The organism is Puniceibacterium antarcticum (assembly GCF_002760615.1).
In the GTDB taxonomy this organism is placed as follows: domain Bacteria; phylum Pseudomonadota; class Alphaproteobacteria; order Rhodobacterales; family Rhodobacteraceae; genus Puniceibacterium; species Puniceibacterium antarcticum.
The window spans coordinates 1-50,124 of record NZ_AWWI01000019.1 but is presented as its reverse complement, the minus strand read 5'-3'; the positions used below and the strand labels follow the sequence as shown (position 1 = coordinate 50,124).

The following is a 50,124-nucleotide window of genomic DNA, read 5'->3' as shown; positions in this document are numbered from 1 at the left end:
ATCATGCTGCTGTTGCGCGGAAAATCCACTCATCCCGGATGTTCAGTTTTCACAAACAACCTCTGTGATTCGTTTGGCGAAAAACTGTTACTCGTCCTTGCCATTCGACAAAAAAAGCGCCGCGACAATTATCATTACAGCCCCAAGCACAGCATAGATCGGCAAGATCCAGATCAGGGACAGATTACAGATGACCAGCACCCAGACGGCCACCACCAAGGAAAGCGGTATAGCAAGGATAAGCGTCGCAAGCGACTTCATCGAAGATCCTGCAAGCGGCCGTTCAGCTCTGACGCTATGCTTCTTTGTCCTTGAATAGTAGGATAGGCGGTCGATGAGTTTCTACTCCTCAAATTCTGGAACATTTGTGACTACCTAGGATCTCCTTGCAACCTATAGGGAAGCGCCAAGACAGGATACATACTTAATAAGATAGTAAAGACTACTTACCATCTTAGCGATCCTCGTTGATCGCCAAACCTGTCCGAAAATGTGTCAGCCCTGACCGGCTTTGTATCATGCCGCTTTCCCACACCGCCAAAGCAGGTCGAGGCGAAAAAATCAGCAGCTACAACTCTACACCGAAACCACTTAAAACCTGGAATGTGGCTCATTTATGACAAGCAAGAACCACCCTGTGACCACAGCTTCAGGGCTCTGCAGACAGTCAGCCTGCTTTCACAACAAACCGATTGCCCGTCATTGCGGGAAAACAGGTCAAGATATCAGGCGGCCTTCGAAGTGTGTGGTTCGGTGAGAATTGTGTAAAGAGTACTGGGATCATGGTTTGCGCGCAGCTTGGCGCAGATCGAATCCTCGCGCAGGGTGCGGGACACCAAAGCCAAAGCTTTGAGATGTTCGACGCCAGCCTCTTCGGGCGCAAATAGGGCAAAGACCACATCTACCGGCTGCCGGTCAACGGCTTCGAAATTAATCGGCTTTTCCAGCAGAATGAACACACCAACAACGTCTTCAAGGTCCGGGATCCGGGCATGGGGCAAAGCGACGCCATGCCCCACGCCGGTTGGACCAAGGCTTTCACGCTCCATCAACGCCTCAACGGCGGTCGGCGCATGTATTCCATGTGCCCACTGTGCCAAATCGGCCAGATCATGCATCAACCGCTTCTTGCTGGATGCTGCGGATATGACCTTGACGGCCGTAGGCTTGATAAGCTGCGCGAATTTCATGAGCTGCCTGTAATTGTTCCTGCTGTGCCCTACCGCGTCACACCTGGAACGGCAATGTCATGGATCAATCCACCCAATATTGCCGTCTTCCCTGCGATACACGACATTTACGCCGTTCTTCTTTTGGTTCCGGAACACCAAGACTGGTGCACCTGCCAACTCCATCTGCATCACCGCCTCACCTACCGACAGGGACGGGATCTGCGTCTGCATTTCGGCCACGATCACGGGCGCAAGCGTCTCTGGTTCCATGTCCTCGACATCGGATTCACGCGCGAGGATATACGAAGATGCGCCGAAGAGTTCAACGGGTTCCGTGCGATCCTTATAATGATCCTTCAAACGGCGCTTATAGCGGCGCAGTTGCTTGTCCAACTTCTCAGAACATGCATCGAATGCAGCGTAGATCTCGGTTGCGCGGGCCTTCGCCGTTGCGGTCAGGCCAGTGGACAAGTGCACTGTGGATTCACAGACGTATTCGTGCGCGCTTTTGGAGAAGGTGATCGTCGCCTCAGTCGGCCGACTGGCATATTTCTGTACCACCAAACCCAGTTCAGTCTGAACATGTGTCTGAAGGGCCTCTCCTACGTCGATCTGCTTTCCCGTGATCTGATAGCGCATTGTTCTTTCCTTTTCATAATCTACCCATACAACAGCGCAGGGCGAAGCCGCCCGGCATTGTGCCGCGTCTGGGGGGAAGGTAACGCCCGAAAGACCCGCCCAGCCTGACACTCCCCGAAAAGGGTGTTTTGCCAGTCAGACATGCATTCCAAGAAAGCGTCATAACTGTTATTTGAGGTGACACCCCCCCACTCTGTCAATCAAATCCCGCATAAATGTCAGCGAATTATCTTTACCAAATGTGAAGGAACTTTGCTGCGACTGGCTCAACCGATGCGGAAGTTGTCGCCCAGATAGACTCGGCGCACGTTCTCATTTCGCACAACCTCGTCCGGCGTGCCTGACATCAGCACGGCGCCGTCATGCAGGATATAGGCGCGGTCGACAATTTCGAGCGTTTCGCGCACATTGTGGTCGGTGATCAGCACGCCAATGCCTCGTTTCTTGAGATCAGAAACGAGATGCCGGATGTCCCCAACGCTGATCGGATCGACACCGGCAAATGGTTCGTCCAGCAGCAGATATTTTGGATCGGCGGCCAGACAGCGTGCAATCTCGACCCGGCGGCGTTCGCCCCCCGACAGCGCCAATGCAGGTGCGCGCCGCAAATGTTCGATGGAAAACTCGCCGAGGAGCTCTTCGAGCCGTTCGCGCCGTTTGTGCGGGTCCGGCTGGCTGATATCGAGAATCGCCCCGATATTGTCCTCGACCGACAACCCGCGAAAAATCGACATTTCTTGAGGAAGATAACCGATGCCCAACCGAGCACGGCGGTACATCGGCAGATAGGTCGCGTCCCGCCCGTCGATCATCACCTGACCGCCTTCGGGGTTCACGAGGCCCGCGATGGCATAAAAAGTCGTCGTCTTTCCCGATCCGTTAGGACCAAGCAGCGCAACCACTTCGCCCCGGCTCAGTTCCATCGAAAAGTCACGGATAACCACGCGCTTGCTGTAGCTCTTGCGCAGATGCAGGACGCGCAGACCGCTGGTGTCTTTCGCCGTGTTCGGCTCATATATGGCCATCAAGGATTGACCGAAGTCTGTGGTTGCTGCAGCACGGATTTGACCCGGCCCGACATCTGCGCCGTGCCATCGTCCAAATTGACGGTCATAAGTTCCGATGTCAGCGCATTGTCGCCTTGAGTCAGAAGCACATTTCCCGTCATAACGATGGTGCCCGCATCAATACTGTAATCGGCGCGCTCTGCCTCTGCCGCATCTGTTCCGTTGACCAGTGTCACGCCCCCCGTTGCCTCAAGCCGGTCGATGCGGCCCGCAGCCTCTGCGTAGACCACCAGAACCTGCGGCGCAGCAAGGCGCATTTCACCCTGTCCGATCACGACATTGCCAGTATAAAGCGCGGTCCCATCCGCCTGGTTCACCGACAGCTGATCGGCGGTGACCTCAACCGGTGCAGAGGTGTCCTGCTTCATGCCACCAAAGGCGACCTGCGCCCCCTGAGCCAAGACGGAAAACGGCACCATGAGCGCCAAGGCAAGGGTCAGCATTCGCAACATTTGACAGCACTCATTCTGTTTTCGGGTAATATACCAGCTTTACCCCGTCAGTGAAAAGCAATTGGACATCTTCGTCCGCAGCGCCGCCGGTGATGCGCATCCGGCCAGCGGTAATATGCCCGGCAGGGCTTTCCCCCTCGACAGGACCAAGGCTCTCTGCTTCGACCCGACTGAGCACTGCATTTAGGCTGTCTGTGGTCAGAGTGTAGCCCGTGGAACTGGACACTGTCACACCGCCGGACATCTTGGCATCGTCACGCGAGTCACTCAGGTTTGCGAGTGGCGCCTCCAGCGCGATCATGCTGCCATCTTTCATGGTAATTGTAGCGTTCAACGCGTCAGCTTCGACCTCATCGGTGTTTGGCACGGGGCGTGCCGTTCGAGCAGTCATGGTCAGTGATCCGCCCGAATTCGTCGTACCGGCAAAATTGGGATCCGTAACTTGCTCGCGCACCATCCCGTCCGGATCAGCAGTCACCGAGATCGGCAGATTGGCCGCCGGATCGGCATCGCGCGACAGCAGAAAAGTGGTGGACAAAAGCGCAAGCGCCGCCACTGGCAAGAGAATCTTGAGCCAGGCGATTATCCGCGAATATCTACTGCCCCGATGGCGCATGTTGATGCTGATCCGATCCTAACTGTGTGCGAAGATATCTGTTTCCTGCCAGCCTGCCAGATCCAACTGCGCTCGAACGGGCAGAAAGTCGAAACAAGCCTGCGCCATATCTGTCCGTCCTTCGCGGGCCAGCATCGCATCCAACACCTCGCGCAGTCGGTGCAGATAAAGGACATCCGATGCAGCATAGTCCAACTGGGCAATGGTCAGCTCCGTAGCGCCCCAATCGCTGGATTGCTGCTGTTTCGACATGTCCGTGCCCAGAAATTCCTGAACAAGATTTCTGAGCCCGTGACGGTCTGTATAGGTTCGGATCAGCTTGCTCGCAATCTTTGTGCAATAAACTGGCGCAGCCAAAGCGCCAAAGGCGTTATACATGGCCGCAATGTCGAACCGACCAAAATGGAACAGCTTGAGCACGGTGGAATCCGTCAGAAGGCGACACAGGTTCGGCGCTTCGTTCTGTCCACGCGCGATCTGCACCATATGTGCATCCCCGTTCCCCGCCGACAACTGGACCACACACAATCTGTCGCGACGAGGCTTTAGGCCCATCGTCTCGCAGTCGATAGCCACAACTTTGCCTAGATCCAGATCGTCAGGCAGATCTTCCTGGTAGAGGTGATTGGCCATAGATCCCATACTCCCGCGCGTCACTCTGACTTTGGCTGGCTCATAGCCTTCGGGCCTGTGCCTTGCAACTCTGAGCCAAGCGCTATGCTGCCACAATTACGAATACGCGAACGGCAATGCGGCAAAATAGGGACCAAAAGAGGCGTCGATGCGTCATTGATTCGGCTTCAAAACGGCACTTAGACGCCGGCAAAACATAAAATGTAACATTCCGTGATGGCATTCACTCTCCTCCGGCGTGTCAAAGGAAACACAAATTTGGATGCGCCGCGCACCAATTCCACTGTGTGTCCGCCATCGGAAACGTGTCGCAGCTGCGGATTAACATACGGCGCCTCGGAGCCAAGTTTTTTACGAATCCCGAAACGATAACTCAGGCTTGCGGGCAAATAGATCAGTCCAAGCGCGCCAAAAGCGCAAACTCGGCTCGAACGATCAACAAGTCAGCGAACTTTGTTTCGTTCCCAGCACCAAAAGAACACATGATGTGATGAAAACATCTTGTCCCAAACCATCCAACCAAACCCAAAAGGAAGATATTTATCCGCGGTTCAGCTCGCTCAGAGCAGTTCACGAAAGGGTAAGAAACTCCCCCATAAGTTGAGTTCGTTTAAGAATGTTGACTAAAATAAGGCGCAAGTCCATAACTCGCACACAGGCTGAAAAGGAACACATTTCGGTCACATTGCGAGTGAAGATACCGGTCGTAACCGGTGGACGAGTACAGGAACTGTGAAAGTTTGCTTTAGTCAGGTGACCGCCGATAATTGCGCTGAAATTCTGGATCAGAACAGACCGGACAAGCGCATTATTTAGGCAAGGCTGAACCGGAGTTGCATTCTATATAGTTCTTTTTTAACGATTTGCCTCAAGGAGGTTGCTTTGACAATTCATCTACGCAGTTCCATGCAGACTTCTAATTTTGATGATCTAATTGACGGTTCACTAAGCTCATCACAACGCAGTAACATGTACGACGACTTCTTGAAACGCGTCCTTGATGTTTCACTTGTCGTAATTGCGGCTGCACCTGTTATTCTCTTGGTGATAGTTTTGTGCGTTTTGATATCCGCCGACGGAAGATCACCGTTTTACTGGCAGCGCCGGGTCGGACGGAACGGTAAGGTTTTCAAGATGTGGAAACTGCGCAGCATGGTGCACGACGCCGATTCGCAGCTTGAGGCACACTTGGCTGCAGATCCGTTGGCACGCGCTGAATGGGATCGTTCGCAAAAGCTGCGGCATGACCCGCGGATCACAAGGATTGGTCGCCTGATCCGCAAGACATCTCTGGACGAACTTCCGCAACTCTGGAATGTCTTTTCCGGTGACATGTCCTTGGTTGGACCACGCCCGATGATGCCGGAACAGCGCAAGATGTACCCCGGTACCGCCTATTACGAACTTCGCCCTGGTATCACCGGTCTGTGGCAAGTTTCGGTGCGCAATGAATCGAGCTTTGCCGAGCGCGCAGTTTTCGACACAGACTACCTGCACCGCGTGTCGATAAAGACAGATATTCTTGTTCTGCTGCGCACAGTAAGGGTCGTTTTCCACGGCACTGGCGTCTAAACTCAGAGTCGATTTTAGATAAAATCTTTAAACACATCCTCGGCCCCGTCAATGAACGGGGCCTTGTAATTTGTGAAATATCTTTCCGCCATTTGAGTTCCACGAACCGCTTGCAGAGAGTTCCACGGCACACCCCCTTATGCCCATCCCAAGACAGACAGCTCCATGTTTTCAAACTGCTTCGACATAGACCTAAGAGAATTTAGTATCCGTCTTTGCGGTCGGCAAAAAACAACGAAATTGAGTGATCGGGTCAGGCTTTAACAAAAACGCTGTGCGAAAGGCGGCTGAGAGGTATCAGACCTGACGCATCCGCAGTGCTTCGGCGCGCAGCTTGCCCATAAGCTCTCCCAAAAGCTTGACGCCCATTTCGCTGGTAAGTCGGCCTTCCTCGTCGAATTGCTGGCCGGACTGACCCAGCATCACTTCGGGTCCCGGGATCAAAATAGGGGAAAAAGGCAACATCATCGTACGAAGCATGCTGTGCGCCCGTGCGCCGCCCTGCGCCCCGGACGAGGCAGAAACAACTGCCACAGGCTTGTCCTTCCAAGGTGCATTCTTGGTACGGCTGATCCAGTCGAGCGCATTTTTCATCGCGCCAGAAGTGCCCTTATTATACTCCGGTGTCGCAAGAATGACAGCGTCCGCACCACCAATCAGAGCCGACAGAGCCTGCACCTCGGCCGGAATTCCCGGGCCATTTTGGATGTCTTCGTTAAAGATCGGCAGGTTCAGGTCGCCCTCGGCAAACGACGCCGGGCCGAAAATGCGGGCGGCTTCGTTCATCAGCATGCGATTGGTCGAGGCTTTGCGCAGCGAACCGCACAGGCCAACGAGTTTCATATCAGACATAGGCGTCTCCTGCTTCATTTCATTGCCACAAGACTTACAACGCAACAGCGCCGCGGCAAGCCGCGGCGCTGTATTTGATTAAGTCTGGCTCTGAAGAGATGTCAGAAATCAGGCGTTCGGCAGGATCACAATCTCAACTCGGCGGTTCTGCTGACGACCTTCGGCGGTCAGGTTGCTCGCGATCGGGGCGTCCTCACCACGACCGACGCTACGGACGCGCGAGGACGACACGCCTTCGGCAATCAGGATACCGGAAACGGACTGGGCCCGACGCTGCGACAGGCTGGCGTTATAACCGGCGTCGCCGGTGTTGTCGGTGTGGCCGATGACCTGGATCGTGGTGTTCGGATAGGCGTTCAGGTTCTGCGCCACGGTGCGAAGGTCGCGCTGCAAGTCAGGACGTACGGAGGAGCTGTCGGTGGCGAACAGGATGTCCTGCGGCAGCGTCACGATCAGGCGGTCACCGGTGTTCTGGATGGTGACATTGTTGTTGCCCATCTGTGCGCGCAGGTCAGCCTCTTGCTTGTCCAGCTGGTTACCGACAATCGCACCGCCCGCCGCGCCGATAAGGGCACCTGCGATTGCATTGTTGCGGCGCTCTTTCGGGTCATTGCCCGCCATGATGCCAGCAAGTGCACCGACGCCCGCACCGATGGCGGCGCCGTTCTTAGTTTTGCTGTTAGCATCGACCCCATCGTTATAGCCACCGGTTTCGGTACACGCGGTGATTGCCAGAAGGGCGACAGTGGCGGTCAGAAAGGATGTTTTTGCTCGGATCATATTAGGCCTCTTGGTTTGCTCCCCATTGCGGAGTCGCTTTTTGTATAGCGCCAAACTGCACGGCGACCAAAGACAAGTCACGATGAATTCGGCGGCAATCCGCACATCGTGATCACATCCCGATGACGTCAGGCCTCGGCACGGGCCGCTTCCCAAGCCAGCATTGCGCGCTTGACCGGCAGGCCCCAGTGATAGCCGCCCAGCCCGCCGGATTTGCGCAAGGCCCGGTGACAGGGGATCAGAAAGCTCACCGGATTGCGCCCGACGGCTGTGCCCACCGCACGCATGGCGCGGGGGTGGCGGACGGCCTGTGCGATCTCGGAATAGGTGGTCACCTGCCCCGAGGGGATGGTCAGTAGCGCCTCCCACACCTTGATCTGGAACGGCGCGCCCATGAGGTGCAGCGCGGTATCGCCCTTCTGGGCAAAGGCAGCATCGACCCAAGGGCGGATCGTGGCGGCATCCGCGACATAATCCGCCGCAGGCCAGCGCGCCGTCAGATCCGCCATCGCAGCCTCGCGCCCGGTTTCGGACAGGAACCCCAGACCGCAGAGCCCCTTGTCCGTGCCCATGGCCAGCGCCGCGCCGAATGGCGTGTCGAACCCGCCGTAGCGGATGACCAGACCGGCGCCCTGACGGGCAAATTCGCCGGGGCTCATCGCCTCCCACCGCAAAAACAGGTCATGGAGGCGACCGGTGCCTGACAGCCCCACGGAATGCGCCGTTTCGATCATCGTGAATCGTTCGCTCAGCAGCGCCTTGGCATGGCCCAGTGTCAGGTATTGCTGGTAGCGCTTGGGTGACACCCCGGCCCAGCGGGAGAAAAGACGCTGGAAATGTGCCGGGCTCATATCCATCCGCGCCGCCATCTGCTCAAGCGTCTGGCCGGGGCCGCCCGCATCAATCGCGTCGATCGCGCGGCGCATGACGTTGAAATGATAGCCTGAGTCGGTCTCGGTTTCAGGTGGTGTCATCATTTTCTCCTGTGGCGCGCGACCCGGCGCAGTCTCTGTGCACTATACTGGCGGGGCCCCTGCATCCGCGACCCGAATATTGCGCATCCACACCGGGGCAGGCATAGAGGTGTCATGGCAAAACAGCTCGACTATCATACGATCCGCGAGATCTTTGACCGCTTTCAGGCGTCCGAACCCGAACCCAAGGGCGAGCTGCATCACGTCAATGCCTTTACGCTGGTTGTCGCGGTCGCACTGTCTGCGCAGGCGACGGATGCGGGCGTGAACAAGGCCACAGCCAAACTGTTCGAAATTGCTGATACGCCGGAAAAGATGGTTGCCCTTGGCCTTGAGGGGATCACCGAACATATCCGCACCATCGGCCTGTACCGCAACAAGGCGAAGAATGTGCTGAAACTCAGCGAGATTCTGGTCGCGAACTATGGCGGCGAGGTGCCCAACAGCCGCGCCGCGCTGCAATCCCTGCCCGGGGTCGGGCGCAAGACGGCCAATGTCGTGCTCAACATGTGGTGGCATTATCCGGCGCAGGCGGTGGACACCCACATCTTTCGTGTCGGCAACCGCACGGGTATCTGCCCGGGCAAAGATGTCGTCGCCGTGGAACGCGCTATCGAGGATAATATACCTGTTGATTACCAACATCATGCGCATCACTGGATGATTTTGCACGGGCGGTATATCTGTGTGGCGCGCAAACCGAAATGCGGGGCCTGCCATATCCGCGATCTCTGCCCCTTCGAGGAAAAGACACTATGAAAACCTATCAGATTGTCGGCATCGGCAATGCCATCGTCGACGTGCTCACCCGCGCCGATGACACCTTTCTCGAACTTATGGGCATCACCAAGGGCATCATGCAGCTGGTCGAACGCGACCGCGCCGAGGTGCTCTATGGCGCAATGGAAGGCCGCGTTCAGGCGCCGGGCGGATCGGTGGCCAACACCCTGGCCGGCCTTGGCAATCTGGGTCTGCGCACCGGCTTTATCGGGCGCGTGCATGACGACGCGCTGGGGCGGTTCTATGCCGCCGAGATGGAAAAGATCGGCACCACCTTCGCCAATCCGCCAGTTACGGGCGGTGAGCTGCCGACGTCGCGGTCGATGATCTTTGTCTCGCCTGATGGCGAACGGTCGATGAACACCTATCTCGGGATCTCTGCCGAACTCGGCCCCGAAGACGTGTCCGATGATGTCGCAGCGCAGGCAGACATCGTCTTTCTCGAAGGCTATCTGTTCGACAAGGACAAGGGCAAAGAGGCCTTTATCGCCACGGCCCGCGCCTGCCGCGCCGCCGGGGGCAAGGCCGGGATCGCGATCTCTGATCCGTTCTGCGTCGAACGCCACCGCGCCGATTTCCTGAAACTGATCGAAAACGAGCTGGATTACGTCATCGGCAACGAGGCCGAGATTCGCGCCCTGTTCCAGAACGACGATCTGGACTCCGACCTTGCCGCTGTGGCCGCGATCTGCCCGCTGGTGGTCTGCACCCGCTCTGGTGACGGGGTCAGCATCCTGCAGAACGGTGTGCGCACCGATGTCCCGGTGACCAAGGTTGTGCCGGTCGATGCCACCGGTGCCGGCGATCAGTTCGCGGCCGGCTTCCTCTACGGTCTCGCCACCGAGCAGGACATGCGCACCGCCGGGCGCATGGGATGCATCGCTGCCGCCGAGGTGATCAGCCACATGGGCCCCCGCCCCGAAACCTCGCTATCCGATCTGTTCCGCAAGGCTGGTCTGCCCGTGGCCTGACCAAGGCAGAGCGCAAAAAAACGGGGCGGCTGTCTGCGCGCCCCGCTTCTTCTCTTTCCAAATACGCAAAATGCTCCGCCGCCACCCGCGCGGCGGAGAAATCAGTGTGCCTCGGCCCAGCTGTGGCCCTGCCCCGCCTCAACGATCAGCGGCACGTCCAGATGCACCACCGGGTCGGCCGCGCCCTCCATCACCTCTTTGGCGATGGCGATCAGCGGATCGACCGAGCCTTCATCCACTTCGAACAGCAATTCGTCATGCACCTGCAGCAGCATCGTTGCGGGCAGGCCCGCGATGGCATCGGGCATCCGGACCATGGCGCGCCGGATGATGTCTGCCGCGGTGCCCTGAATCGGCGCGTTGATCGCTGCGCGTTTGGCAAAACCCGAGCGCGGCCCCTTGGCGTTGATCTCAGGCGTGTGGATCACCCGGCCAAACAAAGTCTCCACCCGGTCATGCTTCTTTGCGAATTCGACCGTGTCATCCATATAGGCCTTGATGCCCGGGAAACGTTCGAAATACCGGTCGATAAAGCCCTGCGCCTCGGCCCGGGGAATGCGCAGGTTGCGCGCCAGACCAAAGCCGCTGATCCCGTAGATCACACCAAAGTTGATCGCCTTGGCCTGCCTGCGCACATCTGATGTCATCTCTTCCATCGGGACGTTGAACATTTCCGACGCGGTCATCGCGTGAATGTCCTGCCCGTCGCGGAACGCCTGCTTCAGCGCCTCGATGTCGGCCACATGCGCGAGGATGCGCAGCTCGATCTGGGAATAGTCCAGGGACACCAGAACCTTGCCCGGCTCCGCGACAAAGGCTTCGCGAATGCGCCGCCCCTCTTCACTGCGCACAGGGATGTTCTGCAGGTTCGGATCGGTCGACGCCAGCCGCCCGGTGTTCGCCCCGGCGATGGAATACGAGGTGTGTACCCGCCCGGTGTCCTTGTTGATATGCTCCTGCAGGGCGTCGGTATAGGTCGACTTCAGCTTGCTCAGCTGGCGCCAGTCCAGCACGCGCCGGGGCAGGTCATATTCCGTCGCCAGATCCTCAAGCACATCAGCGCCAGTCGAATATTTGCCGTTCTTGCCCTTTTTGCCGCCCTCAAGCGACATCTTGTCGAACAGGATCTCGCCCAGCTGCGCCGGGCTGCCCACGTTGAACTTTTCCCCGGCCAGCTCGTGAATTTCGGCCTCCAGCCCCGCCATCTTCTGCGCGAAGGCGCTCGACATGCGGCTCAGGGTCTGACGGTCGACCTTGATCCCCGCCATCTCCATCTTTGCCAGCACAGGCACCAGCGGGCGTTCCATCGTCTCGTAGACGCGGGTGACCTTGGCGCGGTGCAGCTGCGGCTTGAACAACTGCCACAGGCGCAGGGTCACATCCGCATCCTCGGCCGCATAGGTCACAGCCGTCTCGATCGGCACGCGGTCAAAGGTAATCTGGCTCTTGCCCGACCCGATCAGCTCCTTGATCGGGATCGGCCTGTGCCCCAGATACTGCTCGGCCAGGGTGTCCATGCCATGCCCGTGCTCCCCAGCATGCATGGCGTAGGACATCAGCATCGTGTCATCGATCGGCGCAATCTCGATGCCGTAGCGGGCAAAGATCTTGGCATCATATTTCATGTTCTGCCCGATCTTGAGGATACTCGGATCCTCCAGCATCGGCTTCAGCGCCGCGAGCGCCGCATCCAGCGCGATCTGCCCTGCGGCAAGGCTATCGTCGGCCTTTTCGCTGAACAGATCTTCGGTTCCGTCCTTCTGCGCCGCCCCGCCACGATGGGTCAGCGGGATGTAACAGGCCTCGCCCGCCTCAACACACAAGGACACGCCGACCAGATCGGCGATCATCTCGTTCAGGCCGGTCGTCTCGGTATCCACTGCGACCCAGCCACGAGCATAGGCCCGCGCGATCCAGCCCTCAAGCGCGGCCATGTCGCTGACGCATTCGTATTTATCGGCGCTGATCGGCGGTGCCTCGGGCGCAGCGCCGGCCCCCGCCTGAACCTCGGGTTCGGGAATGGCGGGTGCTTCGACGTTCAGGGCGTCCGAAATCCGCTTGGTCAGACTGCGGAACTCCATCTCGGTCAGAAAGCCCAGCAGCACCTCGGGATCGGGGTCCTTCACCTCAAGATCGTCCAGACCAAAGTCCAGCTCCATCCCGCAATCCAGCTGCACCAGCTTCTTCGACATCTCGATCTGCGCACGATGTTCGACCAGAGTCTGCCGCCGCTTGGGCTGCTTGATCTCTTCAGCGCGGTCCAGCAGATCCTCAAGCGAGCCGAATTCATTGATCAGCAGCGCCGCCGTCTTGATCCCGATCCCCGGCGCGCCGGGCACGTTGTCAACCGAATCGCCGGCCAGCGCCTGCACATCCACCACACGGTCGGGAAAGACACCGAACTTTTCGAAGACACCGTCGCGGTCGATGCGCTTGTTCTTCATGGCATCGAACATCTCGACCCCGTCTCCGACCAGCTGCATCAGATCCTTGTCCGAGGAAATGATCGTCACCTGACCGCCGGCCTCACGCGCCTGACAGGACAGCGTCGCGATGATGTCATCCGCCTCAAAGCCCGCAAGCTCCTTGCAGGCGATGTTGAACGCCTCGGTCGCACGCCGGGTCAGCGGGATCTGCGGGCGCAGATCCTCGGGCATCGCCTCGCGGTTGGCCTTGTAAAGGTCATACATGTCGTTGCGGAACGTATGACTGCCCTTGTCAAAGATCACCGCCAGATGGGTGACATCGCCCCCGGCATTGCCCTCGACATAGCGCTGCAACATGTTGCAGAACCCGGACACCGCCCCGATGGGCAGCCCGTCCGATTTCCGCGTCAGCGGCGGCAGCGCGTGATAGGCGCGAAAGATAAACGCCGAGCCGTCAATCAGATGCAGATGATGGCCTTTTCCGAACGCCATGACGCGCCTCCGTTGTCAACTGAGCAACAGGATGCCATGGCCCGACTACGACCACCACCCCATCTTCTTCTCTTTCCAAATACGCAAAGTCCGACGCCGCCGCAAAGCAAGACGTCGAAAACCAGGCGCAGCAGTGCAACCGGCCTGGGCCCGCCGCTTTAGTGGGGTCTCAGACCTTGCCCTCGAAATCGCGATGCACATATTTCGCATCACAATAGCCGCATTCGACGAATCCGGTGGCTTCGGGGATCTGCAACCAGACGCGCGGATGCCCCAGCCCCCCTTCATCGCCATCACAGGCGATGCGGTATTTGTCCACGATCTTGGTTTCAGGCGCTTGCGTCGTCATCGGGCACATTCCCTTTTGGCTGCCTTTGCACTACCTGCGTTATGAGCGAATGACCGAACGGGAGCAAGACACCGCATGACCACGGACGCGATCAAGATCACAGGACTGCGCAAAACATACGGGGCGGGCGGGAAACAACCCCCCAAAGAAGCGCTGACCGGCATTGACCTGACCGTGCCCTCGGGCTCGGTATTCGGCTTGCTCGGGCCAAACGGTGCGGGCAAATCCACACTGATCAATATCCTTGCCGGTCTGGTGACCAAGACCGCCGGAAATGTCAAAATCTGGGGATTCGATCAGGATGTGAACCCGCGCCAGTCCCGCGCCGCCATAGGCGTGATGCCGCAGGAACTCAACCTCGACCCGTTCTTTACCCCGCGCGGCGCGCTGGATGTGCAGGCCGGCCTCTATGGCGTGCCGAAATCCCAGCGCCGCACCGAAGAGATCCTCGAGATGATCGGCCTTTCAGACAAGGCCGAAGCCTATGCCCGCACCCTTTCGGGCGGGATGCGGCGGCGGCTGCTGCTGGGCAAGGCGCTGGTGCATCATCCCCATATCCTCGTGCTGGACGAGCCCACAGCCGGGGTCGATATCGAGCTGCGCCGGATGCTGTGGGAAAACGTCCGTCGCTTGAACCGCGAGCGTGGCATGACAATCATCCTGACCACCCACTACCTAGAAGAGGCCGAAGAGATGTGCGATGAAATCGCCATCATCTCGCAAGGATCCCTGATCGCGCGCGACACCACCCACAATCTGCTGGGTCAGATCGACACGCGCACCATGATCATAACCCCGGAAACCAAGCCTGCGACACTGCCAACGGCGCCGGGAATCGAGGCGACAGCCCGACCCGATGGCAGCATCGCCTTCACCTATCATTCAGCCCGTACCGAGGCCGAGGAAGTGCTGCAGCTGGTCCACAATGCAGGCATCCGCATCCGCGACGTGCGCACCGAACAGGCCGATCTTGAGGAAGTCTTCCTCAATCTCACCCGGTCGAGCGCGGCCTGAGGCCTGTCGCGTCCAATTGACTTCAGCGGACAGATCGCGTGCGAAAACTGCAGCCGTCTGCCCGCTGAACGGCGCACTTCGATCAAAAGAACTGCGCCTTGGGCCGCAGAGCTCGCGCCTGCCAGCAGTTATTACGGGCCGAGCGTATATCAACAAAGGCCACGCGATCGTCCCCCAGCCGCGCCTCGACATCGGAACCAAGCGTGGCAGAGGGAACAACCGCGCCGGTGCCATAGACGATGCGCTCGTCCGCGCTGTAGCCCTTGATCAGATAGTCGGGCGAAGTGCTCAGCACCTCAGGCACGTCCCCTGCGCCGGAATAGGCCCCGCAAGGCTTTGCGCACAGGAACACCGGCCCGGTTTCGGCATAGGGTTGCAGTGCCCCGAACGGCCTATAGGCCAACACCAACATCTCCTCCCCTGCCGGAACATGCCTAAGACAATGACGACAGGGGTTCCCCGCCTCGTCGCTCAGGCGGCACTCGGGTACTTGGCCACAGGCATCCTCCCCACCGGCTTGGTAGGCGCGTGCTTCCTTGGTTGGCATCCCGGTAAATTGTATCATTTCAGACCTCCGCTGACAGCACTGCTTATGGTCTGAATTTATCGCGGCACAGGGCCACCGGGCGACCCGCTTCCTGCGCAACACACACAAAGACGCAGGCAGACGTCTTTATACCGCCGAACGAGGCGGGGGTGACATATTCAGCGCGTACAAAAGGCGCGCACCGCAGGATCAGAGCACCAGGATCAGGCCGGTTGCAGCATCCGGCCAAGCGGGCGTCCGGCCAGGATGTGTACATGCAGATGCGGCACCTCCTGTACCCCAGCCACTCCGGCGTTCGAGATCATGCGGAACCCGTCCTTGGCCACGCCCTCCATCTCGCAAACTTTGCCGATAGCGCGCGTGTAGTCGAGGATTTCTGCATCCGATGCCTCTTGGGCAAAGTGGTCGTAGCAGACATAAGCTCCCTTGGGGATCACCAGCACATGCACCGGCGCTTGCGGATAAAGATCGCGAAACGCCAGACTATGCTCGGTCTCAAGCACCGTGGTGTTGGGAATCTCGCCACGCAGGATTTTGGCAAAGATGTTCTGATCGTCGTAGACATAGCCCATGGGCGCCTCCTCGGTCTGCAAACAGGTCCTCGGGTTCAGCAGGTGAACCGCGCTCGGATTGGTCTCGCGCATCATTTCGGCGTTGTCAATTTGGCCGATCCGGTGATGGCCGGTCCCGCAGGGTCTCATCCTTGCGCGTCATGGCCGCCACAAGGCGCCGCGCAACCGGTGCCACCACCAGAACCGCTGGAAAGGCGATTCCCCAGGCCGGCAGCCAAGCCGAAATCCAGAGCCCGCAGAATCCCTCGATCAATCCCAGCGCATGCAGTGTGGCCACGCCCGACACCAGAAACGACATCATCCCCGAAAGCAGAAATCCAAAGACGACTGGGGCAAGGCGTGGTGGGATCATTGCAGGCTCCAATGCAAGGTCGCGAGCAGGTCTGGAGCAATTCTCAGGCGCCGTCCAGCAAGGTTATGTTGACCGACAATCATATCAGACGGGCAGGTCAGCCGACGGGATCATCGGATAAAACGCGCTGCTGGACCAAAGCCCGAACCACGACTGACTTTCGACCTCGTGATGTGCACCCAGATCGACCAGTCGATAAAAGCTCTTGCGATCAATCAGCGCCTCAAGCCCGGCGCGGATCATCACATAGGGCGAGGGCTCGCCGCTTGCGTCATCGCGCACCACCCGGATCGGATTGTCAGGCCCAGCCACAACTGTATCTCCGACATTTGTCTGAAAACTGAGCACTTGTTTGCGTCCGGCGCCAACCGCTTCGAAATCGACGGCAAGGAAAGGCGCGTCTTCGACGGTGATTCCGACCTTTTCGACCGGGGTCACCAGAAAATACTTGCCGTCCTCCAGCTTGAGGATCGTTGAAAACAAACGAACAAGCGCATGTCTGCCGATCGGGGTGCCCTGATAGAACCAAGTGCCGTCCCGTGCTATACGCATGTCGAGATCGCCGCAGAACGGCGGATTCCACTTGTCGACCGGTGGCAGGCCCCTTCCTTTGGCGGCTCTGAGGGACGCGGCGATGCCTTCTGCCGACGGTGTCACGGAATTTTGTGTGTTCATTGCTTTTGCCATTTCCAAGTCGCGCGATACACTCATACCAACACGTAGCATGTCAGGGAGCATTGTCATGACCAAGGCCGAAGATCTGGTCGCCGAAATCGAGGCGCTGGAAGCGAAACTGGCCGAGGCCAAGAGCGCGATCACCAAGCGTTTCATCGGGCAGGAGCGGGTTGTCGAACTGACCCTGTCGGCCATGCTATGCGGTGGTCACGCTATTCTGATCGGTCTGCCCGGTCTGGGCAAGACCCGACTGGTCGAGACTTTGAGCACGGTGATGGGCCTTAACGGCAACCGGGTGCAGTTCACGCCCGACCTCATGCCGGCCGATATTCTGGGCTCCGAAGTGCTGGAAACCGGCATGGACGGCTCGCGCGCCTTTAAGTTTATTCCCGGCCCGATCTTCTGTCAGCTGCTGATGGCGGATGAAATCAACCGCGCCAGCCCCCGCACCCAGTCTGCACTGTTGCAGGCGATGCAGGAAAAGGTCGTGACCGTGGCGGGTGAAAACCGCTCGCTTGGCGCGCCGTTCCATGTGCTGGCGACGCAAAACCCGATTGAACAGGAAGGCACCTACCCCCTGCCCGAAGCGCAGCTTGACCGTTTTCTTGTGCAGATCGACGTCGCCTATCCGGACCGCAAGACCGAGCGGGATATTCTGCTCGCGACAACCGGCATCGTCGAGGAAGAGGCGCATCAGGTGTTCGATTCCGAAACGCTGGTTGCCGCTCAGCGTCTGCTGCGCCGGATGCCGGTGGGGGAGTCGGTGGTCGAGATGATCCTGGATCTGGTACGCGCCTTCCGCCCCGCCGATCCTTCGGCAGGTGAGCGTGTGCGCGAAACCGTTGCCTGGGGTCCGGGGCCGCGCGCCGCACAGGCGCTGATGATGACTGTGCGCGCCCGCGCGCTGTTGCAGGGTCGGCTGGCCCCGTCGCCCGAGGATGTGCTGAACATGGCGCGGCCGGTGCTGACGCACCGGATGGCTCTGACCTTTTCCGCCCGTGCCCGGGGTGAAGACCTTGGCGCGCTGATCGACGACGTGGCCGCAGGCATGATGCGGTCCGAGGCGGCGGCGTGATTCCAGCCCTCGCCCTGCGCCAGAAATCCGAGGAAGAAGCCGCCCGCCTGCCCGCCCTGCTGGCGCGGGCAGAAAAACTGGCCGGCACCGTCCTTTTGGGCGAACACGGACGGCGGCGTGCGGGTCTGGGCGATGATTTCTGGCAATACCGCCCACTGCAGCAGGGTGATTCCCTGCGCAGCATCGACTGGCGTCGGTCTGCCCGCAGCGATGGGCAGTTCGTGCGCGAACACGAATGGCAGATCGCGCAGAGCGTGATCCTCTGGCTTGATCAGGGGGCGTCGATGCGCTTCAGCAGCGAAAAGGATTTGCAGACCAAGGCGGACCGCGCGCGTCTGCTGACACTGGCCGCCTCGATCCTGCTCGTGCGGGGCGGCGAACGGGTGGGCCTGACCGGCTGGACCCTGCCACCCCGGCGCGGCACCGAACAGATCCTGCGGCTGGCCGAGGCCTTTACCACCGATTCTCCAGAGGATTACGCCGCACCCGAGGCGCGCGGCATGCTGCCCCATGCCCGGGCGATGTTCGTGTCGGATTTCCTGGCAGATCTTGGCCCTGTTGAGGCCGCGTTAACCAAAGCCGCCGACCGTGGCGTGCGGGGCGTGCTGCTTCAGGTGCTTGACCCGTCCGAAGAAGCGTTTCCCTTTCAGGGCCGCACGATTTTCGAAAGTATGGGCAAATCGATGGCGCATGAAACGCTCAAGGCCGGGGATCTGCGCGCGCGCTACCTCGACCGGCTGGCGGAACGCAAAGCCAGACTCGACCACCTTTGCCGGGTCACCGGCTGGCAGTATCAATGCCATCACACCAACACATCGGCGCAATCGGCCCTGCTCTGGGTTTACCGCGCGATGGACGGAGGCCATGGATGACCCTTTTCGGCGCGCTCGGCTTTTCGGCGCCCTGGCTGTTGCTGGGGCTGCTGGGCCTGCCCATTCTGTGGCTGATCCTGCGCGCCGTGCCCCCGGCGCCGATCCGGCGGTTGTTTCCGGGGGTTGTCCTGCTGCTGGGCCTGAAGGACGAGGAACAGGTCAGCGACCGCACGCCTTGGTGGCTGCTGCTGTTGCGGATGCTGGCGGTTGCTGCGGTGATCCTTGGCCTTGCCGGCCCCGTGCTGAACCCGCAGAACGAAGAGCAGGCCGCGGGCAGCGCGCCGTTGCTCGTGCTGATGGATGCGAGCTGGGCCAGTGCCGCCGACTGGCGCGCGCGGCAAGAGGCGGTCGAGGCGCTGCTGATCCGTGCGGGCCGCGACGACCGCCCCGTCGCGCTGGTGCGCCTGAGCGACCCCGAACCGCCGCAGTTTCAGGCAGCCGATGTCCTTCGCAGCCGTCTGCCCGGCGTCCTGCCAGAGCCGTGGGAGCCGCAGGCCGAACAGATCACGCGCCTGCTGTCTGTGCTGCCCGACAGTGCATTCGACACCTATTGGCTGTCCGACGGTTTGGTGCGCAACACACGCGACGGCCTGCTGGAGACGCTGGAACAGCGCGGCCGCGTGACGGTGTTCGAAAGCCCCCGCAGCCTTTATGCCATTGAACCCGCGCAGTTCACCGACGGCAATGTCGCGCTGACCCTGCACCGTTTGCGCCCCGGTCCCGAAACCGAGATTTCCGTGGTTGCGCAGGGGCTTGATCCCGCAGGCAATCCCGCCACGCTGGCCCGCGTGCCAGTAACCTTTGACGCCGACGCCGTGACCGCTGAGGCCGAGCTTTCCCTGCCTGCCGAGTTGCGCGCCCGTGTTGACCGGTTCGAGGTCGAAGGCCAGCGCAGCGCCGGGGCGGTGACCCTGCCCGACGATTCCCTGCGCCGCCGCGAGGTCGCTCTGATCGCCGGGAACGAGAACCGCGAGGGGCTGGAGTTGCTCTCACCGCTGCACTACCTGACCCGCGCGCTGGAGCCGAACGCCGATCTGCTGGATGGTGCCCTGCTGGACATCCTGCCGGCCAATCCCGATGTGATCATCCTTGCCGATGTCGCGACCCTCAGCACAGCCGAGGAACAGGCGACGCTGGACTGGGTCGACAAAGGCGGGATGCTGCTGCGTTTTGCCGGGCCGCGCCTTGCCGCCAGTGACATCAGCCGCGATGCCGAGGACCCGCTGATGCCCGTGCGCCTGCGCGCCGGGGGCCGCACCGTCGGCGGCGCGATGAGCTGGGGCGAGCCGAAATCGCTCGCGCCCTTTGCTGCCGAAAGCCCGTTCTTCGGCCTGAACATCCCCGCTGATGTCACCGTGACCGCACAGGTCATGGCCCAGCCCGACCCGAACCTTGCCGGTCGCGTGATCGCACAGCTGGATGACGGCACGCCTCTGGTTACCCGCAAGCGGATCGGCCAAGGTCAGGTGGTTCTGTTCCACGTCACCGCCAATGCGGAATGGTCCGGCCTGCCGCTGTCTGGCCTCTTCGTGCAGATGCTGGAACGGTTGGCCGTCTCATCCACCCCCGCACAGCCAGAAGCCGCCGATCTTGAGGGCACGGTCTGGCAACCAGAGGTCGTGCTGGACGCCTTTGGCACCCCGCGCGATGCGGACAATCTTCCCGGCGTGGACGGCAGCGCGCTCGCGGGTGATCCACTGGGCCCTGATCTGCGGCCCGGTCTCTACCAAGGCACGGACCGCAGCCTTGCCCGCAATGTAATCGCGCCCGATGCAGATCTCACCGCCACCACATGGCCCGCCCGGATCGAGGTCAGGGGGCTAAGCCGCCCGCAGGAAACGCCGCTGGCCGGCTGGCTTCTGGCGCTGGCGATAGCTGCCCTGCTCGCGGATGTTGTCGCCTCGCTTGCTCTTTCGGGTCGCCTGCGCGGGGCGCGCGCGACGACGGCACTGATTGCGTTTTTCCTGTTGCCCCTGCCGCAACAGGGCCAGGCGCAAAGCGCGGGCGACGATGCCTTTGCCCTAGCCGCGACATCCGAGGTGACGCTGGCCCATGTGCTGACCGGCGACAGTCAGCTTGACGACATGGCGCAGGCCGGCCTTTCGGGCCTGTCCGAAACCCTGTTTTTCCGCACCTCGGTTGAACCGTCCGAGCCGATGGGCGTGAACCTTGAAACCGACGAGCTGGCGTTTTTCCCCCTACTCTACTGGCCGATCACTCCCAGCCAGCCCACGCCGTCGGACGAAGCTTATGCCAAGCTCAACACCTATCTGCGCTCGGGCGGGATGATCCTGTTCGACACCCGCGACGGAGATGTGGCAAGCTTTGGTGCCGCAAGCCCCAATGGCCGCAAGCTGCAGGAGCTCGCCGCCCCGCTCGATATTCCACCGCTGGAACGGGTCCCTCAGGATCATGTGCTGACCAGAACCTTCTACTTGCTGCAGGATTTCCCTGGCCGCTACGCAGCCCGAGACGTCTGGGTCGAAGCAGCACCGCCAGATGCCGAGCTGATCGAGGGCATGCCGTTTCGCAACCTAAACGACAATGTGACCCCGGTGGTGATCGGTGGCAACGACTGGGCCGCCGCCTGGGCGATGGATGACCGGGGCAATCCGCTGGTCCCTGTCGGGCGCGGCTTTACCGGCGAGCGCCAGCGCGAGATCGCCTATCGCTTCGGCGTCAATCTGGTCATGTACGTGCTGACCGGGAACTATAAATCCGATCAGGTCCACGTGCCTGCACTTCTCGACAGGCTGGGCCAATGACCGGAACAATCCTTTTTGACCCGCTTCTGCCCTGGGGTGCCATCGGTGTTCTTGGCGCGCTTGCGCTGATCGGCGTGGTGCTGGCGCTCTGGCGCGGCCTGTCGGGCTGGGCCCTGCGCGCGCTGGCGGCTGTCATCCTTGTCGGTGCCTTGACCCAGCCGTCCTATCAGGTCGAAGACCGCGCGCCCCTATCCGACATTGTCCTGATGCTGGTCGACCAAAGCGCGAGCCAGACCCTTGCCGAACGCGCGGGTGTGACCGAAGACGCCGCCACCACGCTGCAAGACCGCCTTGCCGGTCGCCCCAATACCGAGGTGCGCCGCATCAACGTGGGCGATGGCGAAGACGATGCCGGCACGCTGCTGATGTCCGCGCTGAACGCGGCACTTGCCGAAGAACCGCGCGCACGAATCGCCGGTATCCTCTTGCTGTCAGACGGACGCCTGCACGATCTGGAACGTGCGCCCAATCTGCCCGCACCGATGCACCTGCTGATGACGGGCAAGGAGACCGACTGGGACCGCCGGTTGATCGTGCGCAACGCCCCGGCCTTTGCGATCCTGGGCGAACCGGTGACCCTGACCCTGATGGTCGAGGATGATGGCGCCGCCCCCGGTGATGCCACAACGCCGCTCGAAATCTCGGTCGATGGCGGCGAGCCACAGATCTTTGACATGCCGATTGGCGAGTCGTTCGAGCTGCCCGTCACCCTGCCCCATGGCGGGCGCAACGTGATCCAGTTCACCGTGCCTGAAGCCGAGGGCGAACTGACCGACCGCAACAACACCGCGCTTGTGCAGATCAACGGCGTGCGTGACCGCCTGCGCGTGCTGCTGGTGTCGGGCGAACCCCATGCCGGTGGGCGCACCTGGCGCAACCTGCTGAAATCCGACTCTTCCGTCGATCTGGTCCACTTTACCATTCTGCGTCCCCCGGAAAAGCAGGACGGCGTACCGGTCACCGAACTGTCGCTGATCGCCTTTCCGACCCGCGAGCTGTTCCTGGAAAAAATCGAAGATTTCGATCTGATCATCTTTGACCGCTACAAGCGGCGCGGGATCCTGCCCGCCATCTACCTGGACAATGTGCGCAACTATGTCGAACAGGGCGGTGCACTGCTGATCGCCGCCGGGCCGGATTTTGCCAGCGCCGACAGCCTCTACCGCTCGCCCCTGTCCTCAATCCTGCCGGGCGAGCCCACGGCGCGCGTCCTCGACGAAGGCTACAGGCCCGCAGTCACCGATCTGGGACAGCGCCACCCAGTCACGGCAGGTCTGCAGGGGGCGGAAACCTGGGGCCGCTGGATGCGCCAGATCGAAGTGACCCCGACACCCGAGAGCGAAGTGGTGATGTCCGGCGTGGATGACCGCCCGCTGCTGATCCTCGACCGCGTGGGCGAGGGGCGCGTGGCGCTCATGGCCTCGGATCAGGCCTGGCTCTGGTCGCGCGGGTTCGAGGGCGGCGGGCCGCAGCTTGACCTGTTGCGCCGCCTCGCCCACTGGATGATGAAGGAACCCGAGCTAGAAGAAGAGGCGCTGTTCGCCGAGGCGACGGGCCAGACAATGCGCATCATCCGCCGCACCCTGTCAGAAGAAGCCGGCACTGTGACGGTAACCCGCCCTGACGGCACCACGGAAGAAGTCGAGCTGACCGAAGTCAGCCCCGGCCGGTTCGAAGCGCTGTACGAAGGTCCCGACATCGGCCTTTACCGTCTGAGCGAGGGTGACCAGACCTCGGTCATCGGCCTTGGCCCCGCCGCACCGCGCGAGTTCGAACAGACCATCGCGACGGGAGAGATCCTTGAGCCGGTCATCGATACGATGCGCGGCGGTGTGCAGCGGCTTGAGGACGGCATTCCCACGATCCGCGAGGTCAGCGCGGGCCGCCCTGCTGCGGGTCGCGGCTGGATCGGCCTGACCCCGCGCAATGCCTACGAAACGCTGGATGTGACGCAGACCCCGATGTTGCCCGCCTGGCTGGTGCTGTTGCTGGCCTCGGCCATGATCATCGGCGCCTGGCTGCGGGAAGGCAGAAACTGAGCCTGCTTGCACAAAGACAAACAGATTTTCACTGTAACCTGTTTCATCTGCCCACAAATATCCCGGGGGGTCGTCAGTGTAGCACCATTGGTCCGAGAGACGATGGCGACGGGCTGGCCTGGCTCCCAATTCTTCGCCGGGTCCGAGCCTGACAAAAGCCCCCGGTGGATCACTCCTCCGGGGGCAGGTTCTCAGAAAGCAGTATGAACTGTTGGACGCCCTCAGTTCACAGACTGCGCGTCAACCACGTCCTTGCTGATCGCACCTGCAGTGGCGATCTCGATCCGGCGAGGTTTCAGCGCCTCGGGGATCTCGCGGGACAGGTCGATGTGCAGCATGCCATCAGCATGGCTCGCGCCCATCACACGCACATGATCGGCCAGCTGGAAGCGGCGTTCAAAGGCGCGTGTTGCGATGCCACGGTGCAGGTAGGCACGGGGGCCGTCCTCATCCGCCTTGCGGGCCGAGACAACCAGCGCGTGGTCCTTTACCTCAACCGACAGATCGGCATCGGAAAAACCGGCCACAGCGATCGAGATGCGGTAAGTGTCGTCAGCGGTCTTTTCGATATTGTAGGGCGGATAAGTCGGCTGTGCGCCGTCATTGGCCAGAACCCGGTCCATCATGTCTGCGATCTGATCGAAGCCGACAGTGGCACGGTAAAGGGGTGCAAAATCAAAGTTTCTCATGGGTCATCCTCCAGTGAGCGATACCATTTTGATGTCGCGCCTTCCCACCATGGGACAGGCGCGGGTGTGTCGGGACCCGGTTTGTGGCATCCCGATGGCTTAAATATTGGCAGGCGGAGGGCCGCTTTCAAGACCTGACCAAGCAGGAAAACACCGCGCCAGACGCGCGGCAGTGCTCAGCCTTTTACGAGCAGCTTCGGCGGCTTTGGCCCGCCGGTGGCCCAGTCGAGCAGTTCGACGGTATGCACCACCGGAATGCCCGTGCCCGAACCGATCTGCATCATGCAGCCGATGTTGCCAGCCGCGATCACATCGGGCTTTTTTGCCTCAAGCGTGCGGACCTTGCGCGCCTTGAGCTGACCCGAAATCTCGGGCTGCATCAGGTTGTAGGTGCCGGCCGATCCGCAACAGAGATGCGGATCGGAGGGTTCGACAATTTTGAAACCCGCCCGCTTGAGCAGATCCTTGGGAAAGGTCTTGATCTTTTGTCCGTGCTGCAGCGAACAGGCCGCGTGATAGGCGACGGTCAGCCCCTGATCCATCCCTTCGGGTAGATCGAGATCCATGAGGACCTCGCTGATATCCTTGGCCTTTTGCGACACGCGGGCCGCGTCTGCCGCCAGCGGGTCATTGCGGAACATATGGCCGTAATCCTTGACGGTCGTGCCGCAGCCCGAGGTGTTGATCACGATGGCATCCAGCCCGTCGCCATCCATCTCGGCCACCCAGGCGCGGATATTGGCGGCGGCCGAGGCATGGCTTTCCCCGACCTTGCCCATGTGATGCGTCAGCGCGCCACAGCATCCGGCGCCCTTGGCCACAACGACCTCGCAGCCCAGACGGCGCAGCAGGCGGATGGTGGCATCGTTGATATCGGTGTTCAGCGCCTTTTGCGCGCAGCCCGTCATCAGCGCCACGCGTTTCTTTCGCGGGACTTCGGGGGCAAAGGTCTGCGGATCGTCATTGCGGCTGACCGGCGGAATCGTCTTTGGCGCCATCTCAAGCATTGCCTTCAACCGCGCATCCGGCATCAGAAAGGCAAAGGGCCGCCCGATCTTGGCGCCAAGCAGGGCAATCCGGAACCGCGTCGGATGCGGCAGGATCCGCGCCAGCACCCAGCGCAGGGCGCGGTCGGACCAGGGGCGGTCATAGTTTTCCTCGATATAGGCGCGGGCGTGGTCGACCAGATGCATGTAATGCACCCCCGACGGGCAGGTCGTCATGCAGGCGAGGCAACTCAGGCAGCGGTCTATATGCTTGACGGTCTTTTCATCAGGCTTGCGCTCGTTTTCGAGCATGTCCTTGATCAGGTAGATGCGACCCCGGGGGCTGTCGAGCTCATCCCCCAGCACCTGATAGGTCGGGCAGGTGGCGGTGCAGAAGCCGCAGTGCACGCAGGCGCGCAGGATCTCGTTCGATCGCTCGAAGTCCGGTTTTTCCAACTGCTTTGGGGTAAAGGTTGTTTGCATGGTTCACCTGAGGATCAATAAAAGCCCGACGTGCATTGTCAGGAGCACGGCTATGGACAGAATAACGGGATAGGTCGGTTTCTGCCGCCGCAACCGCCACCAGCGCCACGCCTGGATCGGCGCGCTGAACGCCACGGCGGCCAGCGTGCCGTAGAGCGGGAGCAATTCGACCCCGTGAAACCAGTCATCTGGGCCAGACGACGGGCCAAGCGGCAGAATGTAAAAGGCCGCCAGAACGCAGAGCAGCAGAATGGTGAAGGCTGTGGCAAGATAGGTCGCGCCCGGCTTGCTCAGCAGCAGGATCAGGAATGCTACAACCGGCAGGCCGAAGATAAGAACCAAAAGGCTCATCCGGCCATCAGCCCGGGGTTGAGGATCCCGCGCGGATCGAACCGCTTGCGCAATCCGTCGGTGAGCCGTGCCAAAGGCGCCGGTTCGGGTTGAAAGACGGGCAGCGCCGCGCGGCTGGCGGCAGACCCGCGCACCAGCGTTGCATGACCTTTGACCGCGCCAATGCGTGCGCGCAGGTCGGTGCCTTCTGCCACACGCGCCCAGATCAGCCCGCCCCCCCAGTCGAACAGCAGCGCCCCGGCGTCGAGCCGCGCCGCAACCTCGGGCGCATCGGAGGGTTTGACCGACACGCGCCAGACATCGCCCGCGCCGTCATGCAACGGGGCAACATCGCGTATGCCTGCCCAGATCTGCGCGACCCGCGCCGGATCGGTTTCCACCGCGATGTCATGCCCCTTGAACAGCGTTTTGAGCTGATCGGCGCGGTAGGTTACGGATTTTTCGAAGCCCTCGATCCGCAGCAGGGTCTGCCCGGCCTGCGGATCATGTGCGGCGCCAGTGATTTCGAACGGCGATCCCAGTGCGCGGCTCATCACCGTAACCGCCAGCGCCGCATCCAGCCTCTGAAACACCAGCGTTGCCGCGCTGTCCGGTTTTGGCAGCACCTTCAATGACACCTCGCTCAAAACGCCAAGAGTACCCCAGCTGCCCGACAGCAGCTTGACCAGATCATAACCGGTGACGTTTTTCATCACCCGGCCACCGTTCTTGATCACCGTGCCCTGCCCGTCCACAAACCGCACACCCAGCATGAAGTCGCGGCAGGCCCCGACCTGAACCCGTCGCGGCCCCGAAGCGTTCGAGGCGACCACACCGCCCATAGTGGGTGTACCGGTGGTGCCCAGCAAGCCGCGATGATCCATCGGCTCAAACGGAAGCCTCTGGCCTTCGGCATTCAGCGCGGCCTCGACCTCGGCCAGCGGGGTACCTGACTTTACGACGAGAGTCAGCGCGCCCGGTTCATAGAGCGAAATTCCCGACAGCCCGCCGGTTTGCAGCACATCACCTGTCACCGGGCGGCCCACAGACCGGGTGCCGCCGCCCTGCACATGCAGGGGGCCACGGGCGGCAGCAATCGTCTCGGCCAGTTCGGCCTCTGTCTCTGGTCTCATGTCTTTTACAGGTCCCGAATGCTCTGAGGGGCTGGAGGCTAACAGCCAGTTATTCTGCGGCCAGCGCGACGGTGCGGCGGCTTTCCGAGGCAGCGAGCGGAAACACCTTGGCCGGGTTCAGCAGCCACTTGGGGTCGAACACATCCTTGACCGCCATCTGCGCCTCAAGATCGTCCGGCGCGAACTGATCCACCATCAGATCGCGTTTTTCGATACCCACGCCATGTTCACCGGTCAGGCATCCCCCCACCTCGACACAGAGCCGCAGGATGTCGGCGCCCATCTGTTCGCACAGCTCAAGATCGCCCTCTTTGTTGGCATCGAACAGGATCAGCGGATGCATGTTGCCGTCACCCGCGTGAAAGACGTTTGCCACGCCCAGACCGTATTGTTTGGACAGCTCCCCGATGCGCTTCAGCACAAAGGGCAAAGAGGTCACGGGGATCGTGCCATCAAGGCACATATAGTCGTTGATCTGCCCCATGGCCCCGAAGGCGGATTTGCGGCCCAGCCAGATGCGGCCGGCCTCGTCAGCATCCTTGGCCTCGCGCAGCTCAACCGGGTTGTGGCGGCGGGCGATGGCCAGAATTACGGCAAGCTGTTCGTCGATTTCGGCAGGCGAGCCTTCAACCTCGACGATCAGCAGCGCCTCGCACATAGGGTATCCGGCATGGGCAAAGGCCTCGCAGGCCTCGATGCAGGGGCGGTCCATGAATTCGATGGCGACGGGCAGGACACCGGCCTTGATGATGTCGGACACACATTCGCCGGCGACTTCGTTGGTGTCGAACCCCATGAGCACGGGCCGCGCCCCTTCCGGTTTGCGCAGAATCCGCAAGGTGGCTTCGGTCACGACGCCAAGCTGGCCTTCGGATCCACAGATGATGCCGAGCAGGTCGAGCCCGCCACTGTCCAGATACGCCCCGCCGACCTCAATCACGGTGCCATCCATCATCACAATTGTGACGCCCAGCAGGTTGTTGGTGGTCACGCCGTATTTCAGGCAATGCGCACCGCCCGAATTCATCGCGATATTACCGGCGATGGCGCAGGCCAGCTGCGAAGATGGGTCAGGGGCGTAAAAGAAATCTTCCTGTTCGACCGCGCCGGTGACAGAGAGGTTGGTGCGCCCGGTCTGCACCCGGATGAAGCGGTTGTCGTAATCCGTTTCCAGCACCTCGTTCATCCGCGCCACGCCCAGAAGAACACAATCTGCCGTGGGCAACGCGCCGCCAGCGAGGGAGGTCCCCGATCCGCGCGGTACCACCGGCACGCCCATGTCATGGCAGATATTCAGCACGGCTGAGACTTCTTCTGTCGAGCGGGGCAGGACGACGGCCAGAGGGGCGCAGCGATAGGCTGTCAGCGCGTCGCATTCATAGGCGCGTGTTTCTGAGACCTCGGAAATCACCCCGCCTGCGGGCAGGACCCTGGCAAGGGCAGACACAATCTGCGCCTTGCGCGCGATGATGCCTGGATTCGGAACGGGCATTTCCATGGCGCTTCCTCCTGAATTGGTAATTTAATATAACCAAAATCGCGCAGGCAACAAATGAATTCTTGCCGGAAGACACGGAAGCCTTGCGAAAATGCCGGGTCTGTCGCAGGGATCGTGACATGAACTGGGTAAAAATCATACATATCCTCTGCGTGATGGGTTGGATGACGAGCATCTTTGCCGTCCCCCGCGCCCTTATCTTCTGGAAACGCGAATATGCCCGGCTGGGTGAATTCGGGCCACTGGGGGATCTGACGATCCGACTCTACCGCTTTTCCGCCGGGCTGGGTGTGATCGCGCTGTTCACCGGTCTTTGGCTTGCGTCCAGCTGGGGGTTCCCTGTCTGGGTCTGGGTCAAGCTATGCCTCGTTCTGGCGCTGGCGGCGCATTATGGCTGGACCGGACGGATGGTGCTGCGCGGGCGCCGGGGCATCTTTACCGAATCCGACCGCTTCCTGCGCATCTTCAACGAAATCAGCGTTCTGGCGGTGATCGCGATCCTTTGGGTCGTGGTCGTCAAACCGTTCTGAGGGGGGCACATGATCTGGACTGAACAGATCGGCCTTTTCACCCGGCTGGATTACGCTGCGCTGGCGCTTTTGCTGCTGGGCTGGATGGGGTGCAACTGGATCATCGACCATCCGCCAAAATGGCGGCCGTCCGTCTCCATGCTCATGGCTGACTACCGGCGCGAGTGGATGCGGCACTTCGTGACCCGGCAACCACGCATCTTTGATTCCGCGATCATCGACAACATGCGGCAGGGCACGGCTTTTTTCGCGTCGGCCAGCATGATTGCGATCGGCGGCGGTCTTGCCATGATCGGCAAGGCTGACATGCTGAGCGGCGTGGCCAAGGATCTGACGCTGGGCAGTGAAACCGCCCCCGCCATCGTCTGGGAGATCAAGCTGCTGTTGATGCTGTTCTTTGCAACCAACGGCTTTCTGAAATTCGTCTGGTCGCACAGGTTGTTTGGCTATTGTGCTGTCTTGATGGCCGCTGTGCCGAACGATGTAGACAAGCCCGTCGCCTATATTCGCGCCGCAAAATCGGGCGAGATCAACATCACCGCCGCGCGCAGCTTCAACAGTGGGCTGCGGTCCGTCTATTTCGGCATTGCGTCGGCGGCCTGGGTACTGGGCAGCTCGGCGCTGGCTGTGGCTGCGGTTTTCACCATCCTTGTGATCCTGCGGCGCGAGTTCTGGTCCGCCTCGCGCGCCGTGTTGCTGGATGGCAGTGATCGCGAGGAATACACGAAAGACACACGTGGAGTTGACGCCGCAGGCCCTGGCAAGCTGCTAGGATGACTGAATGAAAACGCTTTCGTCAATTTTTGCGGTTTATGCCCTGCTTGTTGCCCCGGCGATGGCTGATGAGCCGGAAATCGTCTCTGCGATGGCGGACAAGGTCGGTATGGGCTGGCGGATTTCTGTCACGTTGCGCCATGCCGACACCGGCTGGGACCACTATGCTGATGGCTGGCAGATCGAGGATTCGGCAGGCCATGTCATTACCAGTCGCGAACTCCTGCACCCCCACCTGCAAGAGCAGCCCTTTACCCGGTCCGTGTCCTCTGTGGTCGTGCCGGATGGCGTGAGAGAGCTGTTCGTCAGGGCACATTGTTCGGTCGATGGCTGGGGCAAGGATGTCTACCGGATTGAGCTGTCGCCGGATATGTAAACGCCGCCCCAAAGCGCAGCGGCGTATCAGGATTGAACGCGTGAGAGCAAGTCGCTTCAATCGCCCGAGATCACAAAAGCGCCGGGGGCCGCCCCGCCCTGCAGAGCGGCCCCCGGGAAAGTCAGCTTACTTGAACGACCAGAGGAAGGTTTCGCCCGAACTGTCGTCGACGCCGTCATTGTCGGTGGACACCCAGACGGTGCCATCCTCTGTCACGGCCAGACCTTCGACCTTGTCGACCACATAACCGCCCCAGGACTTGAGGTCGGGGATCAGGTCACGCACCTCTTCCTTGGTCACGACCTTGAGGTCAGACCCAAGCGCGCCCGGCACCATGTCAGAGGCGGGGATGCGGTAGATCTTTTTCGTAATGGCCGCGTCGCCGATCTGGTTGTCACGCTCGATCACATAAACCCAGTCGCCGTGGGCCACGATCTCGGACAGGCCGGTCCAGCCGGCGTCGGGAGTGGCCTTGGGGTAGAGGACAGCGCCCCATTCCTCGGACTCGACGTTATAGGCCAGCAGTTTCACGTGGTCCTTAGGGTCGTCGCCCCATTCACGCTGCACGGCCATCCAGAGCCAGTCGCCGACCTTGGTGATGCCCTCAAAGCCAAAGCGTGTCTCATGCGCCAGAAGTTCTGCAGGCAGGCCGATCTCGTCCTTGATCTCGCCCTTGGAATTTACGTGGTAGAGCGCATGGGGGATCAGACGGTCCGTGCGGCCTTCGGATGCGACCCAGAAACCACCCTCGCCATCCAATGTGATGCCTTCCATATCCAGCTTTTGCGCAGGCATTCCGGCGCGGGTCACACGCAGGGCGTTGGTGATATGTGCGGGCTTGGTCGAGGTGTCGATGGTAAAGATCGTCGGCTGATAGCCATAGAAGCTGTCGTTCACCGCATAAAGGGTCGATCCCTCACCGGCGACCATGCCAGAAATCGCGCCCCAGCCGGTCAGCTCGTCCATGCCTTCGGAGGTTAGCGTCGGATAGGCGGCTTCGCCTTCGGCGTATTCATAGATCATGACATGCGAGCGCACGCCGCCATCCTCGATCAGGTCGGATTCGTTTGCGCTGACCAGCAGGTTGCGCTGCGGGATCGCGACGACACCTTCTGGGGCGATGCCAGACGGCAGGATCTGCTTGAGCACAGGGCTCGCCGGATCGCTCATGTCATAGACCCCGATAACCGAGGCGCGCTCGGCCAGCAGGAACATGTAAGGCACGCCGTCGAATGTGGCGATTTCCATGCCCTCAGGCTCGATCCCCTTGGCGTCCGAGCGTTTGTCCGGGTAGTGGCCCAGCTGGATCACCGCCTGTTCAAAGCTGGTCCCCGACTCGTAAACCTCGGTGCCGTCCTTGTTGAACACGGTGAAACCGCGCGAGCCGCCATCCATATCGCCTTCGTTGGCGATGGCTATATGGTTGTCGTCGACCCACTGAACCGCATCGGGTTCGCGCAGGCGACCGGGCTGGGATTCGTCAAAAATCAGCGCAGCGCGCTCGTCCGTGGCGTCGATGCCTTCCAGATCCACGGAACCGGCGCTGAAATGATTCAGAACCTCGCCGTCGCGGGACAGGATGACGATGTGGTTGTTCTCTTGCAGGGTCACGGCGACCTCACCGAGCGAGTTAATATCGCTGAACTCGGGTTCGGGGTCTTCGGGCGAGATTTCTGCAAGACCGGTCACATCGGCATGGCGCAGCGTGGCGCAATCCATCGTGCCGTCACCAAGGTCGATCATCACCACATCGCCTGCAGGCATCTGACCGACGCGGCCGTCACCGGCACCTTCGTCGCGCTCGTTCTCGATCGCGACGGCGATAAAGGAGCTGTCTTTGGCAAAGGCGGTGCTGTCGGGCTGACCACCCAGATCGCACTGCGCCAACTCTTCGCCGCTTGCCAGATCAAAGGCCGACAGATGGCCCGACGGCTTGGCGTAGCTTTCTGATTTGTTTACAGCGACATAGGCGGTCTGCCCGACGATGCTGACGGCTGTCGGCTCTCCCCCCAGCTCGATATTGCCGAGCGGCTTGGGGTTGGCTGGGTCGGTGATGTCGATGCGGCCCAGAACGCCCAGCGGGCTGTCGGTATAGGCCAGCGTCATGCCATCCGCGCTGACCGAGATGATTTCGGCCGAGGACGGGCGCGACAGGTCTTCGCCATCGGCCATGTTGCGCGGCACGGCAAAGCTGGCGATGCGGTTGAAATTCATGTCGGCCATCGCCGAGCCTGCGGTCAGCGCGAGGGTGGCCGTACCCGCGCAGAGCGCGAGAGTCGAGGTTAGGCAGAGCGTACGGATTGGCATGAAGGTCCCCTGATTGTTCAGGGGGCGGTTTGAGGCATGCGGGCAACATTCGTGTGACAGGCGTGTAACATCCATGTGACACGCGACGTCAGCCACGGGCGCCCACCCGAGGCCTCCGCGCAAAGCGCGGGGGACGAGACGCAAAGAGCGCGCCCTGTGGGCGCGCTCCGCTGGATCAGTTAACCTGAGGGATCAGACCGACAGGCAGACGTATTTCATCTCAAGGTAATCCTCAATCCCGTGGTGGCTGCCTTCGCGGCCCAGACCGGATTGCTTGACGCCGCCGAAGGGTGCCAGCTCGGTCGAGATGATGCCGGTGTTCACGCCGACGATGCCGTATTCCAGCGCCTCGGCCACCTTGTAGACGCGGGCCAGATCCTTGGCATAGAAGTACGACGCGAGACCAAAGATCGTGTCATTGGCCAGAGCGATCACCTCATCCTCATCCTCGAACTTGAACAGCGGCGCGAGCGGACCAAAGGTTTCTTCGGTTGCGAACAGCATGTCCTTGGTGGCGCCGGTCACGATGGTCGGCCCAAAGAAGTTGCCCGACATCTCGTGCTCTTCCCCGCCAAGGATGACCTTGCCGCCTTTTGCCTTGGCATCGGCAATATGTTCCTGCACCTTGCCCAGCGCATCGTGGTTGATCAGCGGGCCAAGCTCTGTGCCGTCTTCAAGACCGTCGCCCACTTTCATCGCTGCGACGCGCGTCTTCAGCTTTGCGGCGAATTCGTCATACACGCCAGCCTGAACGTACAAACGATTGGCACAGACGCAGGTTTGACCATTGTTGCGGAACTTGCACATGATCGCGCCTTCGACTGCGGCATCGAGGTCAGCATCGTCAAAAACGATGAACGGAGCGTTACCACCGAGTTCCATCGAGCATTTCATCACCTGATCAGCGGCCTGTTTCAACAGGATGCGGCCCACCTCGGTCGAGCCGGTGAAGGTCAGCTTGCGCACGGCGGGATTTTCGCAGAATTCCTTGCCGATCTCGGAGGAGGACGACGACGGGACCACGTTGAACACGCCCGCCGGAATGCCAGCACGGTCGGCCAGCACACCCAGCACGATGGCGGACAGCGGTGTTTCCTTGGCCGGACGCGCGACAAAGGCACAGCCAGCAGCCAGCGCCGGGCCACATTTGCGGGTGATCATGGCATTGGGAAAGTTCCACGGCGTGATCGAGGCGGCGACGCCAATGGGCTGCTTCAGCACCATGATGCGCTTGTCGCGCTGGTGGCCGGGGATCATCTCGCCATAGATACGCTTGGCCTCTTCACCGAAAAATTCAATGAAGGACGCGCCATAGGCGATTTCGCCCTTGGCCTCGGCCAGCGGCTTGCCCTGCTCTGCGGTCAGGATCACACCCAGATCGTGCTGGTTTTCCATGATCAGATCGAACCATTTGCGCAGCACGGCGGCGCGTTCCTTGCCGGTCCATTTGGCCCAATCCTTTTGCGCGGCCTCGGCCTGCGCAATGGCGCCTGCCACCTGCGCGCGCGACAGATCAGCCACCTGAGCGACCACATCGCCGCGCGCGGGGTTGGTCACATCAAAGGTGCCTTTGTCGCCATCCACCCATTTTCCGCCGATATAAGCGCGGGTTTCCAGCAGGCTGGGATCGTTGAGAAGCGAGGCGAGATTTGTTGTCTGGTCGAGCATGTCTGTCTCCGGTTTTGATGCGGCGTCGTGGGCATCGTCTGTTATGGCTATGGTCCAGAAGCCACGATGGGGGAAGTTATGGACCTGGACGACGCGTATGACAATGTCAGCTATATTCCTGACGCGGCGGGTTACGAGCCGCGCTGGAGTGCCGCCGCAGACGCCTTTCGCAAGCGGATGGCGGTGCCGGGGCGGGCGCGGCTGGGAGTGATGTATGGGCATGGAACGCGCCAGGCTATGGATCTGTTCCTGCCGGATGCGCCCCCTGCCGGTCTGACGGTGTTCGTGCACGGCGGCTACTGGCGGCGGTTCGATCGGGCGCTGTTTTCGCATTTCGCGTCGGGCGTTCTGGCGCATGGGCAGGCGGTGATGATGCCGTCCTATGATCTGGTGCCCCGTGTGCGCATTTCCGACATTGCGCGTCAAGTGGCACAGGCGATCACCGTGGCCGCACATGAAATCCCCGGGCCGCTGCGGCTGGTCGGGCATTCTGCGGGCGGGCATCTGGTGGCGCGGATGCTGGCGCCCGGGATGCTGGAGAGGGACGTGCGCCAGCGGCTGGTGCATGTCATGCCGATCTCACCGGTGTCCGACCTGCGCCCGCTGGTCGAGACGCGGATGAACGTGGATTTTCAGCTGGATAAGGCCGAGGCGAAGGCCGAAAGCCCGATCTATCAGCCCGTGCCCGAGATGCCCGTGACCGTCTGGGTGGGGTCCGAGGAACGCCCTGCTTTCCTTGATCAGGCGCAATGGCTGGCCGAGGTCTGGGACTGTGGTCATGTGGTCGAACCGGGGCAGCACCATTTCGATGTGATCGACAGCCTGCTGGACCCCGAAAGTGTGATGGTGCGGACGCTGCTGGAATTCTAGGCGCCTGTGGCGGGCGTCGTGTTTGCGTATTTGGAAAGAGAAGAAGCACACTTGCGCGATGCGATGTTCCGGCCTAACGCTGGGCGCGAAGCGGGGCGATGGCGTCGCCACTTGGGGTGCGCCCCACGCGCTTTGTTCCAGTCCTGCACGCCGGGACCTTTCTGTGCCGTCACGCGGTGGGGTCAGGTTTCACAACACCCCCAAAGGCGGCATGCTTCTGGAGGGTCACATGACACAACGTCCTGAATTCTATCGCTTTCACAATGGTGAAAAGGTCGCTTTGCCGTTTGCGGCAGAGGAATACGAGGCGCGGCTGGCCGGGCTGCGCAGCATCATGGAGACGCTCGGCGTCACCGCCTGCGTCTTCACCTCGATGCACAACATCGCCTATTATTCGGGGTTTCTGTACTGCAGTTTCGGGCGGCCCTATGGGCTTGTCGTGACATCGACCGAATCTGTCACGATTTCGGCAGGGATCGACGCGGGGCAGCCGTGGCGGCGCTGTCAAGGCGACAACATCACCTATACCGACTGGCAGCGCGACAATTTCTGGCGGGCGATCCTGTCGGTCACCGGCACCGGCCAAGTGATTGGTTTCGAAGAGGATCATCTGACGCTGCAGGGTCTGGCCAAGCTTGACGCGTTTCTGGCGCCCTCGCGCAAGGTGGCGGTGCATGAGGCCACGATGCGCCAGCGGATGCACAAATCGCCCGCCGAAATCGCCCTGATCCGCGAGGGCGCGCGGGTCGCGGACGTGGGGGGATACGCCATAAAAGACGCGATCCGCCAAGGGGTTAGAGAGATCGACGTGGCCATGGCAGGGCGGGATGCGATGGAGGTCGAGATTGCGCGGGCGTTTCCGGGGGCCGAGTATCGCGACACCTGGGTGTGGTTTCAGTCGGGGCTGAACACCGATGGGGCTCATAATCCGGTCACCGGGCGGGTGCTGGAACGCGGCGATATTCTGTCGCTGAACACCTTCCCCATGATCTCGGGGTATTACACCGCGCTGGAGCGGACCCTGTTTGTGGGAGAGGTCGATGATGCCTCGCTCAAGGTCTGGGAGGCGAATGTGGCGACGCATGAATTTGGCATGTCGCTGCTGAAGCCCGGAGCAAGCTGTTCTGAAATCACACATAAAATCAATGACTTCCTCGCAGATCGGGACCTGTTGCAATACCGGACTTTTGGCTATGGCCATTCCTTCGGGGTGCTGTCGCATTTCTACGGCCGGGAGGCGGGGCTGGAGCTGCGCGAGGATATCGACACGGTGCTGGAGCCGGGCATGGTCATTTCGATGGAGCCGATGCTGACGATTCCGGCGGGTCAGCCGGGTGCCGGGGGCTACCGCGAACATGACATTCTGGTGGTCACAGAAGACGGGGCCGAGGACATCACACACTACCCCTATGGCCCCGGTTTCAACGTCGTCTGAGGGGACTGGAAGCCGTATGGAAAGCGTATGGTTTGCGTATGGCTGTCATCCGGCAGCTGAGACACATCAGGGCGCGCGGTTTTCGCGCGCCCTGAGCGAGAGTGGCGGATGCCGAGCACCCTGCGCGCCCCGAGGTCAGTTGGGTCGCTATGGTGGGGGTGGATTGCAATTTCCCGAGGCGCGTTTAGAATTGTTACAAACTATTCTCATGTCATGGATTTGCACGCTTGGACACTCTTATGGCCGCGGAACCCCACCCGTTCCAAGCGGATATTGACGCAATCGGACGCAGCCCCCAGGTGCCTGTCATCCTTGAAACCGTGTTGCTGGCCACCGGCATGGGCTTTGCCGCGGTGGCGCGGGTGACAGACTCGCGCTGGGTGACCTGCCGCGCGCTGGACACAATGGCGTTCGGCCTGCACCCGGGCAGTGAGCTGGAGGTGGAAAGCACGCTGTGCCATCAGGTCCGCGAATCGGAGTCGGAGATCGTCATCGACGATGCCGCCAACGATGAGGTGTATCGCGACCATCACACACCTGCGCGCTACGGGCTGCGCAGCTATATCTCGGTCCCGATCACGCGGGCGGACGGGCGGTTTTTCGGCACGCTCTGCGCGATTGATCCCGCCCCGCGCAAGCTGAGCGATCCGCGGGTGCTGTCGATGTTCCGGATGTTCGCGGCGCTGATCGGTCAGGGGCTGGATGCGGATGAACAGCTGCGCCAGTCCGAAGAGGCGGTGGAACGCGAGCGCCATCTGTCCGAGGTGCAGGAGCGGTTCATCGCGATTCTGGCCCATGATCTGCGCAACCCGGTCAGCGTTCTGAATGCCGGGTTCCGGATGCTGGACCGCACCGGGCTGAGCGAAAAGGGCCAGAACATCGCGACGCTGATGCGCGGATCGGTGCAGCGCATGTCGGATCTGATCGAGAATCTGCTGTATGCCGCGCGGTCCCGGCAGGGCGGCGGGATCGAGATCGTGCCGCAGCTGACCGGCGATCTGGCCGTGACGCTGCAGGAGATCATCGCCGAGCTGGACGCCGTATCACCCGAGGTGGAGATTCTGGCGGATATCGATCTGCCGGAGCAGGTGCGATGTGACCGCGCGCGGCTGGCACAGATGGTGTCCAACCTTCTGGGCAATGCCGTCACCCACGGCGCGCAGGGCGAGGAGATCCGCGTCACGGCGCGGGTGCGCGACGGAGCGCTGGTCATTGCGGTCGCAAACCGGGGCGAGCCGATTCCGCCAGAGATGATCGCAACGCTGTTCCAGCCGTTCGAGCAGCTGTCGGACCGCCCCCGCGGCAGAGGTCTGGGGCTGGGTCTCTATATCTCGTCCGAGATTGCGAAGGGCCATGGCGGGGTGCTGGATGTCACTGCCAGCGAAGGCTGGACGGTGTTCACCTTTAGCATGCCCGACGCAGTCTGAGGCCTATGGGCGCGCCCGGTGGGGTGCGCCGGGTCAGAGGCGGATGACGTAATCCTTTGTGGTGGTTTCCAGCACCTCCCAGGTGCCGGTGAAGCCGGGGCGCAGGATGAAGCTGTCGCCTGCGGTGTAGGTCTGGGGCGGCTGGCCGGTTTCGGTCAGGATCGAGACCCCCGAGAGGATGCGGCAGTATTCCCATTCGTCATAAGAGACGTGCCATTTGCCCGGGGTCGCCCGCCAGATGCCGCAATAAAGGCCGTCGGCCGATTCGAGGTTCCAGGTGGTGAACTGCGGATCGCCTGAAATCAGCCGGTCGGGCGCGGGGGAGTCATGTTCGGCGGGAACAGAGGGGCTGACGGGGAGGATGTGCATGGGGGCTCCGGTGCTGTGCACTGTCATCTGGCGGTGATTTCGGCCCGGGCGCAAGGGGGCTCTGCCCCCCGCCCTGCGGGCGTCCCCCGGGATATTTGGGGGGCAGATGAAGGGTTCAGCTTGTCAGAGCGGGCCGGTCTGCGCAGGGTGCGCGCAGGTTTTGAGGAGAACATCATGATCGCGATCATATTCGAAGTGATTCCGGCGGAGGGGCGCCGCGAGGAATACCTTGATATCGCTGCGGCCATGCGGCCGATGGTGGAAGAGGTCGAAGGCTTTCTGTCGGTCGAGCGGTTCCAGAGCCTGACCACCCCGGGCAAGCTGCTGTCGATCAGCTATTTCGAGGATGAGGCGGCGGTGGCGCGCTGGCGCTGCCTGCACGCCCATCGCGGGGCACAAAGCCGTGGCCGCGCCGGGGTGTTTTCCGATTACACGCTGAAGGTGTGCCACGTGATCCGAGACTACGGCATGTTTGAGCGCGCGCAGGCGCCGCAGGACAGTCTGGCCGAGCACGGCTGAGGCGCGGATTCGCCCAAGCGGCGCCGGCGGGCGCAATCGCGCGCCTGTCAGAACGTACCAAACGGGCCACACATTTCAAAAATCCGCCCTCTCTGCGCCAGGGCTGGGTCAGTACCCTATGGTCATTTCCCGCAATGATCTAAAACCTGCCGACATATGTCGTGCTGCTGCGACAGGTAAAATCATCAGAGGCCGACGTTTGGGACATCCTTTGCGGATCGGGTATCTTGTTCCGCGTTTTCCGGGACAGAGCCATATCTATTTCTGGCGCGACATTCGGGCGCTTGAGGCATTGGGGCACCATGTCGATGTGTTGTCGTCGACGCCGCCGCCCGAGCCGCTGCTGGCGGTTGGCTGGGCCGAAGAGGCGATCGCGCGCACCACCTTTCTGGGCGGGATAAATGTTCCTGCGGCTTTGGGCGGCTTCGCGCGGCTGCTGCCGCGCGGTCTGCCGCTGTGGATGGCGCAGGGCGGGTTAGGGTTTTCACGCGATGCGCTGCTGACCCTGTCGGCGGCTCAGCAGCTGCTGAGCCGCGCCCGGGCAGAGCGGCTGGAGCATATCCATGTGCAGTCCTGCGGGCGGGCGGCGGTGATCGCAGCCCTGGCGCGGCGCATGGGCGGGCCGCGGTATTCGCTGATGCTGCATGGTCCGCTGTCCGGGCAGGGTCCCGGGCAACGGTTCAAATGGCAGGGCGCTGGGTTTGGCGCAGTCCTCACGCAGCAGCTGTGGATGGAACTGCAGGCCGCTTTGGACGGCGCGCTGCCCGAACGGGTCGGCATTGCGCCAGTCGGCGTCGATATCGACGCGCTGAGCCGCACGGCGCCCTATGTGCCCCCCACCCACGGCAAGCCGGTCAAGCTGTTCAGCTGTGCCCGGCTGAGCCCCGAAAAGGGGCATCAGGATCTGTTGCATGCCATGCGCCTGCTGCTGGATCAGGGTGTGGATGTGCGTCTGGAAATCGCGGGCGAGGATGAGGACGGCGGCACGGGCTTCCGGCTAGTTCTGGAAAAGCAGCTGAAGGATCAGCACCTGCGCGATCACGTGAAACTGCTGGGGGCGATCAGCCCCGATGCGGTGCGCGAAAAGCTGATGGACAGCCAGATCTTTGCGCAGGCGAGCTGGCAGGAGCCGCTGGGCATGGCCTGCATGGAGGCGATGGCCTGTGGCGTGCCATGCATCGCGACCGAGGCCGGCGGTGTGCCAGAGCTGATCGAGGACGGCGTTTCGGGGCGGCTGGTGCCGCCGCGCAATCCGCGGATGATGGCGCAGGCGATCCGCGATCTGTCCAACGACCCAGAGGCCGCGATGCGCCTGTCGCTGGGGGGCCGTGCCCGGGTCGAGGCGCAGTTCACCCTGGCGCAGACGGCGGCGGTTCTGTCGGCGGAAATCCTGCGCCTGAGGCCTGCGACACAGGCGGTCAAGACGGAGAACATCACGGCGAAAGAGGTCTGAGGGCCTCCTAACCCGGATCTGACGTCGCAGCCTTTCTGCGGCATCCCGCAACGCCCCAGAGCGGGTGCGTTGAGATGGGTCCAGCAGGCGTCAGTGATCCGGCGTGGACCATTCCTTGGGCGGGACCTTTTGACGGCGCAGGCGCAGCGCAAGGCCGATGGCGACACCGACACCGATAGCGACGGTGAGATCGGCAAAGACCGTCAGCACCATGGTCAGAAGCAGCAGAATGCGGTCAGACATGCGTTCGCGCATGTAGCCGCGCCATTTGTGCGGCTCGCTCATGTTCCAGGCGGTCAGGATCAGCAGACCAGCCAGTGCGGGCATCGCCATGTATCCGGCCAGGGGGGCAGCCACCAGCATCACCAGCAGGATGGTCAGGGCATGCACCATGCCCGCCACGGGCGTCTTGCCACCCGCGCGCACGTTGGTTGCGGTGCGGGCGATGGCGCCGGTTGCGGGCAGCCCGCCAAACAGCGCAGAGCCGATATTGGCGCAGCCCTGAGCGAGCACTTCGGCATTCGGGCGGTAATGGCCGCCGATCATCCGGTCCGCGACGGCCGCAGACAGAAGCGATTCGACGCCGGCCAGAAAGGCGATGACAAAGGCCGAGGGCAGCAGTTCGATAACCCTCGCGAAGGTGATTTCGGGAAAGCCAGGGAGCGGCAGCGTGTTGGGCAGAGCCCCGAAGCGAGAAAAGATCGTGTCGACCGGCAGGATCGCCAGCGCCACGCAGGCCGAGGTGAGGCCGACCGCGACGATCAGCCCGGGAAATTTGGGCGCAAGGCGGCGCAGCACGACGATCAGCACCATCGTGGCCAGCCCGATCAGCAGCGCGGGCGGGCTGAACGTGTCGCGGGCGGACCAGAGCGCTGTGATCTTGCCCACAAATTCGGCGGGAAGTTCTGCCACCGACAGGCCGAACAGATCCTTGATCTGGCTGGTGGCGATGATGATCGCGATGCCGACGGTAAAGCCGTTGATCACCGGTTCGGGCACATAAGCGACAAGGCTGCCCGCGCGCAGGAAGCCCGCGATCAGCATGATGATCCCGGCCATCAAAGTGGCCAGGACAAGGCCGTCATAGCCATGCTGCACAATGACGCCGAAGACGACGACAATGAAGGCACCAGTGGGGCCACCGATCTGCACCCGACTGCCACCAAGCAGCGAAATCAGGAAACCACCGACAATCGCGGTGATCAGCCCCTTTTCCGGGGTTGCGCCCGAGGCGACGGCAATGGCGATGCTGAGCGGCAGCGCAACCATGGCAACGGTCACACCGGCGAGGAGATCACTGACCAGCTGATGCCGGTCATAGAGCGGAAGCGTGGTAAGGATTTTGGGTTTCATGCATTGATCATTGCGCCCTTTCGGAGCCCGGCACAATGGGAGTTGCCGGGGAGGGTGCCGGGGGCGTGCGCTGACGCCGGCTGATCCGGGGCCGATGCAGACAGGGCGGCGCGGTTCCCCACGCCGCCCTGTCCGGTGGACTGTGTTTTCAGGCGATTATCGCGGCCTTGCGCAATCGGCGAGGCGCCTTACAGCGTTTCGGGTTAAACTTGGATCGGATATTCGCTGTCTTCCCCCTTGGTAGAACGCGAAATCCGATGCCCTTTGCCGCAGGTTAAACCCGAAACACCTCAACGGTCGTCAAAGCTGTCTTCGTCATCAGCATCGGTGGCGAGCCGCTTGTTGACCTTGTTCTGCGACTCTTGGCTGGGCTGCTCTTTGGCAGGCTGTGCCGCGACCGCCTCTTGCTGCACCTCGGCATCTTCGATGCGGATGGGCTGGGTGGTGCCATCCTTGGCCTCGCCAAAGAAGATGGTCTGATGCGGGAAGGGAATTTCGATTCCGCGCTCGTCAAAGATCGTCTTGAGGATCTCGTTATAGGCGCGGCCCACGCCCCACTGGCTGCCCGGCAGAGTCTTGATCCGGGCGCGGCAGACCACCGCGCTGTCACCAAAGGAGTTGAGACCGAACCATTCGAGATCGGCAGTGATCAGCTTGCCCTGATCCGGGTCGCTGCGCAGCTGGTCAAAGCCGTCGAGCATGGCCTGCTTCACCTCGGACACATTCTCGCGGTAGGCGACGCCCATGTCACAGACAAAGTACGAGAAGTCGCGGGTGTAGTTGCTGACCATATCCACCGAAGAGAAGGGGATGATGTGGAACACGCCGTTCACATCCCGCAGCGAGACAGAGCGCACGGTCAGCTTTTCCACGCCACCCGTGGTGCCGCCCACGGTGATCACGTCGCCGACGTTGATCGCGTTTTCGAACTGGATGAAGACACCTGTGATGATGTCCTGCACCAGTTTCTGGGCACCGAAACCGATGGCCAGACCCAGCACCCCGGCAGAGGCCAGAAGCGGGCCGATATTAAGGCCGATTTCAGCAAGGCAGAACATGATCGTCAGGATGAAGATCGCAATGGTCGCGGCGTTGCGCAGCAGGCTGAGCAGCGTCTTTTCCCGCGCGGTGGGGATGGTTCCGTAATCCGGGTTCAGGCGGAAATCGACCCAGGAGGTCATGGCGAGCCAGAGGCCATAGGCCACCATCAGCACGAGGAAGACCGAGATGACATTGCCGGTCATGGACATGCCGATCTGGCTTTCCATCCAGCCGCGCAGCCCGACCAGCCCGATCACGTCAAAGATATAGAGCACAACCAGCAGGGCCACAAAATAGCGCAGCAAAAGCAGCACGCGCGGCACGAACTGGTTCAGCCGGGGCTGCAGCAGCGGCAGCTTCTTGTTCAGCTCATCCGGCAGGAAGATGCCGCTGGAAATCGTCTTGGAAATGGCGCCGGTGATGGCCGAGGCCAGCAGAACCGCCAGCGCGATCTTGCCCGAGGCGGCAAGGTAGCCCATCACGACATCGGTTGGCTGGCTCATCACCACGATGAACATGAAGCCCAGATAGGCCAGCGCGAACCAGTGCCAGTGCCGCACGAAGGGGCCAAGGATGCCCTGAATCTTGCGCTCGGCCTCTTCGATGAGGTCGGGGCCGTCGCTGTCCGGCGCCCCCTCGGCGCCGGTGTCGGCGGTGACGGTTGGCGGGGCAATGCGGTCGTGCAGCCAGCGGGCCACGCGAGCGCGGTTCACCACCACGGAGACGATCAGCCAGAGCAGCACAATCACCGACAGCAGCGCCGAGACGGCAACGCCGGCGGCGGGAGAGACGCTTTGATTGATGATCGGCACGATCAGCAGCTGGCCATAGCCCAGAATGCTGACCACCACATTCGCCAGGCGGTTGAGCTTGCGCGCGGCGGTGTTGCTGAGCGGGATGAGCCGCAGACCGCGGGACGAGGGCGAAAGCAGGGCACGCATGGCGACCTTGACCATCTCGACCAGCAAGAAGGCGTTGAGATAGAGCGACTGGCGGAAATCGATCTGGCCGAATTCGCCCAGCGCGAGCGTTGTGACCGCATAGCCGATGGCCCAGGCGATCACGACCGTCAGCGTGTCCATCAGCACAGAGCCTGCAAACCGCAGGGCGTTGCCCACGAAAGAGCCGTTCTGCGAGCGTTTTCCCAGCCGTTTGAACAGGGGAATGGTCAGCGCGCGCAGGGTCAGAAAGACCACCACCGTCATCACGATGACCAGCAGCAGGCTTTGTCCCGCCTCTAGCAATACCGCGAGTTCGCCGCCCTGCAGGCCATTGAACACGCTGCCGGCATTCTGGAGGCTGTTCCAGGTGAACAGCACCTGAGCAGCGGCGGTTTCGGCAATGCTTTGCGTGATCAGCGCGATCTTTCCACCAAGAGAGACGATGCTGTCTTCGAGCACGCCCGCGCCATCGGTCGCGTTTTCGACGGCGGTGTCCACGATGCCCTGATCAGCCCCGGACGTATCGGATGGCGTTTCAGCGCCGGAGGCAGATGTCTGTTTTTCAAGTTCGGAGATGAGTCTGCTGCGGGCGGTGTCGTCCTGCAGCACATCGAGCAGTGCCTTGAGCGGGTCAGCGGGTGTTTCAGAGGCGGTAGCGCCATCCTGAGCAGAGGACTCCTCGGTGGCTTGGGTGGCGGGCAGAAGGCCCTGTGCGGACAGCGATGCAGGAGAGGTCATCAGAAGGGTGATGGCCATAAAAAGGCCGAGCATCCCCTGAACAACAGCGGACGACAAACGGTTCGAAAATTGCACTACTCGGGCCTCTTTTTTTGCACATGCCATGTGCATAACGCGCCAAGGGCCGCTTGGTTGCCATTTTCCTGAGGAATTGTCCAATGCGCCCGGATTCACCACCGGGCGTAACGCGCCTTACGCTCGGCGGCAACCCGTGCTAGGACGACCTCTTAAGGCGCAGTCGAACAGGCCCTGCAGTGCAATATGCCCCAAAACCCTGACATGGATATTGATATCACGACGTCGGGATCGCCGGTCAGGCTGGTCCTGCGCGGCGCGTTGACCATTGCGCAGGTGAGTGGCCTGACCCGGCGTCTGGACACGATTGATGCGACGGCGCCGGTTGTGGCCGATCTGTCCGGCCTTGAGCGGATGGATACGGCGGGTGCCTGGGCGCTGGTCACGCTGCGCACGCGGCTGGAACAGGCCGGTCAGTCACTGGAGATATCCGGTGCCAGCGATCAGCTGGTGAGCCTGCTGAAAACCGTCACCGACGCCCTGCCCCAGCCCGAGACCGAAGCGCGCCACCCCACCACCCTTCGCACGCGGATCGAGGCGGTTGGCAAGGCGGTCGTGCAGACGGCGCAGTTCCTGCTGGCGCTGATCAGCTTTTTCGGGCTGTTTCTGGCGCGGCTGGCACGGGCTGTGCGGCACCCGTCGGAATTCCGCCTGACGGCGCTGGTGCATCACTGCGAAGATGTCGGCCTGCGCGCCGTGCCCATCGTGGCGCTGATGTCGTTTCTGATCGGGATCGTTCTGGCGTTTCAGGGGTCGAGCCAGCTGCGCCAGTTCGGGGCAGAGGTCTATGTGGTCAATCTGCTGGCCATTTCGATCCTGCGCGAGTTGGGAATCCTGCTGACCTCGATCATCGTGGCGGGGCGGACGGCGTCAGCCTTTACCGCGGCCATCGGGTCGATGAAGATGCGCGAAGAGATCGACGCCATGCGCACGCTGGGACTTGACCCGGCGATGGTGCTGTTCGTGCCACGCATTCTGGCGCTGATCCTGATGCTGCCGATCCTTGGACTTGTCTCGGATGTCATGGGGTTGTTGGGCGGCGGGCTGATGGCCTGGGTCGACCTTGGCATTTCGCCGGCCATGTTCGTCACCCGGCTGGTCGAAGGCACCGACATCAGCCACGTGGCGGTCGGCATGATCAAGGCGCCGTTCTTTGCGGTGATCATCGGCATTGTCGGCTGTCATGCCGGGATGCAGGTCCAGAGCAATGCGGAATCGCTGGGCCGGATGACATCAAGTGCGGTGGTCACGGCAATCTTTGCGGTGATCGTGGCGGACGCGGTGTTTTCCGTCTTTTTCGCACAGATCGGGATGTGAGCATGAACCAGACCCCCGAAAACTCTGGCAGAGAGGTCGCGATCCGGCTGCGCGGCATCCGCAACCAGTTCGGCAGCCATGTGGTGCATGACGATCTGGATCTGGACGTCTACCGGGGCGAGATTCTGGGCGTTGTAGGCGGGTCGGGCACCGGCAAATCGGTGCTGCTGCGCACGATCTGCGGGCTGCAGACCCCAAGTGCCGGCACAATCGAGGTGCTGGGCACGGATGTGCGCACGGCGGATGAAGATACCCGCGTCGATCTGGAACACCGCTGGGGCGTGATGTTTCAGGATGGTGCGCTGTTTTCATCGCTGAACGTGCGCGAGAATGTCGAGGTGCCGATGCGCGCGGTGGCGGGGCTGGACCCGCATCTGCGCAGCGCACTTGCGGACCTCAAGGTGTCGATGGTCGGCCTGCCCTATCTGGCGGGGGACAAGTTCCCGTCCGAGCTGTCGGGGGGCATGCGCAAGCGGGCCGGGCTTGCCCGTGCGCTGGCGCTGGACCCCGAACTGCTGTTCCTGGATGAGCCCACGGCGGGGCTGGACCCCATCGGCGCTGCGGATTTCGACACGCTGATCCGCAGCTTGAGCCTTTCACTAGGATTAACTGTTTTTCTGGTAACTCATGACCTTGATACCCTGCATGCAACCTGCGATCGCATTGCCGTGCTTGCGGAAAAGAAGGTGCTTGTCACCGGGACCATGAATGACATGTTGCAGGTGGATCACCCCTGGGTGCACGAATATTTCCACGGCCCGCGCGCCCGTGCGGCGACGGCTTCGGCCGACGAATTGGCGCAAACCGGACAAAAGGAGCGCTGAGCTATGGAAACACGCGCCAATTACCTGCTGATCGGGATCTTTACCCTGGCCGGGCTGACCGGCATCCTGGCCTTTTTCCTGTGGTTCGCGCAGCTGCAGCTGGACCGGCAGTTTGCCTATTACGACGTGGCCTTCACCTCTGTTTCGGGGCTGTCGAATGCGTCGGATGTGCGCTTTAGCGGGCTGCCGGTGGGTCAGGTCGTGGACGTGACCCTGTCACCCGAACGCGACGGCACGATCACCGTCCGCATCGAGGTGGATGCCGACACCCCGGTGCGCGCCGACAGCATTGCCACAATCGAATCCCAAGGTGTGACCGGTGTGTCCTATGTCGGCATCAGCGCGGGCACGCCAGAGGCACCGCTGGTCGCACCCGCCGAGGGCGAGATTCCGCATATCCAGCCGGGCCGTTCTACCCTGCAGACGCTGTCCGAAGATGCGCCCAAGATCCTGTCAGAGACGCTGAAGGTGGTTCAAGGCCTTGGCGCCATCCTGAACGGCGAAAACCGTGACCGGATCAGCAACATCCTGCAGAATGTCGAAAACGCGTCGGATGATTTTGCCACCACCTTGCAGAGCTTTTCCAATGTGACGGAATCCGTTTCGGGCTTTGCCGGTCAGATCGACCGGTTCAACGGCACGCTTGAGACCCTGACCGGTGATCTGTCGCGGGTGCTGAACACCGCCAACAGCACGCTGACCTCGATCAACGAACTGTCCGAACAGGCCAAGGGTGTGCTGGACGAGGGCACAAAGACGCTGGATGCCGCGACGGGCACCTTCACCACCGCCAACGGCTATCTGTCCAACGATCTGCCCGAGCTGACAGCGGAACTGCAGCTGACGGTGACCGATCTGCGCGCGCAGGTTGACACGGTGCGCCAGGATGCCAGCCGGATGCTGAACACGTTCAACGACACTGGCCTTGCCGCCACGGCCCGTCTGACAGAGGCGCGCAAGATCCTGTCCGACACCGAGACGATGATTGCGAACCTCGAAAGCACGCTGACCACCATGGACGAGGCCTCTGTCAGTTTTCAGGATCTGATGGAAAAAGACGCCTATGACATGATCACCGAGGCCCGCAGCATGATCGGCGGCGCCACCCAGGCGCTGGAGTCGATCAACGCGATGACCGAAAACGACATGCCGGCCATCATCGCCAACATCAAGACCGCCACCGCCACCGCAAGCCAGGTGATCCGCGATGTCGGTCAGAACCTGACCGATGCGTCGGGCCGGGTCGAGACGCTGTCGGCCAGCGCCGAGGGCACGCTGAATCAGGTGACCGACACCTTTGCCAGGGCCAATGACACGCTGGATGCGGTCAATTCGGCGCTGGCCGTGGGCGAGGATGCACTGGGCGCGGCGACGCGGGCCTTTGACGGAGCGGACCGGGTGATCAACGACGATATTTCGGGCATCACCGCCGATCTGCGCACGGCGATCGGCAAGCTGAACGGCGCGATTGATCAGGTGTCGAGTGATATCCCCGAGATTTCGGCGGACCTGCGTGCCGCCAGCCGCGCAGCCGAGCAGACCTTTGCCGAGGTGCAGCGCGTGGTCGAAGCCTCTGGCGGGGCGATCAGCGACTTTGCCAACACCGGCCTGCCGCTGTACAGTCGGCTTGCATCCGAGGCGCGGACGCTGATCGACAATCTCAACCGGCTGACAACCAGCATTCAGCGCGACCCGGCGCGATTCTTCCTGAACAAGTCGACCCCCGATTTCAGACGATGAGGTGCTTCATGACCGTCCATTCTTTGATCCTGCGTGCCTCTGCCCTGTGTCTTGGCCTGTTGGGGCTGGCGGGCTGTTCGGCGATCACGGCCATTTCGGATGTAACCGTGCCGCTGGATGTCTATGAGCTGCGCGCGCCCGAGGACATGCCGACAGCGCGGGGCACTTCTCTGCCCCTGTCGGTGACAATCGAAACGCCAACCACCGGCGGCGCCTTACAGACCGACCGGATCATGATCCGCCCCGACCCCTATCAGGCGCAATATCTGCCCGGCGTGCGCTGGTCCGAGGATGTGCCGCAGCTGGTGCAGACGCTGATGATGCGCGCGCTCGAACGGACGCAGGCGGTGCGCTATGTCGGGCGCACGCCGCTGGGCGCGGGCGGGGATTATGCCATTCTGACCGAGATCACGGATTTTCAGGCCGAAGCCGGTGCGGAGGGTGCGCCGGTGGTGATCCGCTTGCGGATGGTGGCCAACCTGATCCGCGAAAGCGATGTTCAGATCGTCGCGAGCCGCACGTTCAGCGGGACGGCGCAATCGCCGACGTCGAACGTCGGTGATGTGGTGCGTGCCTTTGACGCCGCCAGCGATCTGATGCTGCGCGACTTTGGCACCTGGGCGGCGGGGTCGCTGGGGCGGCGTCTCTAAAGGCCGGCTCAGGCGGTCAGGCGCAGGGGTGCCTGTGCCACGGCGGGCACGGATTTCGGCCAGGAGACCATGATCACCGCGCAGCCGGTGACCTGTTCGCGGGCCAGCGTGGCGGGGAGCGTGCCAACCGTCGTCTCAACGAAGCGCTGCCCGTGCTGCGTCACCTTGACGGCGATGGTCACGGGCAGGTCTGACGGCATCCCGTTGGCCAGCAGCGCGGCGGTGATGTCCCCGGCATGACCCACCGACATGTAAAACGCGAGCGCGGTGCCGGGGCGGGCGTGGTGCTGCCAGTCCGGCGCCGCATCGCCGTCACGGCACTGGCCGGTGGTCAGGATCAGCGTGTCGGTTTCCCCGCGAATGGTGAGCGAACGGCCCAGCGCCGAAGCTGCGCCCGACACCGCCGTGACGCCGGGCACCAGTTCGATGGGAATGCCGGCGGCGCGGGCGGCCTCACTCTCTTCACTCGCGCGGCCAAAGATTGCCGGATCGCCGGATTTCAGGCGGACCACGCGGCGGCCTTTCTGCGCCTCGGCCACGATCAGCGCGTTGATGCGGTCCTGTGGCCAGGCGGTGGCGCCGACGACCTTGCCCACAAACACCCGTTCCGCATCGCGCCGGGCGAGTTCCAGAACAGAGGGATCGACGAGGCGGTCGTAAAAGATCACATCCGCCTCTTGCAGGCGTTCGACCGCGCGCAGCGTCAGCAAATCGCGTGCGCCGGGGCCTGCGCCGACAAGGGCGATCTGGCCCTGTCTCGGCGTCTTTGGCGCGCCGCCCTGCGCAATGGCGTCCTTGAGCAGCTGTGCGGCGTCGCGTTCGGCGCCGCGCTTGTGGCTGTGCCACGGGGTTTCGTGGAACGCCCAGGCCCAGAAGGCGCGGCGGGCGTCGCGCGGCACCCGGGCGGCGACG

47 protein-coding genes are annotated in these 50,124 nt (G+C 61.8%); 20 read left to right on the top strand and 27 right to left on the bottom strand.

Features of this window, described 5'->3' with window-relative positions:
- Window positions 1–87 precede the first annotated feature (87 nt).
- From P775_RS27865 to P775_RS01765, 7 genes are all read right to left on the bottom strand, one after another.
- The gene (locus tag P775_RS27865; protein WP_180287283.1) at window positions 88–261 is read right to left on the bottom strand and encodes a hypothetical protein; all 174 of its coding nucleotides are present in this window, start codon (window positions 259–261) and stop codon (window positions 88–90) included.
- 464 nt (window positions 262–725) lie between these two features.
- Window positions 726–1,190, bottom strand: a complete 465-nt coding sequence (locus P775_RS01790; RefSeq protein ID WP_099909354.1) for a PTS sugar transporter subunit IIA — start codon at window positions 1,188–1,190, stop codon at window positions 726–728.
- A gap of 57 nt (window positions 1,191–1,247) precedes the next feature.
- Window positions 1,248–1,811, bottom strand: a complete 564-nt coding sequence (gene hpf, locus P775_RS01785) for a ribosome hibernation-promoting factor, HPF/YfiA family (RefSeq protein ID WP_099909353.1) — start codon at window positions 1,809–1,811, stop codon at window positions 1,248–1,250.
- Window positions 1,812–2,077: 266 nt separating this feature from the next.
- Window positions 2,078–2,836 (bottom strand): LPS export ABC transporter ATP-binding protein, encoded by a 759-nt coding sequence (gene lptB / locus P775_RS01780; protein WP_099909352.1) that lies wholly within the window; start codon window positions 2,834–2,836, stop codon window positions 2,078–2,080.
- On the bottom strand, window positions 2,836–3,330 hold the full coding sequence (gene lptA, locus P775_RS01775; RefSeq protein ID WP_099909351.1) for a lipopolysaccharide transport periplasmic protein LptA: 495 nt from the start codon (window positions 3,328–3,330) through the stop codon (window positions 2,836–2,838). Before lptA ends, lptB begins: the two co-directional genes overlap by 1 nt.
- 10 nt (window positions 3,331–3,340) lie before the next feature.
- Window positions 3,341–3,946: an LPS export ABC transporter periplasmic protein LptC gene (gene lptC / locus P775_RS01770; protein ID WP_099909350.1), complete on the bottom strand. Its 606-nt coding sequence runs from the start codon at window positions 3,944–3,946 to the stop codon at window positions 3,341–3,343.
- Between the two features lie 18 nt (window positions 3,947–3,964).
- The gene (locus tag P775_RS01765; RefSeq protein ID WP_099909349.1) at window positions 3,965–4,579 is read right to left on the bottom strand and encodes a ribonuclease D; all 615 of its coding nucleotides are present in this window, start codon (window positions 4,577–4,579) and stop codon (window positions 3,965–3,967) included.
- Window positions 4,580–5,461: 882 nt separating this feature from the next.
- Here P775_RS01765 and P775_RS01760 point away from each other — a divergent pair.
- Window positions 5,462–6,151, top strand: coding sequence for a sugar transferase (locus tag P775_RS01760; protein ID WP_245875526.1), 690 nt, complete (start codon window positions 5,462–5,464; stop codon window positions 6,149–6,151).
- Between the two features lie 297 nt (window positions 6,152–6,448).
- Here the strand turns inward: P775_RS01760 and P775_RS01755 are convergent, their stop codons facing one another.
- The 3 genes from P775_RS01755 to P775_RS01745 all read right to left on the bottom strand — a co-directional run bounded on the left by P775_RS01755 (window position 6,449) and on the right by P775_RS01745 (window position 8,757).
- Window positions 6,449–7,003, bottom strand: a complete 555-nt coding sequence (locus P775_RS01755) for an NADPH-dependent FMN reductase (protein WP_099909347.1) — start codon at window positions 7,001–7,003, stop codon at window positions 6,449–6,451.
- Between the two features lie 108 nt (window positions 7,004–7,111).
- Entirely contained in the window at window positions 7,112–7,783 is a 672-nt protein-coding gene (locus P775_RS01750; protein WP_099909346.1) for a YiaD family glycine zipper/OmpA-like lipoprotein, read from the bottom strand.
- Window positions 7,784–7,911: 128 nt separating this feature from the next.
- Window positions 7,912–8,757: a methylated-DNA--[protein]-cysteine S-methyltransferase gene (locus P775_RS01745; RefSeq protein ID WP_099909345.1), complete on the bottom strand. Its 846-nt coding sequence runs from the start codon at window positions 8,755–8,757 to the stop codon at window positions 7,912–7,914.
- Window positions 8,758–8,871: 114 nt separating this feature from the next.
- Here P775_RS01745 and nth point away from each other — a divergent pair, with 114 nt between their 5' ends.
- The gene (nth, locus tag P775_RS01740) at window positions 8,872–9,516 is read left to right on the top strand and encodes an endonuclease III (protein ID WP_099909344.1); all 645 of its coding nucleotides are present in this window, start codon (window positions 8,872–8,874) and stop codon (window positions 9,514–9,516) included.
- Entirely contained in the window at window positions 9,513–10,508 is a 996-nt protein-coding gene (locus P775_RS01735) for an adenosine kinase (protein ID WP_099909343.1), read from the top strand. The genes nth and P775_RS01735 overlap by 4 nt, the downstream gene beginning before the upstream one ends.
- A 101-nt stretch (window positions 10,509–10,609) precedes the next feature.
- Here the strand turns inward: P775_RS01735 and polA are convergent, their stop codons facing one another.
- Window positions 10,610–13,426, bottom strand: a complete 2,817-nt coding sequence (gene polA / locus P775_RS01730) for a DNA polymerase I (RefSeq protein WP_099909342.1) — start codon at window positions 13,424–13,426, stop codon at window positions 10,610–10,612.
- A gap of 169 nt (window positions 13,427–13,595) precedes the next feature.
- On the bottom strand, window positions 13,596–13,775 hold the full coding sequence (locus P775_RS01725) for a zinc-finger domain-containing protein (protein ID WP_099909341.1): 180 nt from the start codon (window positions 13,773–13,775) through the stop codon (window positions 13,596–13,598).
- A 75-nt stretch (window positions 13,776–13,850) separates the two neighbouring features.
- Here P775_RS01725 and P775_RS01720 point away from each other — a divergent pair, with 75 nt between their 5' ends.
- Window positions 13,851–14,789: an ABC transporter ATP-binding protein gene (locus P775_RS01720; protein WP_099909340.1), complete on the top strand. Its 939-nt coding sequence runs from the start codon at window positions 13,851–13,853 to the stop codon at window positions 14,787–14,789.
- A gap of 82 nt (window positions 14,790–14,871) precedes the next feature.
- Here P775_RS01720 and P775_RS01715 read toward each other — a convergent pair whose 3' ends face one another.
- The 4 genes from P775_RS01715 to P775_RS01700 all read right to left on the bottom strand — a co-directional run bounded on the left by P775_RS01715 (window position 14,872) and on the right by P775_RS01700 (window position 16,935).
- Window positions 14,872–15,336, bottom strand: coding sequence for a DUF1203 domain-containing protein (locus P775_RS01715; RefSeq protein ID WP_342749623.1), 465 nt, complete (start codon window positions 15,334–15,336; stop codon window positions 14,872–14,874).
- A gap of 203 nt (window positions 15,337–15,539) precedes the next feature.
- The gene (locus P775_RS01710) at window positions 15,540–15,908 is read right to left on the bottom strand and encodes an HIT domain-containing protein (RefSeq protein ID WP_099909360.1); all 369 of its coding nucleotides are present in this window, start codon (window positions 15,906–15,908) and stop codon (window positions 15,540–15,542) included.
- An 85-nt stretch (window positions 15,909–15,993) separates the two neighbouring features.
- Complete coding sequence (locus P775_RS01705; protein WP_099909338.1) at window positions 15,994–16,260, bottom strand: DUF2798 domain-containing protein; 267 nt, start codon at window positions 16,258–16,260, stop codon at window positions 15,994–15,996.
- A gap of 84 nt (window positions 16,261–16,344) precedes the next feature.
- Window positions 16,345–16,935, bottom strand: a complete 591-nt coding sequence (locus P775_RS01700) for a DUF1285 domain-containing protein (RefSeq protein WP_099909337.1) — start codon at window positions 16,933–16,935, stop codon at window positions 16,345–16,347.
- A gap of 67 nt (window positions 16,936–17,002) precedes the next feature.
- On the opposite strand from P775_RS01700, the gene P775_RS01695 reads away from it, so the two are divergent.
- From P775_RS01695 to P775_RS01680, 4 genes are read left to right on the top strand one after another with little or no spacing between them, the layout of a single operon-like run.
- Complete coding sequence (locus P775_RS01695) at window positions 17,003–18,010, top strand: AAA family ATPase (RefSeq protein ID WP_099909336.1); 1,008 nt, start codon at window positions 17,003–17,005, stop codon at window positions 18,008–18,010.
- On the top strand, window positions 18,007–18,882 hold the full coding sequence (locus P775_RS01690) for a DUF58 domain-containing protein (protein WP_099909335.1): 876 nt from the start codon (window positions 18,007–18,009) through the stop codon (window positions 18,880–18,882). Before P775_RS01695 ends, P775_RS01690 begins: the two co-directional genes overlap by 4 nt.
- A complete protein-coding gene (locus P775_RS01685; protein ID WP_099909334.1) occupies window positions 18,879–21,647 on the top strand; it encodes a DUF4159 domain-containing protein in 2,769 nt (922 codons plus the stop codon). Before P775_RS01690 ends, P775_RS01685 begins: the two co-directional genes overlap by 4 nt.
- A complete protein-coding gene (locus tag P775_RS01680) occupies window positions 21,644–23,686 on the top strand; it encodes a glutamine amidotransferase (protein WP_099909333.1) in 2,043 nt (680 codons plus the stop codon). Before P775_RS01685 ends, P775_RS01680 begins: the two co-directional genes overlap by 4 nt.
- A gap of 221 nt (window positions 23,687–23,907) precedes the next feature.
- Here the strand turns inward: P775_RS01680 and P775_RS01675 are convergent, their stop codons facing one another.
- The 5 genes from P775_RS01675 to P775_RS01655 all read right to left on the bottom strand — a co-directional run bounded on the left by P775_RS01675 (window position 23,908) and on the right by P775_RS01655 (window position 28,805).
- Window positions 23,908–24,375 (bottom strand): Hsp20 family protein, encoded by a 468-nt coding sequence (locus P775_RS01675; protein ID WP_099909332.1) that lies wholly within the window; start codon window positions 24,373–24,375, stop codon window positions 23,908–23,910.
- A 176-nt stretch (window positions 24,376–24,551) separates the two neighbouring features.
- Window positions 24,552–25,844, bottom strand: coding sequence for a glycolate oxidase subunit GlcF (gene glcF, locus P775_RS01670; protein WP_099909331.1), 1,293 nt, complete (start codon window positions 25,842–25,844; stop codon window positions 24,552–24,554).
- Between the two features lie 3 nt (window positions 25,845–25,847).
- A complete protein-coding gene (locus P775_RS01665) occupies window positions 25,848–26,195 on the bottom strand; it encodes a hypothetical protein (protein ID WP_099909330.1) in 348 nt (115 codons plus the stop codon).
- Entirely contained in the window at window positions 26,192–27,307 is a 1,116-nt protein-coding gene (gene glcE / locus P775_RS01660) for a glycolate oxidase subunit GlcE (protein ID WP_099909329.1), read from the bottom strand. The genes P775_RS01665 and glcE overlap by 4 nt, the downstream gene beginning before the upstream one ends.
- Before the next feature lie 49 nt (window positions 27,308–27,356).
- A complete protein-coding gene (locus tag P775_RS01655; RefSeq protein WP_099909328.1) occupies window positions 27,357–28,805 on the bottom strand; it encodes an FAD-linked oxidase C-terminal domain-containing protein in 1,449 nt (482 codons plus the stop codon).
- A gap of 119 nt (window positions 28,806–28,924) precedes the next feature.
- On the opposite strand from P775_RS01655, the gene P775_RS01650 reads away from it, so the two are divergent.
- From P775_RS01650 to P775_RS01640, 3 genes are read left to right on the top strand one after another with little or no spacing between them, the layout of a single operon-like run.
- Window positions 28,925–29,335 (top strand): CopD family protein, encoded by a 411-nt coding sequence (locus tag P775_RS01650; RefSeq protein ID WP_099909327.1) that lies wholly within the window; start codon window positions 28,925–28,927, stop codon window positions 29,333–29,335.
- Between the two features lie 9 nt (window positions 29,336–29,344).
- Window positions 29,345–30,112 carry a DUF599 domain-containing protein gene (locus P775_RS01645; protein ID WP_099909326.1) on the top strand — a complete coding sequence of 256 codons (768 nt, stop codon included), beginning with the start codon at window positions 29,345–29,347 and terminating at the stop codon, window positions 30,110–30,112.
- Between the two features lie 4 nt (window positions 30,113–30,116).
- Window positions 30,117–30,485 carry a hypothetical protein gene (locus P775_RS01640; protein WP_099909325.1) on the top strand — a complete coding sequence of 123 codons (369 nt, stop codon included), beginning with the start codon at window positions 30,117–30,119 and terminating at the stop codon, window positions 30,483–30,485.
- Between the two features lie 126 nt (window positions 30,486–30,611).
- Here the strand turns inward: P775_RS01640 and P775_RS01635 are convergent, their stop codons facing one another.
- The gene (locus P775_RS01635) at window positions 30,612–32,792 is read right to left on the bottom strand and encodes an esterase-like activity of phytase family protein (RefSeq protein ID WP_099909324.1); all 2,181 of its coding nucleotides are present in this window, start codon (window positions 32,790–32,792) and stop codon (window positions 30,612–30,614) included.
- A 192-nt stretch (window positions 32,793–32,984) separates the two neighbouring features.
- Complete coding sequence (locus tag P775_RS01630; RefSeq protein ID WP_099909323.1) at window positions 32,985–34,460, bottom strand: NAD-dependent succinate-semialdehyde dehydrogenase; 1,476 nt, start codon at window positions 34,458–34,460, stop codon at window positions 32,985–32,987.
- Window positions 34,461–34,538: 78 nt separating this feature from the next.
- Here P775_RS01630 and P775_RS01625 point away from each other — a divergent pair, with 78 nt between their 5' ends.
- The 3 genes from P775_RS01625 to P775_RS01615 all read left to right on the top strand — a co-directional run bounded on the left by P775_RS01625 (window position 34,539) and on the right by P775_RS01615 (window position 38,192).
- Window positions 34,539–35,330: an alpha/beta hydrolase gene (locus P775_RS01625; protein ID WP_099909359.1), complete on the top strand. Its 792-nt coding sequence runs from the start codon at window positions 34,539–34,541 to the stop codon at window positions 35,328–35,330.
- Window positions 35,331–35,559: 229 nt separating this feature from the next.
- A complete protein-coding gene (locus tag P775_RS01620) occupies window positions 35,560–36,765 on the top strand; it encodes a M24 family metallopeptidase (protein WP_099909358.1) in 1,206 nt (401 codons plus the stop codon).
- A 239-nt stretch (window positions 36,766–37,004) separates the two neighbouring features.
- Window positions 37,005–38,192, top strand: a complete 1,188-nt coding sequence (locus tag P775_RS01615; RefSeq protein WP_099909322.1) for a GAF domain-containing sensor histidine kinase — start codon at window positions 37,005–37,007, stop codon at window positions 38,190–38,192.
- A gap of 33 nt (window positions 38,193–38,225) precedes the next feature.
- Here P775_RS01615 and P775_RS01610 read toward each other — a convergent pair whose 3' ends face one another.
- Window positions 38,226–38,561: a cupin domain-containing protein gene (locus P775_RS01610; protein ID WP_099909321.1), complete on the bottom strand. Its 336-nt coding sequence runs from the start codon at window positions 38,559–38,561 to the stop codon at window positions 38,226–38,228.
- A 174-nt stretch (window positions 38,562–38,735) separates the two neighbouring features.
- On the opposite strand from P775_RS01610, the gene P775_RS01605 reads away from it, so the two are divergent.
- Complete coding sequence (locus P775_RS01605) at window positions 38,736–39,080, top strand: antibiotic biosynthesis monooxygenase family protein (protein ID WP_099909357.1); 345 nt, start codon at window positions 38,736–38,738, stop codon at window positions 39,078–39,080.
- Between the two features lie 199 nt (window positions 39,081–39,279).
- Complete coding sequence (gene epsE / locus P775_RS01600; RefSeq protein ID WP_099909320.1) at window positions 39,280–40,533, top strand: exopolysaccharide biosynthesis GT4 family glycosyltransferase EpsE; 1,254 nt, start codon at window positions 39,280–39,282, stop codon at window positions 40,531–40,533.
- A gap of 90 nt (window positions 40,534–40,623) precedes the next feature.
- On the opposite strand, the gene P775_RS01595 is transcribed toward epsE, so the two are convergent.
- Together P775_RS01595 and P775_RS01590 are read right to left on the bottom strand one after the other, a co-directional pair.
- A complete protein-coding gene (locus tag P775_RS01595) occupies window positions 40,624–41,886 on the bottom strand; it encodes a SulP family inorganic anion transporter (protein ID WP_099909319.1) in 1,263 nt (420 codons plus the stop codon).
- 290 nt (window positions 41,887–42,176) lie between these two features.
- A complete protein-coding gene (locus tag P775_RS01590) occupies window positions 42,177–44,639 on the bottom strand; it encodes a mechanosensitive ion channel domain-containing protein (RefSeq protein WP_099909356.1) in 2,463 nt (820 codons plus the stop codon).
- A 246-nt stretch (window positions 44,640–44,885) separates the two neighbouring features.
- Between P775_RS01590 and P775_RS01585 the strand changes: the two genes are divergently transcribed.
- Genes P775_RS01585 through P775_RS01570 form a run of 4 tightly spaced genes read left to right on the top strand, consistent with a single transcriptional unit; the run spans window position 44,886 to window position 49,212 of the window.
- Entirely contained in the window at window positions 44,886–45,998 is a 1,113-nt protein-coding gene (locus P775_RS01585; RefSeq protein WP_180287282.1) for an ABC transporter permease, read from the top strand.
- Window positions 45,999–46,000: 2 nt separating this feature from the next.
- Window positions 46,001–46,822 carry an ABC transporter ATP-binding protein gene (locus P775_RS01580; RefSeq protein WP_099909317.1) on the top strand — a complete coding sequence of 274 codons (822 nt, stop codon included), beginning with the start codon at window positions 46,001–46,003 and terminating at the stop codon, window positions 46,820–46,822.
- A 3-nt stretch (window positions 46,823–46,825) separates the two neighbouring features.
- Entirely contained in the window at window positions 46,826–48,562 is a 1,737-nt protein-coding gene (locus P775_RS01575; protein ID WP_099909316.1) for an MCE family protein, read from the top strand.
- Window positions 48,563–48,570: 8 nt separating this feature from the next.
- Entirely contained in the window at window positions 48,571–49,212 is a 642-nt protein-coding gene (locus P775_RS01570; protein WP_099909315.1) for an ABC-type transport auxiliary lipoprotein family protein, read from the top strand.
- Between the two features lie 8 nt (window positions 49,213–49,220).
- On the opposite strand, the gene cobA is transcribed toward P775_RS01570, so the two are convergent.
- The coding region (gene cobA / locus P775_RS01565; RefSeq protein WP_143520770.1) for a uroporphyrinogen-III C-methyltransferase at window positions 49,221–50,124 on the bottom strand (904 nt) is incomplete at its 5' end.

What these genes read in the sequence shown, in the direction of transcription:
- P775_RS01635 (WP_099909324.1), bottom strand. Translation starts at nt 32,792, where the DNA reads ATGCCAATCCGTACGCTCTGCCTAACCTCGACTCTCGCGCTCTGCGCG.
- P775_RS01615 (WP_099909322.1), top strand. Translation starts at nt 37,005, where the DNA reads ATGGCCGCGGAACCCCACCCGTTCCAAGCGGATATTGACGCAATCGGA.
- P775_RS01605 (WP_099909357.1), top strand. Translation starts at nt 38,736, where the DNA reads ATGATCGCGATCATATTCGAAGTGATTCCGGCGGAGGGGCGCCGCGAG.
- hpf (WP_099909353.1), bottom strand. Translation starts at nt 1,811, where the DNA reads ATGCGCTATCAGATCACGGGAAAGCAGATCGACGTAGGAGAGGCCCTT.
- lptA (WP_099909351.1), bottom strand. Translation starts at nt 3,330, where the DNA reads ATGTTGCGAATGCTGACCCTTGCCTTGGCGCTCATGGTGCCGTTTTCC.
- P775_RS01570 (WP_099909315.1), top strand. Translation starts at nt 48,571, where the DNA reads ATGACCGTCCATTCTTTGATCCTGCGTGCCTCTGCCCTGTGTCTTGGC.
- P775_RS01715 (WP_342749623.1), bottom strand. Translation starts at nt 15,336, where the DNA reads ATGCCAACCAAGGAAGCACGCGCCTACCAAGCCGGTGGGGAGGATGCC.
- P775_RS01680 (WP_099909333.1), top strand. Translation starts at nt 21,644, where the DNA reads ATGACCGGAACAATCCTTTTTGACCCGCTTCTGCCCTGGGGTGCCATC.
- P775_RS01645 (WP_099909326.1), top strand. Translation starts at nt 29,345, where the DNA reads ATGATCTGGACTGAACAGATCGGCCTTTTCACCCGGCTGGATTACGCT.
- P775_RS01725 (WP_099909341.1), bottom strand. Translation starts at nt 13,775, where the DNA reads ATGACGACGCAAGCGCCTGAAACCAAGATCGTGGACAAATACCGCATC.
- P775_RS01745 (WP_099909345.1), bottom strand. Translation starts at nt 8,757, where the DNA reads ATGACACCACCTGAAACCGAGACCGACTCAGGCTATCATTTCAACGTC.
- P775_RS01590 (WP_099909356.1), bottom strand. Translation starts at nt 44,639, where the DNA reads ATGCTCGGCCTTTTTATGGCCATCACCCTTCTGATGACCTCTCCTGCA.
- P775_RS01630 (WP_099909323.1), bottom strand. Translation starts at nt 34,460, where the DNA reads ATGCTCGACCAGACAACAAATCTCGCCTCGCTTCTCAACGATCCCAGC.
- P775_RS01700 (WP_099909337.1), bottom strand. Translation starts at nt 16,935, where the DNA reads ATGAACACACAAAATTCCGTGACACCGTCGGCAGAAGGCATCGCCGCG.
- P775_RS01640 (WP_099909325.1), top strand. Translation starts at nt 30,117, where the DNA reads ATGAAAACGCTTTCGTCAATTTTTGCGGTTTATGCCCTGCTTGTTGCC.
- glcE (WP_099909329.1), bottom strand. Translation starts at nt 27,307, where the DNA reads ATGAGACCAGAGACAGAGGCCGAACTGGCCGAGACGATTGCTGCCGCC.
- P775_RS01765 (WP_099909349.1), bottom strand. Translation starts at nt 4,579, where the DNA reads ATGGCCAATCACCTCTACCAGGAAGATCTGCCTGACGATCTGGATCTA.
- P775_RS01650 (WP_099909327.1), top strand. Translation starts at nt 28,925, where the DNA reads ATGAACTGGGTAAAAATCATACATATCCTCTGCGTGATGGGTTGGATG.
- P775_RS01695 (WP_099909336.1), top strand. Translation starts at nt 17,003, where the DNA reads ATGACCAAGGCCGAAGATCTGGTCGCCGAAATCGAGGCGCTGGAAGCG.
- P775_RS01620 (WP_099909358.1), top strand. Translation starts at nt 35,560, where the DNA reads ATGACACAACGTCCTGAATTCTATCGCTTTCACAATGGTGAAAAGGTC.
- P775_RS01575 (WP_099909316.1), top strand. Translation starts at nt 46,826, where the DNA reads ATGGAAACACGCGCCAATTACCTGCTGATCGGGATCTTTACCCTGGCC.
- P775_RS01610 (WP_099909321.1), bottom strand. Translation starts at nt 38,561, where the DNA reads ATGCACATCCTCCCCGTCAGCCCCTCTGTTCCCGCCGAACATGACTCC.
- glcF (WP_099909331.1), bottom strand. Translation starts at nt 25,844, where the DNA reads ATGCAAACAACCTTTACCCCAAAGCAGTTGGAAAAACCGGACTTCGAG.
- P775_RS01705 (WP_099909338.1), bottom strand. Translation starts at nt 16,260, where the DNA reads ATGATCCCACCACGCCTTGCCCCAGTCGTCTTTGGATTTCTGCTTTCG.
- P775_RS01790 (WP_099909354.1), bottom strand. Translation starts at nt 1,190, where the DNA reads ATGAAATTCGCGCAGCTTATCAAGCCTACGGCCGTCAAGGTCATATCC.
- P775_RS01655 (WP_099909328.1), bottom strand. Translation starts at nt 28,805, where the DNA reads ATGGAAATGCCCGTTCCGAATCCAGGCATCATCGCGCGCAAGGCGCAG.
- P775_RS01580 (WP_099909317.1), top strand. Translation starts at nt 46,001, where the DNA reads ATGAACCAGACCCCCGAAAACTCTGGCAGAGAGGTCGCGATCCGGCTG.
- polA (WP_099909342.1), bottom strand. Translation starts at nt 13,426, where the DNA reads ATGGCGTTCGGAAAAGGCCATCATCTGCATCTGATTGACGGCTCGGCG.
- P775_RS01665 (WP_099909330.1), bottom strand. Translation starts at nt 26,195, where the DNA reads ATGAGCCTTTTGGTTCTTATCTTCGGCCTGCCGGTTGTAGCATTCCTG.
- lptB (WP_099909352.1), bottom strand. Translation starts at nt 2,836, where the DNA reads ATGGCCATATATGAGCCGAACACGGCGAAAGACACCAGCGGTCTGCGC.
- P775_RS01750 (WP_099909346.1), bottom strand. Translation starts at nt 7,783, where the DNA reads ATGATCCGAGCAAAAACATCCTTTCTGACCGCCACTGTCGCCCTTCTG.
- lptC (WP_099909350.1), bottom strand. Translation starts at nt 3,946, where the DNA reads ATGCGCCATCGGGGCAGTAGATATTCGCGGATAATCGCCTGGCTCAAG.
- P775_RS01595 (WP_099909319.1), bottom strand. Translation starts at nt 41,886, where the DNA reads ATGAAACCCAAAATCCTTACCACGCTTCCGCTCTATGACCGGCATCAG.
- P775_RS01755 (WP_099909347.1), bottom strand. Translation starts at nt 7,003, where the DNA reads ATGTCTGATATGAAACTCGTTGGCCTGTGCGGTTCGCTGCGCAAAGCC.
- P775_RS27865 (WP_180287283.1), bottom strand. Translation starts at nt 261, where the DNA reads ATGAAGTCGCTTGCGACGCTTATCCTTGCTATACCGCTTTCCTTGGTG.
- P775_RS01675 (WP_099909332.1), bottom strand. Translation starts at nt 24,375, where the DNA reads ATGAGAAACTTTGATTTTGCACCCCTTTACCGTGCCACTGTCGGCTTC.
- P775_RS01625 (WP_099909359.1), top strand. Translation starts at nt 34,539, where the DNA reads ATGGACCTGGACGACGCGTATGACAATGTCAGCTATATTCCTGACGCG.
- P775_RS01710 (WP_099909360.1), bottom strand. Translation starts at nt 15,908, where the DNA reads ATGGGCTATGTCTACGACGATCAGAACATCTTTGCCAAAATCCTGCGT.
- P775_RS01720 (WP_099909340.1), top strand. Translation starts at nt 13,851, where the DNA reads ATGACCACGGACGCGATCAAGATCACAGGACTGCGCAAAACATACGGG.
- P775_RS01585 (WP_180287282.1), top strand. Translation starts at nt 44,886, where the DNA reads ATGGATATTGATATCACGACGTCGGGATCGCCGGTCAGGCTGGTCCTG.
- P775_RS01685 (WP_099909334.1), top strand. Translation starts at nt 18,879, where the DNA reads ATGACCCTTTTCGGCGCGCTCGGCTTTTCGGCGCCCTGGCTGTTGCTG.
- nth (WP_099909344.1), top strand. Translation starts at nt 8,872, where the DNA reads ATGGCAAAACAGCTCGACTATCATACGATCCGCGAGATCTTTGACCGC.
- P775_RS01735 (WP_099909343.1), top strand. Translation starts at nt 9,513, where the DNA reads ATGAAAACCTATCAGATTGTCGGCATCGGCAATGCCATCGTCGACGTG.